Below are 42,075 nucleotides of genomic sequence, written 5' to 3' on the forward strand. Positions count from 1 at the left end.
CGAGATTTTACAAATAGCATACGAAGAAGATGAGGGAAAGCTTCATGTTGAGGATTTACCGCTTCTGGAAAAAATGGTGCGCCTGCATAAGGAGTTGGATATAAACCCCGAAGGAATTCAAGCTATCCATCATCTTTTAGGGCAAGTGGAAAGTTTACAAGAAGAAGTGGCCTCGCTTAAAAAGAAGCTGGACACATTCAAGTAAACACTCTATCAATTTTAGATGTGACCAAGATCATAGGAGTTGTTACATCTCCATCTTACCTTTAAGGGAAAATGTAACAAATGGAGATGGTTCATCCCTCTTTTTTTAAAAGAGAACCATTTTGCCTTAACATCGAAAGTCATGAAAAAAATATTGGTACCTGTCGATTTTTCCAAACATTCCGAATACGCCCTAGAAGTAGCTTCAAAAATTGCAAAACAGCATGGAGCTGGCATTGTGTTGCTCCATATGATCGGTGTATCGGATTCTGTTTTGGCCAATTCTGAAATAGCGGAGGAAGCCGAGGCCAAATATTATCTAAATCAGGCCAAAGAAAAAATCAAGCAGTATACGGAAAAAGAGTATATGAAAGAGATTTCTTTAGAAGCAATTATCCAAAATTATAAAGATTTTGAGGAGGTAGGCATTGTAGCTGGGGAGAAAAATTGTGATTTGATCGTAATGGGCTCGCACGGAACAAGTGGTTTTAGTGAACTGTTCGTTGGCTCCAATACAGAAAAGGTGGTTCGCACCGCGGATGTCCCCGTAATTGTAATCAAAGATCAGCACGAAGATTTTACAATAAAAAGAATAGTAATGGCCAGTGATTTAGCCAAGGAAAACATTTCGGTTTACAAGAAAGCAGATGCATTTGCCAAATTATACAAGGCCAGTTTGGAAGTCGTATATATCAATACCACCGGGGCAAACTTTATAGGGTACGATATCGTGGAGAAAAGAATGGAAGCCTTCAAAAAAGAGTTGGGCAATGATGTTCAAATCAATTTTTACAGCCACCCAAGTTTAGAACGGGGAATCTTTAAATATTGTAATGAGAAGGGTGCCGATCTATTGGTCATTCCAACCCATGGAAGAAAAGGTTTGGCCCATTTTGTAGTGGGAAGTTTAGCGGAAAATGTATCCAACCATGCCAAATTACCTGTAATGACCATTAAACTATGATCAATTGTTGAAGAGCAATTGCAAACGCCCCAATAAAATGAGTTCCGCCTTATTGCTCCCCGAAAAAGAAGCGGTAATGGCCCTCGATGTGGACATGGCCAGATTTTTGATCTGGGGGGTAAACAGCATCTTATTGTCGGTATAGAAAGCTTCGAATTCCTCATAAATTTCTTCGCCGTCCTTTTCATATTCCAGTAGCCAATCAAAAACGGACACAATTTGAAAAGAGGCATCCGTACCATATTCATCTTCAATATCATCGACCTCTAGCCAATAATCGCGAACCACTTCGTTGAGCTTTTCCATTTCCTGTACATGAATGCTGTGATCTGCCATGGCCATGGCATAGAACAATTTTCCCAAACTTTGATAAAGTTCGTTTCCGAGCTTTTTCTTAGATTCCAACATTTTCTTAAATTTAGTTGTAAAAGTTTAAATATAGTCTTGTAAAAGCTTTCCCCCCATGACCAAAATCAGTAAATTCATTTTTCGTTTTGGAAGTATTTGAAAAAAGTAACGTGCTAAGGATGTTATCGGAGGTAATCTCGGAAGGCATCCTTGTTGTTGATGAACAACAAATGATTACTGCCAGCAACACTACCACCGATAAAATGTTCGGTTATCCCGAGGGTGAACTTGTCGGTAAACCAATGCAATTATTGCTTCCCGATAAAGTAAGGAATCACCATACGGGATTGGCCAATAACTTTATGAGTGAGGGCAAGGCCAGGCAGATGGGAAAGGGCAAGGATTTGGTGGGCAAGCGCAAGGATGGCAGTGAATTTCCTTTGGAGATAAGCCTAAACCCGTTCCAATTGCGCCAACGCAAATATGTGTTGGCCCTGATCATGGATATTACCGAGCAAAAGAAGGCCAAAGAGGCAATGGACCATTGGTTCCGAATTTTTGATGAATCCCTTAACGAAATTTATGTTTTTGATGCTGAATCGTTTGTTTTTATCAACGTAAACCGAGGCGCTCAACACAATTTGGGGTATAGTATGGAAGAGCTGGGCCAAATGTCGGTAATGGACATTAAACCAGCACTTACAGAAGATGTATTTCGTAGGCTGGTGTCCCCCTTGCTATCCAAAAGAAAAGAAAAAGTAATTTTTGAAACGATCCACAAACGAAAAGATGGTTCCACTTATCCAGTTGAGGTACACCTACAATTATCATTATTGGGCAAGCAAGAGGTATGCGTAGCCATTGTGCTGGACATTACGGAAAGAAAAAACTATACCCAACAACTGGAAAACAAGGTAGAAGAGCGAACACAACAGTTAAAGCAGGCACTCCAAGCAGAGAAAAAACTGAATGAACTGAAAACGAAGTTTCTTTCCTTGGTCTCGCATGAGTTTAAAACTCCGCTGAGCAGTATTCTTACTTCTACCTCGCTCTTGTCCAAATATATCGAATCCGAACAGCAGGACAAAAGGGACAAGCACATCGGTACCATCAAATCCAAAGTAAAGTATTTGGACAATATCCTTACGGACTTTTTGTCCATAGAGCGTTTGGACCTTGGAAAGGTCAACTATTCCATGTCCCCTTTCCCTTTGAGTAAATTGATCAATGAAGTGGTCTACGATTCCAACATGCTCCTAAAGGAAGGGCAGCGAATTCAATATCCCGAGAACATTGATGGGATTGAAGTGGAATTTGACGAAAAAATCTTGGGATTGGCCCTTTCCAACCTTGTGCACAATGCCATAAAATATTCACCGGAAGATTCGACCATTGAGCTTGTGGTAACCAAAGAAAATGGACACCTTTACATTGATATTATTGATCAAGGTTTGGGAATACCTTTGGAAGACCAACCCTTTATCTTTGATAGATACTATAGGGCCAGCAATGTGCTCACCGTACAAGGGACCGGCATTGGCCTCAATATAGTAAGGCAGCACCTGCATAACCTCAACGCCAATGTGACTTTTAAAAGCGAATTGGGCAAAGGTTCAACGTTTACACTGTACATACCCATAAATAACAAGGAAAATGAAAAAAATATTACTGGTTGAGGATGACACCTCGCTACGGGAAAATGTAGCTGAACTGTTGGAATTGTCCGGTTTTAATGTGTGTTCGGCATCAAATGGAAAAATAGCAGTGGATAAGGCTGTTAAAGAACAACCGGATTTGGTTTTATGTGATATTATGATGCCAGAGATGGACGGTTATGAAGTTTTGGAACAACTTTCATCAATTGAGACTACCCGTTACATTCCCTTCATCTTTGTTTCCGCTAAAACCGAGAAGCAGGATGTTAGAAGGGGCATGAACCTTGGCGCTGATGATTACTTGACCAAACCTTTTGAAGAGGAGGAACTTTTGTCGGCCATTCAATGCAGGTTGGAAAAGGCAAAAGAAATGGGGGCCGCCCTGGCGGAATACCCCAAAACAACATCACAGGAACAGGAAATTAGATCGTTGAACGAACTGAAGAACTTTTTTGATGACCATGGTCAAATTTTTTCCTTTAAAAAAGATGAAACCATTTATGCAAAAGGGGATCACTCCAACATGGTGTACCTGATCTTAAAAGGGGTCGTAAAAAGTTGTGGATTGGACGAAGAGGGAAAGGAACTGATTACATCGGTGTACTCCGAAGACGATTTTTTGGGATTCACCTCTTTAACGGACCACTTGCCATATCAGGAGTACGCATCGGCAATGGAAGAAGTGGAATTGGCCGGAATATCCAAAGAAAAAGTAAAAGGTATTTTGGAAGACAACAAAAGTGTTTCCCTAGAGCTTATGGATGTCATAACCGAGGATTTGGCAAACATTAAAAACCAGTTGTTGCAAATGGCCTATAGCTCCGTAAGAAAAAAAACGGCCCAGACCCTTTTAATGTTTAGCAGGGCCATTAACAAGGATAAACAGGAACCTTTAAAAATATCCCGAAGCGACTTGGCCGGGGTGGCGGGTATTGCAACGGAAAGTCTCATCAGAACTTTATCGGATTTTAAACACGAAGGCCTTATCACCATAGAAAACAGAAACATTATGGTGCTGGATAAAGAAGCATTGCAGAACGTGAATTGAAAAATATGCGTCATAAATGGCTTAAGTGATATTTATCATTCCTTTTTTTTCTACGAATGATAAACTTGTGCCCATAATTTATGACACATGAAAAATGTTCTTGTTCCGACAGATTTTTCCGAGAACTCCATTCAGGCATTAAAGTATGCCCAAGTGCTGTTCAGTTCCATGGAGTGCAATTTTTATTTGCTTTATGTCGGTACGCTGTTGGATACAAAAATAGATGCAGAGTCCTTTCAAGAATCTGAAGGGGCACCCACAGAAAACACAAAGAAAAAATTATTGGACCTGGTTAAGGAATGCAGGAAGCATAGCACTGAGGCAAACCACTTTTTTTTTGCATTGCATGAGTACGGTTTTTTTACTTCTACCATAAAAAAATATATAGCGGAACAAAACATTGACCTGATTGTAATGGGAACCAGGGGAGCTTCGGGAATTAAAGAGAAAATACTGGGAAGCAATGCTGGTGATGTTATTACCAAAGTACAATGCAACACCCTTGTTGTTCCTGCCCAAGTTAAACTGTCCAAACCCAGGGAAATAGCTTTTCCCACAGATTTTAATATTTTTTATTCCCTACGTATTTTACACCCAATGGAAGAAATGGTGGAATTGGGAAAATCCAAGCTTCGGGTCATGAATGCGTTAAAGGAAGGGGACAGTCTAAATAAAGAGCAAGAGAAGAATAAGGAGCACCTTTTGGATTTTCTAGAGGATACATTACCTGAAGCGTACAGTATGCATACCATTACAAACCAAAAGGTTAAGCCGGCCATACAGTGTTTTATGGAGAGCCGTGAGATCGATATGATCGTGATGGTGGCCAAAAATCTAAACTTTATCCAGCAAATCCTCTTTGATTCCATTGTGGAGCAAATAAGTTTCCATACAAAAGTTCCATTCTTCGTGATCCACGAATAAGCACTGTTTTTAACTGTTCTTGAATTCCTTGGGGAGTTAAGAACCTATTTTATAGCTTTAAAATGGTGTGGGTATGTGATGTAAATCATAGTATTTGACCAACACCATAATTAGCTTTGTTAACAGCAGTAGGTTTTTAAATAATGGAATTATGATCAAAGTAGTATTGCCCACCGATTTTTCCGAAAATGCATTCCATGCCATTTCACACGCGGTGAAATTATTGGAGAATTCCACCTGTACATTTTATTTGGTACATACTTATACCCCGGCCATTTATAGGGTTGACTATACACTGGGTAGTCCTGGGCAATTGGGCCTGCCCGATGATGAAAGATATAGGGCAGAGGAAGCCTTGGAAAACACCAGAGAGAGAATCCAGGCCCAGTTCAATGTATCAAAACATACTTTTGTTACCCATACGGCCTTTAATTCGTTGACGGACGAGATTACATCTATTTCCCAAAAAGAAAGTATAGATTTTATTGTGATGGGGACACAAGGGGCAACTGGCGCCAAGGAAATTCTTTTTGGATCGAACACGGTACATGTAATCCAAAAATCGGACATTCCAATTTTGGCCGTTCCTTCTAGTTTTGAATATGAAACCCCACGTAATATTCTGTTCCCCACCGACTATGAAGTGGATTATAAAAAAGTCAATCTGGATTTTCTGCTCAAATTTTCAAGACTATGGCACTCCAAACTGCACATAATGCACGTAACTGCTCCAGAAGGGCTTAATATTGATCAGACAGACCATAAAACCTATCTGCAAGGTAAATTACTGGAACATAACCATAAGTTTTACGATTTACCGGACCAAGAATTGATAGCGGCCATTAATGGGTTTCAACAAGAAACCCCGGTGGAAATGCTCGCTATGGTAAAAAACAAACATACGTTCTTGGAACGCCTGTTTGTAGAACCGATAATCAAAAATATAGGTTTTCACAGCAAGGTTCCTTTTTTAGTACTTCCCATCAACCCATAAGTAAAAAACAAAGCCATGTTACAGATTTTAGTGTCCACCGATTTTTCCAACAATTCCTATAATGCATTGTATTATGCAGCACAGTTGTTCAAGGGCGAGGAATGCATATTTCATATTGTAAATGTGTGCAGTAGCGAGAATGATCCAGATATGGAAAAAGCGAAACTGGATTCAAGCCAAGGGTTGGACGCCTTGGTACACCGTTTGGTCCGAGATGTGGGAGAGAACAAAGAACACAGCTTTAAAAAAGTTTCCCTTTGCTCCGATATGACCAAGGGAGTTGCTGAATATGCCAAAGCGAACAAGGTGGACCTTACCGTAATCGGAAATAAAGGAAAGGAAGAGATAAAACATATATTGTTCGGAAACAATGCCATGCAACTGGTAAGGGAGATAACCAGTTGTCCCGTGTTGATCGTTCCTTTGGAGATTGATTTTAAAAAAGTCGATAAAATCGCATTTACATCCAATTACGCGAGACCAATTGCGGAAAAGAACATTAAAACCCTCCAATTTTTTAGTGGTTTAACAAATAGTGCAATTGTCCCCATGGTGATTGAGGAAAATAAAGATAATCGGACGGCCAAGAAAAATAAGACCGATTTCCTCAGTGCCATTTCCAAGAACAGTTCCAAAGAGGTTGCTTTACCCGTATTTGATGGTAAGGCGAACACCATTTTGGAATTCGTGGATCTCTGGGGTATAGATATACTCTGTATGGTGTATTACCCACATCACTTTTTCTTGGAGTTTATTGGAAAAGGCATCATAAAAGAGCTCAATACAAAATTGAAGGTACCCTTTTTGATTCTGCCGAACAGTTGACCAAAATCATGGTATAACATTTTGAGGTACTGTAATTTTCGCTAAAACAAAAACCATCATGAACAAGAGAATTTTGTTGCCTACGGACTATTCCAAAAATGCATTGAATGCCATTAGGTACGCATTGGAACTATACAGTAATGTGCGATGCGATTTTTATATACTCAATGCCTTTCATATTTCAGGATATACTTTGGACAGTATGAGGGTTCCCGAAATAGGGGAACCTTATTATGAAGCGGCAAAAAAAGAATCTGAAGAAGGCATGGAACGATTGATGCAAATCATAAAACTTCATCCTCAAAACAATAAGCACCAATTCCATACCATTACAACCTTCAACAGCTTAAGCGAGGCCATTAAAATTGTAATCGACAAAAAGGACATCGACATTATTGTAATGGGCACCAAAGGGATTACCGAATCCAAAGCCCGCATATTTGGTACCAATACCGTAAATGTGATGGAGCAGGTACGGGAATGCCCCGTTATTGCAGTACCCAACGATTATATGTTTCAAATACCAAGGGAGATTGTTTTTCCCACGGATTATAAAACCCCTTTTAAGAGAAAGGAAATAGGGGATTTAATAGAGCTAGCCAAATTGCACGATGCAAAGATCAATGTAGTGCACATAGATAAGGACAAGGATGGAAAACTCAATAGAACAGAAGAGGTGAACAAGGAATTGTTGCAAGAAATTTTACAGGGTACAGATTATGAAATGCATTTTTTGCCCGCAGATAAGATCAGTGATGGCATCAATAAGTTTATAGAAGAGAACAATTGCGACATGGTGGCCTTTTTGAACAAAAAACATTTGTTCTTCGGGAGTATCCTTTCTAATCCCCTTGTAAAAAAGATAGGGTTTGATCCCCAAGTGCCCATTTTGGAACTGAACGATAACTAAAAAAAGATGAGATTATGAAACAAGTAGGAATATGGTTGGACAAACTAGAAGCCAACGGAGTAATATTGGACAATGGAAAGGAAAGTCTTTTTAACATTCCCTCGGAACTGGAATTTTTTAACCCCAAGGGAGGGTCTCGGTCCAAAACCAGATGGGGCCCGCAAGATGTTATCCAGGATAGCAAATATCTTGAGCGGGAAAAGCATCAGTTGAAAAATTATTTTGAAGAGATAGCCGAGCAGATTTCCGATGCGGACCAAATAGCCATTTTTGGACCGGCCGAAGCCCCGGAAAAATTTGTAGAGTCCCTAAAAGACAACCATCCAAAATTGGCCTCGAAGATAAAGACCACCAAAACGGTGGATAGCATGACCAAGAACCAGTTCAAAGCATTGGTAAAACAATCTTTTGGAATGGATGACCGGTATCCGGATGCCACTTAACTAGATCATCAATATGATTTAGATCATTTCACAATAACCGACCAAACCTTACATTCAATAGCAATTTAATAAAGGGCCATAATAATGTTAAGGGAGAGACAAATAGAGCTAATGCACGGAGAACTGCAAAATTGGAAATCCTATTTGCAGTTTATCGAAGGTGAAATGGCCTTTATCCAAGGGCTGTTGGATTCCTATGTATTTGAGCCATGTACTCCCAAACTCTTCGAGCGTCTGGAAACATTCAAAGAACATTTCAAGATTTCCAAGAGGAAAAGAAGATCACTATCCGAAACCATTAAGAAACATGAAAATGGACTTGGTGGCATTTTTGAATGTGTAGACGATGAATGTGATGACCACTACTACCAAAAGCACCAGAACCTCAATAAGAAAGTAACGGATTATATAAAAGCCTACATCAATCTTAAAAAGGAGGTTTATGATTATGCAGGGTCTGTGCTCAAAAAAAAGAAACCATCATACTGACATGACCGTGTTTTGTAACGTAAAATATAGTACTTGTCGGATTGTCAAATATTCATTAATCAGTAAATTAAATAGTTATGTCGCTTGTAAAATTGAACGGAAAGCGATTTCCATGGAACGAGAGATTGATTGATTTCTTCAATCGAGATGCATTTGTGGATGATGATTTTTTCAATTTGGAAAAAACCCATCCATCAATGAATGTTAAGGAACACAAAGATGATTTTGAAATTGAATTTGCCGCACCTGGATTTGAAAAAAAAGATTTCAATATCACTATAAAAGATGATGTATTGGAAGTTTCTGCACAAAAAGAAAAGGAAGAGACCGAAGAGGAAGAAAACTTCACCCGAAGGGAATTCAACTACAATGCATTTACGAGAACCTTGCAATTGCCCGCTTCTGTTGATCGATCAAAAGAAGTAAAGGCAGTTTACAAAAATGGTATTCTTAGGCTTAAAGTCCTTAAAATGGAAGAAGCCAAGGAAGAACAAAAAAAAGTAATAGAGGTAGTGTAACCGGAGTTCGCGGCAGATGAATTTTCATCTGCCGCTCAAAGCATTTAAATGATGGAAACAAAATCAAACAAAAGAAAGTTTAGGGAATGGTTTAGTGCGGACGAGCTGCACGAAGAATCAAAAAGGTGGTCCTCTGAATTAAAATTTGCCCGTGATGAACAAAAATTTCTGAACCAAATGGTGAAGGACTATACATTGGACATTATAGATTCCGATATGTTCAAAAGCGTACAACCTGTAGTTGAATCCTTGAACAAATTGGAGAAGGACTTGGTGGATCTCTTCAAAAAAGTGCAATTGCACGAGAATCAACTTCAGATTATGGTAGATGAGGTAAACCAAGAAAAAATGGAGGAGGCCTACTTGGACACGCATAATGATCTGGGCAAGGAGATAGAAGATTACTTTGTAAAATATAGAGACTCCAAAACCAAAATATTCAATATCGTATCCAACGTAATCAAGCGCAAAAAGCAAAAAAGATTGTTGAACTAAGTTTATTTAGAAACAAAGCATATGAAAGTACTGGTGTATAGCGCCAAGGATTTTGAGATAAAAGAACTGAAAAAATCCAATGGTAACAAGCATAAGATCAAGTTCGTACCCGATACCCTGAACTCCACAACGGCAGTAATGGCAGCCGGGTACGATGCCATTTCAATTTTTTCAAACGACGAAGCGTCTTTGGTGGTTCTGGAGATTTTAAAGGAGCTGGGGGTAAAATACATTACCCTAAGATCAACGGGCTATAACAATGTCAGTGTTAAGTCCGCCAAACGAATAGGGCTTAAAGTGGCCTATGCACCGGAGTATTCTCCCCACACCATAGCCGAGCATGCGGTAGGGCTATTGTTGGCACTAAACCGTAAGTTGATTCAGGCCAATGCCCAAGTAAAACAGCACAATTTTTTATTGGATGATTTAGTAGGGTTTGATTTGAACGGAAAAACGGTTGGCATTGTGGGAACAGGAAGAATCGGTTCCATTTTGGTGAAAATATTCCATGCTTTCGGATGCAAGGTAGTGGCCAACGATGTGAAGCGGAACCAATATCTGGAAAATCATTATGATCTGGAGTACCTTCCTTTGGAAGAACTGTGCAGAAGATCGGATGTGATCAGTATAAATGTGCCCTTAAATTATGAAACACACCACATTTTTTACGAACCATTGTTCTTGGCAATGAAGCCGGGAGCTTTATTGATCAATACGGCAAGGGGAGGCATCGTAAAAACGGAAGATGTTATCAGCGCATTAAAAGATGGCCATCTCGGAGGATATGCCACGGATGTTTATGAACATGAAAGAGGTGTGTTCTTTAGGGATAACAGTAAAACAGGATTAAGCGATGCGCTTTTACAAGCATTGATCGCATTGCCCAATGTACTTTTAACGCCCCACCAAGCCTTCGCAACCAAAGAAGCCCTTGAAAGAATCGCGGAGACCACCATTTATAACCTCGATTGCTGGGAAGAAGGGAAAATCTGTAAAAACGAATTGGGTTACGAAACCATCTCGTTATAACAGAGGGCTCAACAATTTGGCAAAGCCTTGTGCCAATTTTTTGATCCAAGGTCTCTTTTTGTATTTTTCATAATCTGTTAGGACAGTGGATTTTTCGCAATCCTTTAAAAAATCAGATTTCATGCGTTTGCACAGGGCGGGGTCATAAACAAAGACTTGTGCCTCATAATTTTGCTGTAGGCTCCTGTTATCGAGATTTGCCGTGCCAATGCTGGCAATCTCATCATCGCACAGCATAACTTTACTGTGCAAAAAACCATCATCGTACAAATATATCTTGATTCCGGCCTTAAGGTACGACTCGTAATAGGCCCTAACGCACCAGTCCACAAGTCTAATATCCGTACTGGACGACATTAAAATCCTCACATCGACCCCGCTTAATGCTGCGGTAATAAGAGCTTGTAAAATGGCATGGTTTGGAATGATGTACGGATTAACGATGTAAAGGTATTTCTCGGCACTATTGATGATGGAAAAAAAGGCCTGCTCCATTACATCAAAATCATCATCAGGGCCACTGGGAACTATTTGTAGCGAAGTACCTTTTTTGGGAGCCTTGTGCACCTTGAATGCTGCTATATCCACTTTATTTTCACTGGCAAGATACCAATCGCCCACAAAAACTCTGTTCAAATAATCAACAGCCTCACCTTCAATCCTCAAATGGGTGTCGTGCCATTTGCCCAATGCAGGATCCCCTTTCAGGTACTTATCCGAAATATTGATACCGCCTGTAAAACCGACCTTATTGTCGATTACAATAATTTTTCTGTGGTTTCGGTAATTCAGCGCGCTAAGGAACCTACCAAATTTAAAAGGAAGAAATTGGGCAGTTTCCACTCCGATTTGTTTTAGTCTTTTAAGGTATTTTTTACTCAAGGAGTAACTGCCAATCCCATCATACAACAATCGCACAGTAACATTTTCAGCTACTTTTCGTTCAAAGACCTCCAATAGCTTATCGGCCAGAATCCCATCTTCAAAAATGTAATATTGTAGGTGAATATGTTCTTTGGCTTCTTCCAGCGCCTCAAATATACTTTCAAAGGTATTTTTACCATCTTTCAGCAATTCCAGGTCGTTAAGGCACGTAACCGGGCATTTTGAAGTATTGTTGATCAAGGAAGTTATTTTTTGTTTGTTGGCGGATATTTCTGAATGGCAATGGGCATTTTCCAGTTCATCCAAAGGATTAAACTGATTTTTTAAAGAAAACATTTTAATTTTTCTTCTGTTTCTACCGAACAAAATATAGAGGAGAGCGCCGGCCACGGGAATGGTAAAAATGGCCAATAACCAAGCCAAGGTCTTGCTGGGCCTAACCCCGTTCAAAAGCAGGCTAACAACCATCAAAAGGGCAATTATAATATAAAGTCCTATGAGAATGGGTATGAGCATTAATTGTATTGATTCATTAAAATTCATTGACAAGTTAATCAAACTATTTGGGCGATTGAACGCTTCTTTTTAACTAATGGTTTCAATATTTTGAAACGTCTGAAAGATTGACTGTTAAATAAAAAGCAATAAAACTGTAACAAATAAGAGGAAAAGGATACCAAAAAGGGATGAAGGTTGCATTTTATTAAAAAAATAACAGTCAACTGTGATATAAATAAAAAATGGCAGCGCTTAGATAAGTATTGGAAAATTAAGGTTTCACCTCTTGCATTTTAGGTTAAAATTAACATAAAACTAAAGGAACACTACTTAATTTTAAAACCTATGGGTTCGTACAGACCAATTTTAACATATACCCACCTATTTTAACTAAAAGTAAATCAAACAACTAACTTATGAAAAGAAGAGATTTTGTACAGTACGCTGGTATGGGTGCAGGGGCAATGATGATGCCCTCGCTTCTTTTGGGGAACGATATTCCTGCAGAAGCGCTACTCGAACCAGGTATGGATACCGTACTTAAAAAGAAAATGGCCGATGTGGCCCTAAATACGGCAAAGTCCATGGGGGCCACCTATGCAGATGCCAGAATAGGGAGATATTTGAACCAATATGTTTTTACTAGGGAAGATAAAGTTCAGAACGTGGTGAACACAGAATCGTTCGGAATTGGGATCAGGGTTATCGCCAACGGAACTTGGGGCTTTTCCTCAACCAATGATGTGACCGAGGACGGCATCAAAAAGGCTACCCAACATGCCGTTTCCATTGCCAAGGCCAATTCCAAGATTCAAAAAGAACCCGTAGTATTGGCTCCAGTTGAGTCCCATGGCGAAGTTTCTTGGAAAACTCCCATAAAAAAGGACTTTAAAGAAGTACCCATCTCCGAAAAAGTTGATTTGCTTTTGAATGCAAATGCGGCTGCCATGGAAAACGGTGCCAACTTTGTAAATTCCGCCCTTTTTATGGTGAATGAGCAAAAATATTTCGCCTCGACCGATGGATCGTACATTGATCAAGACGTACATCGTATTTGGCCAACCTTTAATGTTACGGCCATTGACCGTGCAGCAGGTAAATTCAAGAGCCGTCAGGCATTGAGCGCACCAATGGGCATGGGCTACGAGTACATGGACGGCCTGGAATCGGAAAAACTCTCCGGACCCGAAGGCATTACGTTATACAACAGAAGCTACGATATTATAGAGGACGCCACCATGGCGGCCAAGCAGGCCAAACAAAAATTAACGGCAAAATCGGTTGAAGCCGGTAAGTACGATTTGGTTTTGGAACCAAACCACCTTGGATTGACCATTCACGAATCTGTAGGCCACCCATTGGAACTGGACCGTGTATTGGGTTATGAAGCCAATTACGCAGGCACCAGTTTTGCTACATTGGATAAATGGAAATCAAAAGACTTTAATTACGGAAGCAACATCGTAAACTTGGTTGCAGACAAGACTCAAGTAGGATCTTTAGGCGCCGTAGGTTATGACGATGAGGGCGTAAAAACCAAAAAATGGGATTTGGTCAGAAACGGAACCTTGGTGAACTATCAGGCCATTCGCGACCAGGTGCATATGATCGACCAAAACGAATCGCACGGATGCTGCTACGCTCAAAGTTGGGAAGATGTGCAGTTCCAACGTATGCCCAATGTTTCCTTGGAACCGGGTACGGAAAAATATTCCTTGCAGGATATGATCAAGGATGTGGACAAAGGCATCTACATTTTGGGCCGTGGTTCGTACTCCATTGACCAACAACGTTACAACTTCCAGTTTGGAGGAACACTGTTCTACGAAATCAAGGACGGTGAGATTGTAGGTATGCTCGATGATGTAGCTTATCAATCCAATACCCAGGAATTCTGGAATTCTTGCGTCAAAATTTGTGATAAGGACGATTACAGATTGTTTGGTTCCTTCTTCGATGGTAAAGGGCAGCCTTCACAGGTAAGTGCCGTTTCACACGGTAGCTCCACGTCAAGATTCAACGGAGTCAATGTAATTAACACAGGTAGGACCATTTAAGGTTTATTCAAATTAAATAATAAGACAATGGCTATATATACAAAAGAAGAAGCAAAAAAGATTTTGGAAAAGGCATTGAGTTTTTCCAAGGCCGATGCCTGCGAAATAAACCTAAGTGGAAGTAACAGCGGTAATATCCGATATGCAAGAAATACCGTATCCACAGCAGGATATAGATCAACACAAAGTTTGGTGGTACAATCAAGTTTTGGCAAAAAAGTGGGCACTGCAACTATTGACGAGTTTGATGACGCATCCTTGGAGAAAGTGGTGCGAAGGGCAGAAGAACTGGCTCAATTATCACCGGAAAATCCTGAGTTTATGCCTCCTTTGGGGCCACAGGAATATGATGAATCCATCACTTTTAAAGAATCTACCGCCAATGTAACACCAGAGTACAGGGCAGAGGTCGCCAATAAAAGCATTGTTCCCGCAGCGGCCAAAGATGTGACCGCAGCAGGTTTCTTGGACGATTCGGCCCAGTTTTCGGCCATGATCAATTCCAATGGGCTGTTTGCTTACAATCAATCTACCGATGTGGACTTTACAGTAACCATGCGTACCAATGACGGTACAGGATCAGGCTGGGTGACCAGGGATTACAACGACATCTCCAAGTTTGATGCGGACGAAGCATCAAAAACGGCGATAGACAAAGCAGTAATGTCCAGAGAAGCCCGTGCCATAGAACCTGGAAAGTACACGGTAATTTTGGAACCAGCAGCATCGATTGGCCTATTGGAAAATATGTTCCGATCTTTTGATGCACGATCTGCCGATGAGGGTAGAAGTTTTATGTCCGCAAAAGAAGGAGGTAATAAAATTGGGCAAAAAATAGTGGACGAACGTGTTAATATCTGGTCAGACCCCTTGCATCCCGATGTACCGACCTCCACTTGGAACGGAGCAGGGCAACCTTTAAAGAAAACCAGTTGGATAGAAAATGGTGTGGTGAAGAACCTGGCCTACAGCCGATACTGGGCAGAAAAGCAAGGCGTAGATCCCGTGCCATTCCCAAGTAATGGGATAATGGAAGGAGGGGACGAAAGTCTTGAGGATATGATCAAAGGCACCAAAAAAGGTATCTTGGTCACACGCTTTTGGTACATACGAAGTGTAGACCCACAAACCCTATTGTATACTGGTTTGACAAGGGACGGAACTTTCTACATTGAAAATGGGCAAATCAAGTTTCCTGTCAAAAATTTTAGGTTCAACGAGAGCCCGATTATTATGTTGAATAATTTGGAATCCCTTGGGCAACAGGTACGTGTCGATGGAAACTTAATACCTTATATGAAGATTCGTGACTTTACCTTCACCAGTCTTTCGGACGCGGTATAACCATAAGGATTGAAACAAACTGGTGGTCAGGTTATCCTTGACTGCCAGTTTTTATTTTGGCAAAGATTTTAGCCTACGACCCAAATAATGTTGGACAACGAATTCTTTTTTACACGATTACAGTACGAATCAGGAGATTGGGATGTGGATCAGCGTATGCCCTCCAATTTGTTGAATTCCTTGGTCGAGTACACCACCTTAAAAGTGGATACACAGGAGAAAATCATTACCCTGGCCAGCGACGATATTTTTAAAAGTCCGTTCTGTTATATCTCGGGCCATAAATTGGTTCAGTTCACCAAAAAGGAACGCGAAAATTTTGAAAAATACGTGCGCAACGGTGGTTTTGTTTTTGCCGATGACTGTAACCACGATATTGACGGTCTTTTTGCTAAATCGTTCGAACGCCAGATGGAAGAAATATTCGGGCCAGGAGAACTACAAAAAATTCCCAACGACCATGAAATCTATACCATTTTCTTTGAGTTTGATGATGGACCGCCCACCACTTCACAAGAACTGAACGGTTGGGGAGACGACCTTGTTCACGATTACCTTAAGGCCATTGTGATAGATGGGAGAATAGGCGTGCTCTACAGCAATAAAGATTATGGCTGTGAGTGGGATTATGATTTTAGAAACAAACGCTGGTACAAAATAGACAATACCCGATTTGGGGTGAATATTGTGTTATACGCTTTAACCTCTTAACGATACTAATTTGGATAAAGAACTACAACAAATTGCAAGTGAAGTAGAAGGGCTTTCCGAAAAGCTGACCGCCCTCAAAAAAGAAATTGGAAAAGTGATCATAGGTCAAGAAGAAACCGTTTCCCAATTACTGATCACATTTTTGGCAGGCGGACACGCTTTGCTCGAAGGGGTTCCGGGATTGGCCAAAACCTTGATGATTCGCACGCTCTCCAACGCCATTGATTTAAAATTTAAACGGATTCAGTTTACGCCCGATCTAATGCCATCCGACATTATTGGAACCGAAATATTGGAAGAAGACCATACCACAGGCAAAAAATTCTTCAAATTCAACAAAGGACCTATCTTTTCTAACATCATTTTGGCGGATGAGATTAACCGAACACCACCAAAAACCCAGGCGGCACTTTTGGAGGCTATGCAGGAGTTCGAGGTGACCTATGGGGACAAAACGTATTCCTTGGACAAGCCATTTTTCATTTTGGCCACGCAAAACCCCATTGAACAATCGGGAACTTTTGTATTGCCGGAAGCACAACAGGATAGATTCTTGTTGTATATCAAAATAGGATATCCAACGGACGAAGAAGAAACGCAAATTTTAAAAGCCACTACGGGAACTAAAAAAGCCCAATTGAATAAGGTATTGTCAGGAGACGATATTGTGAGATTGCAACAATTGGTTCGAGAAGTTTCCATCAGCGATGGGTTGATTCAATATGTAAGTGATGTAATCCGTGCCACCCGACCCGATACGACTTCCGTGGACTACGTGAAACAGTGGGTGGATTGGGGCGCAGGCCCACGTGCAGGTCAGGCAATGATTTTGACCGCGAAGGCGAATGCACTTTTGGAAGGTAGATTGGCCGTTACGCTGGAAGATTTACAAAAAGTAGTCTTACCTGTATTGCGGCACAGGGTACTCGTAAACTTTAGGGCCGATGCCGAAGGAATCACCTCGGATACGGTCACAAAAGAAATACTGAAAGCAGTTCAATTAAGGGATAAATAATGGCATCAAGGGACTACCACGACCTTTTAAAACCTGAAGTCATCAATACCGTATCGGGCCTTAGCCTGATCTCGCGTATTGTGGTGGAAGGATACACTTCCGGTCTGAACCGGAGCAAAAGCGTGGGTCCCGGAATGGAGTTTAGTCAATACCGAGGTTATGAACCTGGGGACGACCTACGACTGCTCGATTGGAAGATGTTGGCCCGGTCGGGTCGCTATTACATCAAGCAATCCGAAGTGGAAAGTCACGTCACCGTTAAGTTTATCGTGGATGCAAGTGCTTCGATGGAGCACGAAGAAGATGGCATTTCCAAATTGGAATTTGCTCGGGTAATGGTGGCTTGTTTGTCACATATGGCTCAAAAACAAGGCGATTCGGTAGGGCTTTTTGCACTCAATGAAGATGATTTTGTGAGTATCTACCCCAAAGCGGATAAGAAACATTTCAACCGATTGTTGTTGGAGTTGTTGAGGATTTCCACCAAGGGAAAATGGCCCGAACTCAATATTGCATCCAGAAGAATCCACAATAGGGGAGAAAAGGAGTTGGTATTTTTCCTGACGGATATGTACGAAGATGTTTCCGAACTGTCTGATTTTGTAAAAAACTTGAAGACTGCCAATAACGAGGTTGTAGTACTTCAAATTATGACAGGTAGCGAGATGGATTTTGATTATAAAAAGTCCGTCACTTTTGAAGATTTGGAAACTGGAGCCAAGGTCAAAGTGGATGTAAATAAAGCCAAGGCCGCTTATTTAAAAGCTTTGGACGAAAAAGTAAATCAAACCAAGGAGCAATTGCTATCCCAAGGGGTACATTATCATCTGTTTAGAATGGACAATGACTTGGGCGATGCATTACAATTGTTTTTAAAAGAGCGCATACGATTAGTGTAAATGGTTTTTGCGAATCCGTCATATCTCTGGGCACTTTTGGGACTTTTGGTTCCCTTGGCCATCCATTTGTGGAGTAAAAAGGAGGCGAAGACCATAAAAATTGGAAGTATCCAGTTGTTGGACGAATCCAATTCAAGGCAATCCAGCAGTATTCAATTGAACGAATGGTTGTTGCTATTGCTACGAATGTTGATTGTTGCTTTGATTGTTTTATTGATGGCAGGCCCACAATGGCGCACCAAAGGCAATCAAAAACAAATAACCTATCTCGTGGAATCGTCTATTGCCAGTGAAGCATCCATCAGCTCTGTTTTGGATAGCTTACAAGAGGATTCCCCTGTTTTACTTTTGAAAAATGGATTTCCTGAGTGGGAAGTCGATGCCGATTATCAATCGGACAAGGAACAGCCCAACTATTGGCAATTGGTCCAAAAAATGGACTCGTTGCGTTCGGATAGTATTGTGGTTTTTACAAAAGCACTGGTCAAAGGAGTCAAATCGATACGCCCAAATACCCAAAAGAAAATCCATTGGGTGGTCGTGGAATCAGAAGAAGCTAAAGATAGACCCTTATTGGCTTTTAATCGTGAATCAGGAGTTGAATTGATAACTGCTTCAAGCAGTGGTAGAGCAACCAAAATCAATAAAGAAATGTTGGAGGGGGGATTCGAAATCGGCAACGATAGCCTCCGTTTACTTTACCAAGAACCTATCACAGTCCCTTTGAAAACATTGAATACGCTTCAAATCAATTTGTATGTGGAGGAAGGTTTTGAACGTGAGGGAAAATATATTGAGGCATCGTTCAGGGCATTATCAACATTTTTAAAGCGTGAAATTGTTGTTCACAAAGAAGACGAATTAGCTCGTGATCAAGCTGATTTGAATATTTGGTTGAGCAAAGGGCCAAACAATGATTCCGAAGGGAAATGGTTGGTTTATCAAGAAAATCCGTTAGCCAAGCAATTGATAGAATCATCCCCTCGGAAAAACTTGTTTTATCTAACATCAAAATTGAACCCCAAAAACACGGTAGACCAACACTTGCCCGAACAGTTGCTCACCATTTTAGGGCTGGACAATGATTTAAAAGCTGTGGTAACCAATGTGGATGCAAGACAATTGGACGAAGCTGAACTTAAACCCAATTACGTGGAACCAAAACGGAAAAGGGAACGGGCAACTTTACTTGATATTTCCCTCTGGGTATTCTCCATTCTCGCAGGGCTGATGATCGTTGAACGTTTGCTATCAAACTATAAAAAACAATGATGGGAGCAGGGGCGATAAAACAATTTCAAAAACGATGGCAGCAATCCAAATATGTGGAAGGATTGCTCTATGCTGTTGGATTTGGTGGCTTTGTGTACCTGTTGACCCATAATATTTTCTATGGAATTCTAGGGTTGTCAGTGGCTTCGGGAGTTGCCTTTTGGGTTTTAAAACCTTGGAAAATAAGCTCAGAAAATGCCGTGGGCTATATTGATGCCCATGTGCCCCAAGCAGGGTTCAGCAGTGGACTTTTATTGTCGCCAACCCATGAACTTTCCGACCTGTCCAAATTGCAAAAATATCGGGTGGCCACGCAATTGGAACCTGTTTTGTCCAAATTGAGACCGCCCCACAACCTATTAAAGGCGGCTCTTGTGATGTTTGGATTGATACTGTTGGGACTTGCCGGCAGATTTGTACTGACCAAGTTTGGAAATCCATCGGGAGGAGATTCATCAACTACCGAACAAATCACCTTTGCTCCGAAAGATAGCTTAACAAATACTACCGAAGTTCCCCAATTGATAGCGACCAATATTACCATTCAATATCCTGGTTATACGGGGAAAGCAACTTTGAACACCGTTGACCCAAATGTCAAGGTTGTGGAAGGTTCAAGAGTCATTTGGAACCTTGAATTCGATGGTGATGTGCAAGAGGTGGAGATGGATTTGATGGGCGAGCGCATCGGTTTTACACAAAATGAAGGATCGTACCGGTTGACCAAGACACTGACTGCATCAGGTTTTTACAGTTTCACTTTTAAAGATGATAGAGGGAATGACTACGTAAGCGATTTGTATTCCATGGAAATGGTGACCGATGAACCACCAATGGTTCAAATTGAAGGCTTGGACAACTATACCTATTTTGAGTTTGATGATGATAAACGTTTGATGCTAAACACCAACATTTCTGATGATTTTGGAATTGATGACGCCTACATTATTGCAACAGTGAGCAAAGGCTCTGGTGAATCGGTTAAATTTAGAGAAGAAACCGTCCGTTTTGATGCGGCTATTCCCAAAGGGAATAAACGAATCCAATTACAGCAAGCCCTGGATTTGGACGCGCTTAAAATGGACCCGGGGGATGAACTCTATTTTTATGTGGAGGCGCTGGATCAAAAAACACCAACAAAGAACATTGGACGTAGCGAGACCTATTTTGCAGTAATCCGCGATACGGTAACCGATGCTTTTGCGGTCGAGGGGAACTTGGGCGTGGATTTAATGCCCGACTATTTTAGGAGCCAACGCCAATTGATTATCGATACCGAAAAACTCATTGCGGACAAACCCAATATTTCTGAAAAAGATTTCAAGTATAGGAGCAACGAATTAGGTTTTGATCAAAAACAATTGCGTTTAAAGTATGGACAGTTTATGGGCGATGAGACCGAAATGCAAGCAGCACCAGGGCAAGTTTCTTCAACTGAAGCAGAAGGAGATGACCATGACCATGCGGATGAGGAAGGCGAAGACCTTTTGGATGAATACAGTCACAAGCACGATAGCGATAACGAACACAATTTGGTCCAGGAGCAAGAACACGGTCACGAGAATGGGGAAGAAGAGGAAGACCCCCTACACGATTATTTGCACAACCATTCGGACCCGGAAGCGTCGACCCTGTTCGAAAAATCCTTGAAAGCAAAGCTTCGGGATGCGTTGAACATTATGTGGGACGCTGAGCTTCATTTACGACTTTACGAACCTGAAAAATCATTGCCGTACCAATATGACGCCCTCAAAATTATTCAAGACATTAAAAACAGTGCACGAATTTATGTGCACCGTATCGGTTTTGACCCACCGCCCATTAAAGAGGAAAGTAGGTTGAGCGGAGATATTGAGGACATCACCAATTTTGATAAAAAGGAAGCGTTTGCCTACCAAATGCCCTTTGCCTCGACCAGGCAGGCCATAGCTCGTTTGGAACTCCTGATCCATGGAAAAAAAGCGTTTGACGATGCGGACAGTGCTCTTTTTGTGGATGCAGGCAATGAACTGGCGCCAAAAGCAATTTCCGAACCGCTCAAATATTTAAAAGTACTTCAGGGTTTACGAGATCTTGAAAAAGTTGCAAATAGAAACAAAGAAAACTTTAAAGCGGTTCAAAAAAACCTATTGGAGGTGCTGCCAGATGTGGAGGACAATCCAATGAAAAGGACCGAATACCAAGACGAAATCAATCTATTGTATCTAAAGGAATTGGGAGTTTATGAGTGATGGGGCGATGTTTATGAACCAAAATCTTTTGTGGCCCGTGATTTTGATCGGTCTGGTATTATGGGCGGTTTTTATCTGGAAAGAATGGTCGCAACGAAAAGAGCAAAGGTTTTGGGTAAAATTGATTACAGCGTTTTTGACGATTGCCTCATTGGCGATGATCGTACTGAAGCCGAGTACTTGGCAAAAATCAACCAACGGAAAAGGCGTTGTTTTTACCGAAGGATATCGACCTGAGCAGTTGGATAGTTTAAAATCAATTTACAAACGCATACAAACCGAAGTGTATACCAAAGGAAGAACATTGTCCATTGTGGAAGATGTGGACTCATTGTTTCTTCTTGGTCATGGTTTGGCACCTTTTGATTTTTGGCAGGTGAAGGATGAATCCGTTGCCTTTTTGGGCGGTGAAGCGGTGGCAGGATGGACGGATATTTCGTATAAAACTGAAATTCCACTGGGCGAAGTTTTATCCGTTAATGCCAAATATTACCAACCAAAAGAGGGACATTGGGCCATTTTGACCGATAATGGGGGGAATCCTTTGGATTCAGTGCTTTTAAAAGAAGCGGAGGGACAGCGCGTAACACTTAAGGCCAATCCTAAAGCAAGCGGACAGTTTGTTTACCATCTTTTGGAGAAAAATGACGAAGGCATATTATCCAATGAGCCAATTCCCATTCAAGTGGTGGAGGGGAAGCCCTTAAAGATTTTGATGGTCAATACGTTTCCGACCTTTGAGACGAAATACCTTAAAAATTTCTTGACAGAGAAAGGACATGAGGTGCTGGCTCGAACACAGCTTACCAAAGGTAAATATAAGTTTGAATATTTTAATGGGGCATCGAATCCCATTTATGGTTTTACCGAGGAGCATTTGAAAGATTTTGACCTTTTGATCATTGATACAGACTCCTACACGGGGCTTGGAAGTGCCTCAAAAGCGGCAATGGAGAAGGTTGCCAAAAGTAATGGACTTGGTATTTTTGTCCAACCCAATGAAAGTTTGTTCCGGCTTTCCGTAAATCACTTGCCATTGCGGTTCAATCGTGATTTTGTTACTGAGATTTCTTTGGGTGAACCAGCGCAAACCCTTCAAAAATATCCGTATAATTTTCAACAGGATGTTCCGGCACAAGAAATTTTGGTGGACTCTTTGGCGGTAGCGGCTTATATTCCTGTGGAAAAAGGAAAAATGGGCACTACGGTGCTCCAAAACACCTATCAGTTGGTTTTAGACAGCAGCGATGGGCTATATGCCAATATTTGGAGTCAAATTTTAAACTCTATTGTAAGAGGGCAAGATAGGGTAGTGGAATGGAAAGCTGTAACGCAAATTCCAAGACTTGATCAACCTTTTGAATTTGAACTTCGTACTTCTTTAAATGATTTGGAGGTCAAAGCTGGTGAAGGGGCAAACATTCCTTTGCTTCAAGATGGTTTGGTATCCAATAAATGGACGGGAGTTGTATACCCACGAAAAACGGGATGGAACCAACTTCAGGCTTCCAATGATTCCATTGCATCATTTTCATATTACGTTTTTAATGAAGACCAACGTGAATCAGTCACAAGATCAAAAACTTTGCAAGCTAACCTTCGCGAATTTGGAACTCAAAACAATTTTAGCACTTCTGTTTCAACAACAAAAGAAGCCTTGAGACCGATTTCATCAGTGTGGTTTTATGGTGTGCTTCTTTTGTGTTTGGGTTGGTTATGGTTGGAGCCTAAGCTGTCTAACTAGAGTTTTTTAAAGATAATTTTGAGGTGGTTGCAAGAACAAGGTTGTGCTTAGCATAATTTCTATTTATAAGTATATTCATTTGGCTCAATATGAATGAGTACATGTCCTAGGTTGGGAATTTCTTTTCGTAAATAATCTTTTAAATGATGAGCAATCCAATGGCCTTTTTCCACAGAAATTTTTCCATCTACAATAGCATGAAGATCTACATGATATCTCATCCCGGACTTGCGGATAAAACATTTTTCAGTACCTAAAACTCCATCTACTTGCGAAGATTTTTTCCGAATCTCTAAAATTAGGTCATCGTATTGGTGCTCATCCATGATCTCGCCAAGTGCGGGGCGAAATATCAAATAACTATTGTAAAGTATAAAGGCCGATGCCAAAAGGGCTGCCCAGTCATCTGCCGTTTCATAGCCCTCTCCAAATAGTAGTGCTATGGAAATCCCCAAAAATGCCATTATGGAAGTTATCGCATCACTTCTATGGTGCCAGGCATCTGCCCGCAAGGAGGAACTTTGGGTTTGTTTACTTTTTCTAATGACTATTTGAAATGAAACTTCTTTCCAAATAATAATACCGCCCAAAACAATCAATGTCCAAGGTTCTGGAATTTTGTGTGGGGTTTGAATATGCTGGATACTTTCGTAGGCAATGATGGTTGCCGAAGTCACCAAAAAGGCCACTACAATAAATGTGACCAGGGGTTCTATTTTTCCATGCCCGTAAGGATGGTTCTCATCTGGTGGTTTTTCGGCATATTTGAAGCCCAACAAGACCAAAAAGGACGAAAAAATATCGGTAGTGGATTCTATGGCATCGGCGATAAGGGCATAGGAATTCCCAAAAAATCCAGCCAAACCTTTTATCAAGGCCAACCCAATATTACCAAGAATACTAAAATAGGTGGTTCGTATGGCGGTTTTTTCGTTGCTCATATGTTTTTTCGGTCAGATGCTGCTAAGATCGTGAATACAGATTAAAGCTGCGGTCAAAAAAATCCCCGACACTTGATAGGTTTTAAGGTCGGGGATTCTAAATAAAACAGAATGATCAGGTGTACTTAACAATTATGATATTGCAGCTTGTGCAGCTGCCACCCTAGCAATGGGAACTCTAAATGGAGAGCAGCTTACATAGTTCATCCCTACTTTTTGGAAGAAGGCTATGGAACTTGGTTCCCCTCCATGTTCCCCACAGATGCCAACTTTAAGGTTGGATTGTGTTTCACGACCTCGTTTGGTACCCAATTCCACTAATTGGCCCACACCTTCTTGGTCCAATACCTCAAAAGGGTCCGCTTTCAAGATACCTTTTTCAAGGTAGGTAGGCAAGAATTTCCCTGAATCGTCCCGGGAATATCCAAAGGTCATTTGGGTAAGGTCGTTGGTTCCGAAAGAGAAGAAATCCGCATTTTCTGCAATTTTATCGGCTATCAATATAGCCCTTGGGATTTCCATCATGGTACCTACGGAATACTCCACGGTGTCCTTACGTTTTTTAAAGACATCTTGGGCAGTCGCATCAATAATTGCTTTTTGTTGCACAAACTCTTCAACGGTTCCTACCAATGGAACCATTATTTCAGGTTTTACATGGATACCATCTTTTTTTACACTGAGCACAGCTTCCAAAATGGCCTGGGTCTGCATTTCGGTGATTTCGGGATAGGTGTTCCCCAATCTGCATCCACGGTGTCCCATCATGGGGTTGAACTCTTCCAGTTCGGCCACTTTACTTTTTACGGCGGCCAAAGAAATATGCAGCTCTTCAGCCAACTCTTTTTGAGTGGCCAATTGGTGGGGTACGAATTCATGCAAAGGTGGGTCCAGTAACCTAATTGTTACAGGGAGTCCTTCCATGGCCCTAAAAATTCCTTCAAAATCGTCTCGTTGCATGGGAAGAAGCTCCTTTAATGCTTGTTTACGACCTTTTACGGTATCGGCCAAAATCATTTCCCGCATGGCTTTGATGCGGTCCACCTCAAAGAACATGTGCTCGGTACGGGTCAAACCAATGCCTTTTGCCCCAAAATTACGGGCTATCAGAGCATCCTTTGGGGTATCGGCATTTGTTCTTACCTCCATGGTGGCGTAGTTATCGGATAGTTCCATCAACTCTGCAAATTCGCCACTCAATTCTGGTTCCTTGGTGCCAACCTTACCTTCCAAAATATTACCTGTTGAGCCATTGATGGAAATCCAATCCCCTTCGTGGTACTCATGGCCATTTACTTTAAGGGTTCGGGTTTTGTAATTGATTTTTAACGCACCTGCCCCGGAAACACAGCATTTACCAATACCTCTGGCCACAACCGCAGCATGCGATGTCATTCCTCCGCGGGCAGTAACAATCGCCTTGGCAATGTTCATTCCCTCTACATCTTCTGGAGAGGTTTCTATACGCACTAGAATACTGTTTTTAAACTTATCGGCCTCATCGGCAAAGAAAACAATCTGGCCGGTAGCCGCACCCGGTGATGCGGGTAAACCTTGTGCAATTACTTCGGCTTCTTCCAAGGCTTTGGGATCAAAGACGGGATGTAAAAGTTCGTTTAGTTTGTTGGGCTCTATGCGCAATAGGGCCTTTTTCTCATCTATCAACCCTTCTTTGAGCAAGTCCATGGCAATTTTTACCATGGCGGCACCGGTACGCTTGCCATTACGGGTCTGCAAAATCCAGAGTTTACCTTGTTGAATGGTAAATTCCATGTCCTGCATATCTTGGTAATGCGTTTCCAGTTTGTTCTGGTATTCGAACAGTTCCTTATAAATGTTGGGCATCAACTCTTCCAAAGATGGATAGCTTTCCTTGCGTTCTTCCTCCTCTATTTGGGCTAGTTTGGCCCAACGTTGTGATCCCAACAATGTAATTTGTTGAGGGGTACGAACTCCGGCAACCACATCTTCCCCTTGTGCGTTGATAAGGTATTCCCCATTGAACACATTTTCACCGGTTCCGGCATCCCTGGTAAAGCAAACCCCGGTTCCGGAATCCTCCCCCATGTTGCCAAAGACCATGGCCTGCACGTTTACAGCGGTGCCCCAATCTTTGGGATAACCGTGCATTTTTCGATAATAGAGGGCGCGGTCGCCGTTCCAGCTATCGAATACCGCGGTAATGGAACCCCAAAGCTGGTCCCATGGATTGGTCGGGAAGGGTTTCCCCGTTCTTTTTTTTACGATTTCCTTAAAGTCATACACTAAATCCTGAAGGTCTTGAACGGTAAACTGGGTGTCCTGCTCAATTCTTCGCTTGTCCTTTAAATGATCTATGATTTCTTCAAAAGGGTCTAGATCGTCCTTGGATTCTGGTTTGAGGCCCATTACCACGCTACTGTACATTTGAATAAAACGACGGTAGGAATCCCAGGCAAATCGCTCGTTGCCCGTCATTTTTATGACACCTTTAATGGATTCATCGTTCAAGCCCAGGTTGAGAACGGTATCCATCATGCCGGGCATGGAGACCCTTGCCCCGGAACGTACCGAAATCAATAGTGGGTTTTCATCATCGCCAAAAATGGTTCCCATGGTTTCCTCAATATGGGTTATGGCAGCCCGAACCTCGGGTTCAATACGATTTATTACGGCGTCTTTGCCTTCTTCGTTGTATTGCGTACAAACTTCTGTTGTTATAGTAAAACCGGGAGGTACAGGAATGCCGATACGGCTCATTTCGGCCAAGTTGGCCCCTTTGCCACCGAGCAGTTCCTTCATATCGCGACCGCCATCAGCCTTTTTGTTACCGAAGGAATATACGCTGAGTTGGTTTGCTGTGAGTGTTTCCATCTTTTTATCTATTAAGAGATTGATAAATGCTAAAATCCATATGTAAAATTAGCTGCTTCTTGATCTTCAGAACATGATAAAAATCAGGGTTTTACCCCTTACAGCTGTTTAAACCTTGATTTTGTCTTTTTTCAAAAGTGATTAATCAAGTACGATGGATAGCAAGTAGATTTTTTTAAAGAAACTTGGAACAAATGATATTGGTAGATGAGAAAAAAACAAAGTATATAAAAAATATTTGATGGTTAAGTGTTAAAAATCAGCCCTTTAGGAAAAAACTGACAAATATCATCTTTTAAGAATTTTCCGTAAAGGATCTTTGACCCAACAAAAAACAAGAACTATGCAATACCATACAACACACCGACAGTCGCTTTTAAAAGCAGCAATCCTTTGGATAACATTTGCCCTTGTACCACTTACGCTTTCCGCACAAAACTTTAAGCTCAACAATGCTGAAGGGGAAGTTATGGTAACAGGAACTTCGACCCTTCATGATTGGGAGGAGGTGGCAGAACAAAAATCAGGTTCAATTACATTGGACAATACAGGAGAGCTTCCAAAAATCAACGCTTTAAAGTTTACGGTTGAAGCCGAGAGCCTAAAGAGTGGAAAGGGAGCCATGGACAAGAATACTTACAAAGCGCTCGAAACCAAAAAATACAAGCAAATTGTATTTGAGTTGAAAAGTGTGAAAAGTGTTTCCCCGATCACCGCTGCCTCTGATAGATATAAGGTGGTCGCCACGGGTAACCTTACCATTGCGGGAAGCACCAATACCATTGATCTGCCCTTTAATCTAACGATTAAGGATGATAGAGTGCTGCTCGAAGGCAAGAAACCTTTAAAAATGACAGATTACAACATAGAACCCCCCAAGGCACTTTTGGGTACCATTACCACAGGTGATGAGATTGAGGTTCTCTTTAACACCGTTTGGAAATAATTAAATCTTAATACTCAACTAATAAATTTAACGTAATGAAAAAATACACAAAATTCGGATTATTGGCTGCTGCATTTCTTGTAGGGCTTATGGGATATTCCCAAAATCGTCAACTGGACAATTTCCGCTCGCCGGACAAAAATGGAGTAAATGTTTTTGAAGCTCCAAAAGATACTGTAAGTACCTTTGATGGGGTAAAAGTAAGAGTGGGTGGATCATCTACTTTACAGTTCCAAGCAGTAGATCATGAAAACTCGGGGGCCGTAGAACTTATCCCGATAGGGGACAACTTTAACCTGGCAACCGCAAACTTGGATTTGGATGTGGCCTTGGCCAAAGGTGTGAGAATGCACTTGAGAACTTACTTGTCATCCCGTCACCACCCAGAACCTTATGTAAAGGGAGGGTATTTCCAAGTGGACAACTTGGATTTCATTAGCCCAGGACTTTTGGAAGAAGCCATGAAGTACCTGACCGTAAAAGTGGGACACATGGAAAACAACTATGGTGATGCCCATTTTAGGAGAACCGACAACTCGCAAGCCATGCACAACCCATTTGTTGGTAACTTGATCATGGATGCGTTTACCACAGAGGTTGGTGGAGAAGTTTACTTCCAAAAAAATGGATTCATAGGTATGTTCGGGCTTTCCAACGGTAAATTGAACCAAGCAGTGAACAATCCAGAAACCACAGGAGCCTCAATATTGGCCAAATTGGGATACGATAGTCAAGTGAACGAGGATTTGAGACTTAGACTTACTGGTTCCATGTACAGCACAAACAAATCCGCCAGAACATATCTATATAGTGCCGATAGGGCAGGGTCTAGATACTATTTGGTTATGGAAGATGTTGACGCTTCTGCATCGGGCAATTTTAGATCAGGTAGATACAATCCAGGTTTCAACAACGAGATTACTGCCTTTATGATCAACCCATTTGTAAAATATAAAGGATTGGAGTTTTTTGGAACCTTTGAAACTGCTTCCGGAAAAACAGATGCTGAAACCGAAGATAGAAATGCTACGCAATTGGCAGGTGAGTTGATCTACCGATTCGGCAACAATGAAAATTTCTACTTGGGAACTCGATACAATACTGTAAATTCAGACGACCCATCAGGATCGGAAGTAACCATAGATAGATTCCAACTTGGAGGTGGTATATTCTTGACCAAGAACATTTTGGCCAAAATAGAGTATGTAAACCAACAATATGATGGATACGATACCACAAGTATCTTCCACGATGGTGAGTTTAAAGGGGTTTTATTGGAAGCTGTTATCAGTTTCTAGATCATAACTAATCTTTAACAAGACCTAGGACAGCAATGCCCTAGGTCTTACATCTTAAAATTATTATATTTAGATGTCATGTTAACCTCAATCCCACATATCACAAAAACCCTGTTGTTAGGATTATTCTTTATATCCTGGTTCAACTTTAACGACCCGGAAAGGGAAACCAAAGTACGGGTAGAGCCAGAGAGTGAAGTTGTGATTGCCGGTACTACCAACGTTAATAATTTTACCTGCAAGTATAATTTACAGGAGTTGGAGATGCCCATTCGTTTGATTTATGATGAAAAGTCCGAGCAAATTCTTTTTAAAAACGCAGAACTTACATTGATCAACGATTGTTTTGATTGTGGGGGCAAGGCCATTAATAGAGACTTTCAGGAATTGCTCAAAACAGAACGGCACCCACAAGTGGGACTAAAACTTCTCTATGTGGAACCCCCATCACCAAATCAAAGTATGGTGGATGTTGGTGTCGAAATTAAGATTGCCGGTGTTTCCAGAAAGTACCAGACACTACTTTATTGTGAACAGACAAAGGATATATGTGTTAACGGCACATTGGAACTAAAACTCAGCGATTTTGAGTTGGAACCTCCAAAGAAAATGCTTGGCATGATCAAGGTTGATGATGAAATAAAAGTCCATTTAACATTGCAGTTGAGTGAGATTTGATTATTGATCACTTGTTGCACAAAAAATCCGTTGGAATGTATATATCTAACGGATTTTTTGTTTTTTGACACATTTCATAAAACCTATAATCAGTATCTTGTGAACAACATTTGAAACTGAGATTAACTACAAACAATACCAATGGACAGAATTTTATCATTTAAAGGGATTTTAACCCTCGCCTTTACACTATTTTCAATTACATTTTATGCTCAAGACAGTTTTGGCGGACTCGCATTATATACCGTGCGTGAAAACATGGGGGAAGATGCCAAGGCTACTTTACAAAAGGTGGCGGATGCAGGTTATGCCTATATTGAAGCGGCTGATTATAAAGACGGAAAATTTTATGGCATGGAGCCACAGGCATTTAAAGCGTACGCGGAGAGTTTGGGGCTGGACCCGGTAAGTGCACACATGGGGAGTGTAACTTTGGATAATGCAGATCAGCAAATTGCTGACACCAAGGCCGCGGGATTTGAATATTTCACGATTCCAGTGCCACCGATGGGCATGTTCACTTTTGATCCAAAGAACAGAACCATGGGTATGAAAGGTACTATGAAAGAGTTTGCTGATATTCTTACAACATTGGGAGAAAAATGTGAAGCAGCTGGATTGAAACTATTGTACCACAACCACGATTTTGAATTCAAGGACAATGAAGAAGGAGTAAAACCAATAGTTTATTTGCTGGAAAACACGGATCCAAAATATGTAAACTTCCAAATGGATTTATATTGGGTTACTAGAGCTGGAGCAGACCCGGTCGATTACTTTGAGGAATATCCAGGAAGATTTAAGTTATGGCACGTAAAGGACATGGACGAGGAAGGAAAATTTGCACCCGTAGGAGAGGGTACCATTGATTTTAAAAGAATTCTGGGAGAAAAAGGAACTTCTGGAATGATAAAATACTTTGTTGAACAGGATATGACTTGGGACAAAAAACCTTTGGAAGTCATTAAGATTAGCCATAAAGGCTTGAAAGAGATAGGTTTTAAGTGAAAATTAATGTAACCGTTTTAAATGTCTTTTCATAAAAGTGATAAGAAATTAAAAAAATATTTTTTACAATCGGTTACATTAGTATCTTTGCACCCGCAAAGTTTGGTCGCGTAGCTCAGCTGGATAGAGCATCTGCCTTCTAAGCAGACGGTCGAAGGTTCGAATCCTTCCGCGATCACTTTAAGAGTTCAAATAAATACAAAGCCTTGCATATCTTATTGATTTGCAAGGCTTTAATGTTTTAGGAGCCCCATTTGAATTGGTTTGAAATGGTATGTTTTGGTTTGTAATTCGGTTAGTAAATTTTTTTCTTCAAAGTGTTAACCGAATAAGCGTGTAATTAACTATATTACAATCACTTAGTATTTGACTTTCGTAGGTAATTATCATTCAATTTAACACAAAACCTATGAGAACCCGGACAACATTTTCAATCAGTTTCTGGATAAGTACTTCCCGAAGAAATGACGGCAACGCAAAGATTTATGCCCGAATCACCGTTGATTCGCAAAGGGCAAACATGAGTTTAAAGTATACTATCCCGAAAGAGATCTGGGACAGTAAGGGGTCGAAGGTTCTGGGGCGAACAAAAGAAGCTCAGGAAATCAACACTTATCTGATGGAAGTTGAAACAGAACTTTTTCAATGCTATCGTGAACTTCGGTCTAGAACATCCCATATCACTCCACAAATGGTCAAAGCGCACTATTTTGGAGAAGATGTGAGTGAAGTTACTTTAAAGAGTTTGTTTGAGTATCACAATACACACAATGCACATTGTCTTTGCAAGGCTACTCTTAGTCATTACAAGACATGTCAGAAGTACCTGTTGAAGTATATCAAACAACAATATAAATGTGATAATTACAGATTATCCCAGCTTAATCATCAATTTATAGTTGGATTTAAAACATATTTACGCAAACTACATCCCATAAATCATCACGCTAACCTTTCAAACAATGGTGCAATGAAGCATATTCAACGTCTACGAAAAATGATTAGAATAGCCGTTGATAATGAATGGATAGATAAAGACCCATTTCAAAAGTTTAAAATTAGAATGGAAAGAAAGGAAAGGGAGTTTTTGAACTTACCTGAACTTCAGAAAATTCAAGAATATCAAACAGGGATTGAACGGTTACGTATAGTAAAGGACTTGTTTGTTTTTAGTTGCTATACTGGTATTTCTTATTGTGATATAATGGGCCTTAGCGAAGACAACCTTGTACTTGGCATTGATGGAAAATATTGGATAAGCACAAAAAGGATGAAAACGAAGAATAGTTTTAAGCTTCCATTGGTTGGTCCAGCATTATCTATTATTAAACGATACCAATATCATCCTAAACGAGAACCTGAAAAACTATTCCCTAGAATCTCCAATCAAAAATTGAACAGTTATTTAAAGGAAATCGCGGATGCATGTGACATTCCAAAAAATGTTACTTTCCATATGGCAAGGCACACTTTTGCAACTACGATTACTTTGAGTAATGGGGTTCCCATAGAGACGGTTTCCAAAATATTAGGACATACAAAATTGGCCACTACCCAAGTTTATGCAAGAGTATTGGATAAGAAAATAAGTGAAGATATGAGTGGTCTAGAAACGATTCTGGATTCGAAATTTTCAGATTCAAATGACAATATGGAAAAGTTTGGAAATCTTGACTTTTGATTTGTAATTCTGAAAAGCCATTCATAAATGCACATCATATGTTTTGTCACAAGTCCTACCTTTAAACTTTGAGTTTGGTTTCTATTTGTTTTTTGTTGAGTTCAGGAAGATATGTTTAATCAACAACTTATAATCAACAAAAACCACAGAAATTGTTGATGGCTTTGCACACCAAAGAAAGGTATTTGGGTTTTCACGCTCGCGTGAAAAAAGGAATAGCAAGAGGGTGATGCGCAGATTGCGCCATCACAGTTGTTTTCGGGTCTTCAACAAGTTGAAAATCAGTGAATTGAATTGATTTTGGAATCCTGTACAGAAAAAGAGGCTACAGTAGACTTTTCCAAAATCTACAGTAAACCCTTTGGGAAGCCCTGTAAACACTGGAAATTTTTGACGAAAAAATTGACGAAATTTGACGAAAAAATAAAATCGCACCTATGGAAAAACAATCCGAAGCTTGAAATAACGGAAAGAAGATTGGAACGATATAAAATTGAGGCCAACAGACCATTGGATTACCTCAATTGATGAGAAGAGTATATCGGATTAATGGTTAAAATTGCCTCGCTCAGTAAGGTTAGTTTGGCAAGATTTGGGGCTTGCAGCACTTCACTGCGTTCCGTTCGCTAAATTTTGATTTTTTAATACTCAAGGAATCTTGAGTAGCTTAAGCTTTTCATAAAAGCGCTCAAGTTTTCTAGAACTTTCCGGTCAATTGCCCATCACCCCAAATACCTTTTTGTAGTATTTGATGCTCTTTGTTATAAAAAATGCCAAGTCCATTACGTTTTCCTTGTGAAAAATCACCCAAATAATATTGTCCGCTAGGTCTATAGAATTCTTGACCGTAACCGTTATGCTGTTCATTAACAATTGTTCCGATATGCGCCATTCCAGATTTCCAAGAGTAAGCACCTAAATGATCTCTTTTGCCATTGGTGAAAAATCCAACATAGCTATCTCCATTATCATACTTATAGTATCCAAATCCATTCTGACAGTCACCTACACAGTTTCCCTTTGCTATTTTGTTCTTATAGTTATTGGTTAGTAGGTCTTGGGTCAATTTCCCTTTTTCATATTTACCCGCCTGCAATATTTCACCCCCATTTTTGATGTAGCCATATCCGTTTTGAAAACCCTTTTCCCATTGTCCGATGTAGTAGTTTTTACTGCCAACCCAGGTGTATATACCGAATCCGTCCCTGAAACCATTTACAAAGTTGCCTTGATAATATCCTGAATTATCCTTGTAGAATAAAGTTCCTTGGCCATTGGCCTTGCCATCACTAAAAAAACCTTCAATGGTATATGTCCCAAAATCAGCTTTCCCAAACCCATTAGAACAGTCACCGTTTAAACATGTTGGGGAAATCTCGTTTTTAGTTGCGTTGCTTGTACCTTTGTTGTTTTTGTTTCTGAGCTTAGTGATATCTTGAAGGAATTTCATGGATTTGGACATCAATATGGAATCGCTGAGTTTTGGGAGGTCTTTCAATTTGCTCTGGTTGGATGAATAGGCGATTTCTGGAGTACTTGGCACATTGCTACCTGTTGCCGTGCCATCTGTGTACGTGATGGTCCTGTATTTTACCTCATCGATGATCCATTGATATTTGGTTTCGGTAAAGTTTGATGCCCTAAATTTGGTTCTTTCAATCCAATTGCCACGCTGGTCGTAAACATACTTATATAAAAGGCTTTCCCAAATCTTGGACATGCCCAATTCTTCCTCCAATAACTTTTTGTCATTGTATTTAAAATAACGTATATCCTTTTGATTGTAGGATTCATCTAGTTTTAGTCCATCGTAGGTATATTCACTGGAGTAGAATACCTTGCTTTCTCCATTGTTTGCTTCCGCAAGCTCATAGACGATCACGTATTTTTTGTACTTAAAGATTGCACCGTATTTTAAACCGCCAAGAACAATGTATTGACCTTCATCGTTTTTTACGGTTTCGGGTAGGTCATCCGAAATTATACCAATGGGTGTTTCATAGATATAAAGGGTTTTATCCAAACCTTCTTGTTTACCTAATGGATTGAATTTTTTCTCTATGGCTTTTGACGCATTATTAATGTAATCATAAGTGGTAAGCTTTTCGTAATTATTATCCAGGTAAAGTTTGTCCTCTGTTAAATAACCATCGGGGTTGAACATGAGTTGGTTCTTTTCACTGTACAAATGGGCTCCGATAACATGATATTTGGTGATGGACATCGCTGTTACCTGCCCATACTTGATGTCAAAATTGCTGAGGTGCAGGTTTTGGGCAGACCCTTGGTAATGAAAAAAGTGGGCAAGAATTATAAATATGGCAAGGGAAAGTCTTTTGGTATTGGTAATGGAATTCATTTTTTTTGGATTGGTTTTCAGCAAAACTATCTGTATGCCATGCTATGCCGCAATAGGACAATTGCCCTATTGTGGGGATTCTAGGAGGCCCTAATTTTGGCTCTACCAAATTGTGGATCATGCCTAAATTGGAAACATTGCCCTTAGAACATAGAGATAAGACCAAGCTGAGGCGTCAATTATATGGAATGTTGTTATTTCCGGTAGTGGTTATCGGTATATTCTGGTTGTTTCTGTCGTTTATGTTCAATTCAGGTTTTGCAGATGATTCAGTTGGAGTCTACATGATGGTGGCCTTCTCGGTCTTATTTTTTAGCGTCATAGCCTATATTATTGCATCCACGGCAATCGATTTAAAACTAGGTTTAAAATCTCGGGTTTCTGGAAAGATCACCGACAAAAGGATGCATTGGGCCACAACGGGAGACAGGCCTGTTTACGGGCACAAAACAAGGACCCGAACTAGAAGGTCATATTATGTTTATATTGATAATGAGGAGTTTTCGGTGGACTATTCTTATTACTCAAAAGCTAGAATCGGAGCAGAGGTGCAGCTGGACCGTGCTCCCAAATCAGGAATCACACTAAATCTTCATGTTTTGGGGCAAGTTGAGGATGCCCATGTTGCTCAAAAGCTTGACGAAGAAGAAAAGTTTCTGGAAAAACACATTCCACATACTCGCTATACCCCAAAAGATTATGAAGCCTTGCATAGGATCTGGAAAACGGAAATAAAAAAGCGTTTGGTAAGGTCCAGTCCATTTATCACTATTGGCCTTTTAATGATCATTAGCGGTTTTTGGAGCTTCGTCGTGCTATTGTTTCCAATCTGGGTCGTACCTCTTTTTCAATTTTATAGATTATATGTGGCCTACCGAAATTATAACAGGAACAAGGAAAGGTCCCATAAACGTGGAGTTCCATCCATCGTCGAAGATAAATTCGCACTGACTTCCAACCGATATGCCAATTCCAATCGAATCATACTTACATCAGGACCACTCTTGGTAAGCTCAACACTGTACGACAAACTCTTTATTGGGGACAAAGTATTGGTTTACAAGACACAATATGGAAATGTGCCGTTGAGCATTGTGCTGCCCAATGGTGAAGAAGTTTATTTGGTATAAAAAACATATTATGTTCGGTAGTGTGCTATTGTTGATCGCGATGCTTGGGCCCATGGTACTTCTGGCAACTTTTCTGTATTATCGTTATCCTAATACAGCTGTGAGCCGTATGAATCAATGCATACCGCCGGCAATATCGGCGATTTCAGCATGGGCGCTGTGCACCAGTTGGCTATGGTTCTACCTTTTCAACTTCTATTTGAGTCTACCTGCGTTTCTTTTGGCATTGGCGTTGCACATTTATGCAACCCTGAAAAAATTGAACCCAAAGTTGCAACGCATCAATTCGGCTTTGCTTTTGGCAACATTCGTGATGGGGCTTTTAAGCTTTTTCTATTTTGATATTTGACATATAGCCACCTATTCCCTGTCATTTTACGACAATTGCCCTATTGAGTTCAACGCCATTGGATGCTATGTTTGTTCAAAACTTTAAACCAATAGTATGAAACGTATCAATTTACCCATGTTATCTTTTTTATTGATTCTACTTTGTGCCTCCCCTGTGGCATTTGCACAAAATGTAAAGGATTTTAAGATAAAAATGTTGGGGCCGGCCAATCTCAATTTTAGAAAAAGTCCAAAACGAATCGTCATTTCCGATTTTCAGGTCAATTTTCAAACAGCATTGCAGTTAGAGGACAAGAAAAAAGGAGGCAAAATGTGGCGAGGAGGACTAAAAGGAGATGCAAAGGCGTCGTTGACCTTGGTGCTGGACGGGCTCAATATTGAAGACCTTCAACAACTTACCGATAAACTCTTTGAAGAGTACAAGGCGGACCTTAGGGCAAAAGGATTTGAAATAGCTTCCGTTGATGAGTTATGGAACCATAGCGCCTATGAGAAAAACCGCGAAAAAAGATGGGATTTGAGGTCTGGTCAAGGTGGAGAAAAAGGAGATGAGTTCGGTGACATAGTAATGCGTCCCACAGGACAAAAATTTATCGTGGCAAAGCAAAATATGGAGAACAAGAAAGCTGGGCCATTAAAGCTAGCCAATTACGAGGAGCAGGTCGAAATGAAGGTGTCCAACCAGAAAAATGATTTTATTTTCAACAAGGTAGTGCTAAATGTTATTTCTTTTGATAATGCATTGAGCGAAACCACAAGAGCCTTGAACAGACATGCCGGGTACGCACAGGTAAAGGCAGAGACCGATTTTAAGATTGATGCATCCAGCGTCAACAGGTTTAACATAGGGCAGATGGTGTCCAACCGTGGAGTAGAGGTTGAAGGCGTTCTTGAAAAGCAAAAATTTGATGCCTCACAGGGAGCAGATGTGGACAAGCGAGGAATGGATGCCGGTGTTTTCCGTGTTTGGAGGGTAGAGGACAAGGAGGACGTTAATGTGTCCGTTGTAAAATGCGATCCAGAAAAATATAAGAAGGGAGCAGAACTTGCAATATCATCATTTTTAGATGCCACCATTCAAAAATTGGTGGACAAGGCGAATTAATTTTTTTGTAAAAACTAAGATTATAAAATCAATTGGATTAGTTTTAAGCACCAACCATTCCTTTTAGTTATAATGACCACTTATTACAAATTTCCAATTACCTTTTTATTCTTTTTGATATTCACGTTGCAGTCAATTTTGGCACAGGATATTAAAAAAGAAATCAAAGCACTTAAGGATACTGCCCAGTTGAAGGAGGGCGGCGATAAAGTTTTGGCACTAAAAGATGTTGGCATGAGGTTTCGGTCCGTAAATATGGACAGTGCCCGATATTACATGGATATGGCCTTTCGACAGGCCGAAATTATGGATGATGACCATTTCAGGGCAAGAATATGGGTAGCGTATGGAGTTCTTTCTCAAGATGAGGGTAGGCCCAAAGAGGCGTTGGATTTTCATTTGAAGGCCAAACCGATTTTAGAAAATTCCAAGGATTATTATGTTTTGGGAAGTCTTTACACGAATATCAGCAATGCATTTGAGGCACTGTCAGAGTTTGACAAGGCTGTGGATTTTCAATTAAAGGCATTGGAAAACTTTAAGGCTGGAAATGATAGTCTGTGGATTGCTGGGTCATATCTAAATCTTGGAAACAGATTTAAGCTCATTGAAGAACCTGACCTTTCATTGGAGTACTACCTCAAGGCAATGGAAATGTATAAAGTTATGGGTAATCAATATATGTTGATTTCGAGCTATAATAGTGCGGCATCGGCCTATATTGTAAAAAAGGAATACGATACAGCATTTGAATATGCAAAAAAAGCATTCGATGGCTTTGGGTCCATGGGAGCAAGATTGGATCAAGCATATCCAGTGACCAATATGGCCTTGGCAAGCTGGGGGCTTGAAAATTTTGAGGAAGCAGAGCGATATTATATCCAGGCCATTTCGCTTCAAGAGGAAAGAGGTGAGCGTCTGGCGTTATATTTTCTAAGAAATGATCTTGCCAATGTACTTCTCAAACAAGGGAAAAAAATCAAGGCAGAGGAATTGGCTTTGACCACATATCAAGAAGCAGAGCAAATAGATTTTATTCCAGCCATTGATGTGTTGTCGAAAACCTTGTCCTTGATTTATGAAGAAAAACCGGATTTTGAAAAGGCCTATGTTTATCATCAAAAACATAAGGAAGCAAGAGATAGCCTTTATTTTGCTGAAAAAGCAAGCGAAATGTTCAACCTTAAGGAAAAATACGAGTCCGAGCAAAAGGAAAACGAAATCCTTCGCCAACACAATGCATTGGTTGAGGGTGAGCTAGTCCTGAAAAATAGGAACAGTATGCTTATGGGCAGTGGGGCTCTATTGGCCATACTGCTTATTGTCGGTTTTCTGATTTTCCGTGAACAAAAGGTAAAGGCGAAGAATTTTGCTAGGGAGACCGCTCTGGAAAAGGCCATGGCAGAAGCCCGAGCACAGGAAAACCTTAAGGAACAACGTTTACGTATTGCCCGAGATTTACACGACAATATTGGGTCGCAGCTCACCTACCTCACCTCAATAACCGATTCGGCAAAGCGCGGAATAGATAGGGGAGAAGTATTTTTAATGGAGAAGCTTACCCAGATGAAACAGTTTTCACTCGTCACCATATCTGAGCTTCGGGATACCATTTGGGCCATGAACAAGGATGAAATCAGTTTGGAGGATATCAAGGAGCGGACCCAGCAATTGGCCGCCACTGTTCATGAAGCCACAGATGATAAAATCAATGTGAAAGTTGAGGGGAATCCGGATCATAAGGTGCTCAATGCCTTTGTGGGGATGAATCTTTTTAGAATTATTCAAGAATCCGTGAACAATGCTGTAAAACATTCAGGGAGCGATCAGATTCAGGTAAGGTTTGTCAATGTTGATGAAAAAGTGCAGATTGAAATAGAGGACTTCGGAAAGGGTTTTGATACATCAAAGGAGTCGACAGGGAACGGACTTCATATAATGAGGAACAGGGCCAAAAAAGCTGGCATTTATTTCAATCAAGAAAGTCTAATCGGTAAAGGCACCAAGGTAACGTTACAGGTAAAGACATAATTCTTTCACTTCAAAAAGTATAGGACCATGAGCAAAATCAAACTGGCCATAGTGGACGATAATACGTTCTTGGCTCGTGCCATAAAAGAGAAATTAGAAGATTTTGAGGATTTGGACATCAAGTACATGGTGTACAACGGTGGGGAGTTGCTGTCTAAATTGGAAAAGAACCACAACCTCGATTTGGTACTTATGGATATAGAAATGCCTGTTTTGGACGGTATAGAAACCGTTCGTATCGTAAAACAGAAATATCCCCACATTAAGTTGCTCATGCTTACCGTTTTCGATAATGATGAGAATATTTTCAATGCAATCCAGGCCGGTGCCGATGGGTATTTGCTCAAGGAAATTGAAGGACAAAAGTTGTACAATGCCATTACCGAGACTCTTGGGGGAGGTGCGGCGATGAGCCCTTCCATTGCGGTAAAGACGCTCAAATTATTACGATATCCGGAAAAACAAGAATCACTATCCGTACAGGAAGATGACGTTTCGTTAAGTTCACGTGAAAAAGAAGTATTGGAACAACTGGCGGAAGGGTTAAGCTATACCGTGATTGCCAATAATCTCTTCCTATCCCCAAGTACGGTAAGGAAGCATATCGAGAATATTTATAGGAAGCTTCAGGTCCACAACAAGTTAGAGGCTGTTCAAAAGGCTAGAAGACAAAGCCTCATATAATATACCTCATACAAACCTTTGAATTTATTCATGGGCATGAATGTAGATACCCCGATTTTTAGGACAGGTTTAATATTTTATAGTTAATTTTGGGTCCTACGAAATGAGATTGCTCATAGTGGTCTGTAATTCGGTTAGTTACAAAACATAAGCAAGGCGAAACCCAATAAAATTAAGGGTTAGCGGACGGGGTTCAAATCCTTCCGCGATCACCAGTAAATAAAGGGCCTTGGAGAGTTTTACTTTCCAAGGCCTATTTTTTTGTAAACACGTCTTTTTTTAACAAAATTTAACTCAAATTATCCTGATTTGTTAAGTTTTGAACCCATTTATCTTGTTTTTATTCATTTTTACCATTCTAACATAGAAACAATCAGACTTCTTTTTGAGACATTTTAATTAGATATAGCATATTCTGTATAAGGAAACTAAAATCATTAGGAGAATATTACAAATAGCTGCTTGCTAGCTCTGGATTTTCTTTTTTGAATTGTGGAGAGATGTTTTATTCGGGGGTGGGAATGAAAACTGCCTTATCTCAATCTGTAAAAACGGGCATGTTGTACCACTCTCGATGGAAAAAATTGGGCACCGCACAACAACGGTAAGCCCCTGGTGTACAAATCTCTGTGACAGAATATTGGATAGTTCACATTTGCCGTTTTCGGTGGTTTCTGTTATCCGTCCAAGCCAGTTACATCTGCAATCTCATGAACAATTCATGGGTATTGTTGTCCAGCCCGTCAATGGGGTTTTGGATGGAGGTCTCATAGGCATAGCCCAAATTGAATCCGTTGCTGATATTGAACAGGAACAGTCCGCTGATGCTTTCATCGTACCTATAGCTGGCGCCAAACTCAAAGCGTTCCCCAAAGTCCAGGATGCCCGTCAGTTCCACGGATATGGGGGAGGCATCCACGTAGCGCAACATCCCCATGGTCTTCAGATCCAAGGTTTTGCCCAAGAGAAAGGTATATCCCCCGCTGAGGTAGGCGTGCATGCGGTCGGTTCCCAAATAGGCATTTCCATCGCGTTCCTGCAAGCGATCCGGGGTCAACAACTTTGGAACGGACAGGGACGCAAAATACCTATCGTGCTTTAAATAGACCCCTGCCCCTACATTGGGGGTGAAACGGCTATCGTAGTCCATCAAGGTTCCATCTTGGCCAACCCCATAGGTGACAAGGCCATTGGTGTTTGCATCATAGGAGTTGGCACTTCCCTTGATCCCGAAGTATAGCCTGTGGTCTTCATCCAATTGGATGTTGTAAGAGACATCGATGGCCATCCAGGTCTGCTGTTCTATAAAAGTTTTATCGTTGAGAATGGAAACCCCTAGACCGACATTTTTTCCAACCGGCATCCCAAAAATGGCACTTTGGCTCTCGGGGGCACCTTCAACGCCCGCCCATTGGCTCCTGATGCCCAAGGAGAGCTCGGCAGCCTCCGAGCTTCCGGCAAAGGCGGGGTTGTAGATGTTCATGTTGTAGCGGTAAAAGGTATAGTTG

37 protein-coding genes and 1 tRNA gene (1 of these 38 cut by a window edge) are annotated in these 42,075 nt (G+C 40.8%); 32 read left to right on the forward strand and 6 right to left on the reverse strand.

Annotated elements, in window-relative coordinates; translation table 11 throughout:
* Together AC13CS_RS09550 and AC13CS_RS09555 are read left to right on the forward strand one after the other, a co-directional pair.
* Window positions 1-205, forward strand: partial view of a chaperone modulator CbpM gene (locus AC13CS_RS09550; protein ID WP_163626425.1) — the 3' portion only. 86 nt of this gene lie to the left of the window's left edge; 205 of the gene's 291 nt are visible here — the last part of the coding sequence; the start codon falls outside the window, past its left edge; the stop codon is at window positions 203-205.
* A 141-nt stretch (window positions 206-346) separates the two neighbouring features.
* Window positions 347-1,168 carry a universal stress protein gene (locus tag AC13CS_RS09555; RefSeq protein ID WP_163626426.1) on the forward strand — a complete coding sequence of 274 codons (822 nt, stop codon included), beginning with the start codon at window positions 347-349 and terminating at the stop codon, window positions 1,166-1,168.
* On the opposite strand, the gene AC13CS_RS09560 is transcribed toward AC13CS_RS09555, so the two are convergent.
* Entirely contained in the window at window positions 1,169-1,576 is a 408-nt protein-coding gene (locus tag AC13CS_RS09560) for a hypothetical protein (protein WP_293162422.1), read from the reverse strand. It lies immediately after the preceding gene.
* An 86-nt stretch (window positions 1,577-1,662) separates the two neighbouring features.
* Here AC13CS_RS09560 and AC13CS_RS09565 point away from each other — a divergent pair, with 86 nt between their 5' ends.
* The 11 genes from AC13CS_RS09565 to AC13CS_RS09615 all read left to right on the forward strand — a co-directional run bounded on the left by AC13CS_RS09565 (window position 1,663) and on the right by AC13CS_RS09615 (window position 10,846).
* A complete protein-coding gene (locus tag AC13CS_RS09565) occupies window positions 1,663-3,192 on the forward strand; it encodes a PAS domain S-box protein (protein WP_313790325.1) in 1,530 nt (509 codons plus the stop codon).
* Window positions 3,170-4,219: a response regulator gene (locus AC13CS_RS09570; protein ID WP_293162425.1), complete on the forward strand. Its 1,050-nt coding sequence runs from the start codon at window positions 3,170-3,172 to the stop codon at window positions 4,217-4,219. Before AC13CS_RS09565 ends, AC13CS_RS09570 begins: the two co-directional genes overlap by 23 nt.
* An 87-nt stretch (window positions 4,220-4,306) precedes the next feature.
* A complete protein-coding gene (locus AC13CS_RS09575; protein WP_293162428.1) occupies window positions 4,307-5,143 on the forward strand; it encodes a universal stress protein in 837 nt (278 codons plus the stop codon).
* 151 nt (window positions 5,144-5,294) lie between these two features.
* Window positions 5,295-6,137, forward strand: a complete 843-nt coding sequence (locus tag AC13CS_RS09580; RefSeq protein WP_293162431.1) for a universal stress protein — start codon at window positions 5,295-5,297, stop codon at window positions 6,135-6,137.
* 15 nt (window positions 6,138-6,152) lie between these two features.
* On the forward strand, window positions 6,153-6,962 hold the full coding sequence (locus AC13CS_RS09585) for a universal stress protein (RefSeq protein WP_293162434.1): 810 nt from the start codon (window positions 6,153-6,155) through the stop codon (window positions 6,960-6,962).
* A gap of 58 nt (window positions 6,963-7,020) precedes the next feature.
* Window positions 7,021-7,872: a universal stress protein gene (locus tag AC13CS_RS09590; protein WP_293162437.1), complete on the forward strand. Its 852-nt coding sequence runs from the start codon at window positions 7,021-7,023 to the stop codon at window positions 7,870-7,872.
* Window positions 7,873-7,886: 14 nt separating this feature from the next.
* Window positions 7,887-8,315 (forward strand): hypothetical protein, encoded by a 429-nt coding sequence (locus tag AC13CS_RS09595; protein ID WP_014034156.1) that lies wholly within the window; start codon window positions 7,887-7,889, stop codon window positions 8,313-8,315.
* 111 nt (window positions 8,316-8,426) lie between these two features.
* On the forward strand, window positions 8,427-8,804 hold the full coding sequence (locus tag AC13CS_RS09600; protein WP_293162444.1) for a hypothetical protein: 378 nt from the start codon (window positions 8,427-8,429) through the stop codon (window positions 8,802-8,804).
* 77 nt (window positions 8,805-8,881) lie between these two features.
* A complete protein-coding gene (locus tag AC13CS_RS09605; protein WP_293162447.1) occupies window positions 8,882-9,322 on the forward strand; it encodes an Hsp20/alpha crystallin family protein in 441 nt (146 codons plus the stop codon).
* A gap of 48 nt (window positions 9,323-9,370) precedes the next feature.
* Complete coding sequence (locus AC13CS_RS09610) at window positions 9,371-9,817, forward strand: hypothetical protein (RefSeq protein WP_293162450.1); 447 nt, start codon at window positions 9,371-9,373, stop codon at window positions 9,815-9,817.
* Between the two features lie 21 nt (window positions 9,818-9,838).
* Window positions 9,839-10,846 carry a 2-hydroxyacid dehydrogenase gene (locus tag AC13CS_RS09615; protein WP_293162451.1) on the forward strand — a complete coding sequence of 336 codons (1,008 nt, stop codon included), beginning with the start codon at window positions 9,839-9,841 and terminating at the stop codon, window positions 10,844-10,846.
* Here AC13CS_RS09615 and cls read toward each other — a convergent pair.
* Complete coding sequence (gene cls / locus AC13CS_RS09620; protein ID WP_293162454.1) at window positions 10,841-12,247, reverse strand: cardiolipin synthase; 1,407 nt, start codon at window positions 12,245-12,247, stop codon at window positions 10,841-10,843. The genes AC13CS_RS09615 and cls overlap by 6 nt on opposite strands.
* A gap of 398 nt (window positions 12,248-12,645) precedes the next feature.
* Between cls and AC13CS_RS09625 the strand changes: the two genes are divergently transcribed.
* The 8 genes from AC13CS_RS09625 (at window position 12,646) to AC13CS_RS09660 (ending at window position 23,502) form a co-directional block, all read left to right on the forward strand.
* Window positions 12,646-14,286, forward strand: a complete 1,641-nt coding sequence (locus tag AC13CS_RS09625) for a TldD/PmbA family protein (RefSeq protein ID WP_293162457.1) — start codon at window positions 12,646-12,648, stop codon at window positions 14,284-14,286.
* Window positions 14,287-14,313: 27 nt separating this feature from the next.
* A complete protein-coding gene (locus AC13CS_RS09630) occupies window positions 14,314-15,630 on the forward strand; it encodes a TldD/PmbA family protein (protein ID WP_293162460.1) in 1,317 nt (438 codons plus the stop codon).
* A 90-nt stretch (window positions 15,631-15,720) separates the two neighbouring features.
* Window positions 15,721-16,341 carry a DUF4159 domain-containing protein gene (locus AC13CS_RS09635; protein ID WP_100818938.1) on the forward strand — a complete coding sequence of 207 codons (621 nt, stop codon included), beginning with the start codon at window positions 15,721-15,723 and terminating at the stop codon, window positions 16,339-16,341.
* Between the two features lie 10 nt (window positions 16,342-16,351).
* Window positions 16,352-17,356 carry an AAA family ATPase gene (locus tag AC13CS_RS09640; RefSeq protein WP_293162463.1) on the forward strand — a complete coding sequence of 335 codons (1,005 nt, stop codon included), beginning with the start codon at window positions 16,352-16,354 and terminating at the stop codon, window positions 17,354-17,356.
* The gene (locus AC13CS_RS09645; RefSeq protein ID WP_293162466.1) at window positions 17,356-18,255 is read left to right on the forward strand and encodes a DUF58 domain-containing protein; all 900 of its coding nucleotides are present in this window, start codon (window positions 17,356-17,358) and stop codon (window positions 18,253-18,255) included. Before AC13CS_RS09640 ends, AC13CS_RS09645 begins: the two co-directional genes overlap by 1 nt.
* A complete protein-coding gene (locus tag AC13CS_RS09650; RefSeq protein ID WP_482888733.1) occupies window positions 18,256-19,527 on the forward strand; it encodes a BatA domain-containing protein in 1,272 nt (423 codons plus the stop codon). It begins immediately after the preceding gene.
* Window positions 19,524-21,758 (forward strand): tryptophan-rich sensory protein, encoded by a 2,235-nt coding sequence (locus AC13CS_RS09655; RefSeq protein WP_293162471.1) that lies wholly within the window; start codon window positions 19,524-19,526, stop codon window positions 21,756-21,758. The genes AC13CS_RS09650 and AC13CS_RS09655 overlap by 4 nt, the downstream gene beginning before the upstream one ends.
* A complete protein-coding gene (locus AC13CS_RS09660; protein WP_293162474.1) occupies window positions 21,751-23,502 on the forward strand; it encodes a hypothetical protein in 1,752 nt (583 codons plus the stop codon). Before AC13CS_RS09655 ends, AC13CS_RS09660 begins: the two co-directional genes overlap by 8 nt.
* A 59-nt stretch (window positions 23,503-23,561) precedes the next feature.
* Here AC13CS_RS09660 and AC13CS_RS09665 read toward each other — a convergent pair whose 3' ends face one another.
* The gene (locus AC13CS_RS09665) at window positions 23,562-24,443 is read right to left on the reverse strand and encodes a cation diffusion facilitator family transporter (RefSeq protein WP_293162477.1); all 882 of its coding nucleotides are present in this window, start codon (window positions 24,441-24,443) and stop codon (window positions 23,562-23,564) included.
* A 132-nt stretch (window positions 24,444-24,575) separates the two neighbouring features.
* Window positions 24,576-27,296, reverse strand: coding sequence for a pyruvate, phosphate dikinase (gene ppdK / locus AC13CS_RS09670; protein ID WP_293162480.1), 2,721 nt, complete (start codon window positions 27,294-27,296; stop codon window positions 24,576-24,578).
* A 343-nt stretch (window positions 27,297-27,639) separates the two neighbouring features.
* Between ppdK and AC13CS_RS09675 the strand changes: the two genes are divergently transcribed.
* The 6 genes from AC13CS_RS09675 (at window position 27,640) to AC13CS_RS09700 (ending at window position 32,907) form a co-directional block, all read left to right on the forward strand.
* Window positions 27,640-28,242, forward strand: coding sequence for a YceI family protein (locus AC13CS_RS09675; protein ID WP_293162483.1), 603 nt, complete (start codon window positions 27,640-27,642; stop codon window positions 28,240-28,242).
* A gap of 35 nt (window positions 28,243-28,277) precedes the next feature.
* Entirely contained in the window at window positions 28,278-29,540 is a 1,263-nt protein-coding gene (locus AC13CS_RS09680) for a hypothetical protein (protein WP_293162485.1), read from the forward strand.
* A 78-nt stretch (window positions 29,541-29,618) separates the two neighbouring features.
* Entirely contained in the window at window positions 29,619-30,218 is a 600-nt protein-coding gene (locus AC13CS_RS09685) for a YceI family protein (protein WP_293162488.1), read from the forward strand.
* A 141-nt stretch (window positions 30,219-30,359) separates the two neighbouring features.
* Window positions 30,360-31,226, forward strand: a complete 867-nt coding sequence (locus AC13CS_RS09690) for a sugar phosphate isomerase/epimerase family protein (RefSeq protein ID WP_293162490.1) — start codon at window positions 30,360-30,362, stop codon at window positions 31,224-31,226.
* A 104-nt stretch (window positions 31,227-31,330) separates the two neighbouring features.
* Window positions 31,331-31,404 (forward strand) — tRNA-Arg (locus AC13CS_RS09695).
* 231 nt (window positions 31,405-31,635) lie between these two features.
* Window positions 31,636-32,907, forward strand: coding sequence for a site-specific integrase (locus tag AC13CS_RS09700; RefSeq protein WP_482888734.1), 1,272 nt, complete (start codon window positions 31,636-31,638; stop codon window positions 32,905-32,907).
* A 697-nt stretch (window positions 32,908-33,604) separates the two neighbouring features.
* Here AC13CS_RS09700 and AC13CS_RS09705 read toward each other — a convergent pair.
* On the reverse strand, window positions 33,605-35,266 hold the full coding sequence (locus AC13CS_RS09705) for an MORN repeat-containing protein (RefSeq protein ID WP_482888735.1): 1,662 nt from the start codon (window positions 35,264-35,266) through the stop codon (window positions 33,605-33,607).
* A 119-nt stretch (window positions 35,267-35,385) separates the two neighbouring features.
* On the opposite strand from AC13CS_RS09705, the gene AC13CS_RS09710 reads away from it, so the two are divergent.
* From AC13CS_RS09710 to AC13CS_RS09730, 5 genes are all read left to right on the forward strand, one after another.
* Window positions 35,386-36,396 carry a hypothetical protein gene (locus AC13CS_RS09710; RefSeq protein WP_293162605.1) on the forward strand — a complete coding sequence of 337 codons (1,011 nt, stop codon included), beginning with the start codon at window positions 35,386-35,388 and terminating at the stop codon, window positions 36,394-36,396.
* A gap of 10 nt (window positions 36,397-36,406) precedes the next feature.
* Entirely contained in the window at window positions 36,407-36,745 is a 339-nt protein-coding gene (locus AC13CS_RS09715; protein WP_293162608.1) for a hypothetical protein, read from the forward strand.
* A 96-nt stretch (window positions 36,746-36,841) separates the two neighbouring features.
* Window positions 36,842-37,852, forward strand: coding sequence for a hypothetical protein (locus AC13CS_RS09720; RefSeq protein WP_292963445.1), 1,011 nt, complete (start codon window positions 36,842-36,844; stop codon window positions 37,850-37,852).
* A gap of 138 nt (window positions 37,853-37,990) precedes the next feature.
* Window positions 37,991-39,883: an ATP-binding protein gene (locus tag AC13CS_RS09725; protein ID WP_293162611.1), complete on the forward strand. Its 1,893-nt coding sequence runs from the start codon at window positions 37,991-37,993 to the stop codon at window positions 39,881-39,883.
* Window positions 39,884-39,910: 27 nt separating this feature from the next.
* Entirely contained in the window at window positions 39,911-40,567 is a 657-nt protein-coding gene (locus AC13CS_RS09730) for a response regulator (RefSeq protein WP_119638406.1), read from the forward strand.
* 694 nt (window positions 40,568-41,261) lie between these two features.
* Here the strand turns inward: AC13CS_RS09730 and AC13CS_RS09735 are convergent.
* A partial coding sequence (locus tag AC13CS_RS09735) for a PorP/SprF family type IX secretion system membrane protein (protein ID WP_482888736.1) occupies window positions 41,262-42,075 on the reverse strand: 814 nt, incomplete at its 5' end.

The organism is Flagellimonas sp. B-3, assembly GCF_056857835.1.

Coding starts and splice junctions, on each gene's coding strand:
- AC13CS_RS09665 (WP_293162477.1), bottom strand. CDS start 24,443: ATGAGCAACGAAAAAACCGCCATACGAACCACCTATTTTAGTATTCTT.
- AC13CS_RS09560 (WP_293162422.1), bottom strand. CDS start 1,576: ATGTTGGAATCTAAGAAAAAGCTCGGAAACGAACTTTATCAAAGTTTG.
- AC13CS_RS09605 (WP_293162447.1), top strand. CDS start 8,882: ATGTCGCTTGTAAAATTGAACGGAAAGCGATTTCCATGGAACGAGAGA.
- AC13CS_RS09610 (WP_293162450.1), top strand. CDS start 9,371: ATGATGGAAACAAAATCAAACAAAAGAAAGTTTAGGGAATGGTTTAGT.
- AC13CS_RS09680 (WP_293162485.1), top strand. CDS start 28,278: ATGAAAAAATACACAAAATTCGGATTATTGGCTGCTGCATTTCTTGTA.
- AC13CS_RS09555 (WP_163626426.1), top strand. CDS start 347: ATGAAAAAAATATTGGTACCTGTCGATTTTTCCAAACATTCCGAATAC.
- AC13CS_RS09580 (WP_293162431.1), top strand. CDS start 5,295: ATGATCAAAGTAGTATTGCCCACCGATTTTTCCGAAAATGCATTCCAT.
- AC13CS_RS09575 (WP_293162428.1), top strand. CDS start 4,307: ATGAAAAATGTTCTTGTTCCGACAGATTTTTCCGAGAACTCCATTCAG.
- AC13CS_RS09595 (WP_014034156.1), top strand. CDS start 7,887: ATGAAACAAGTAGGAATATGGTTGGACAAACTAGAAGCCAACGGAGTA.
- AC13CS_RS09630 (WP_293162460.1), top strand. CDS start 14,314: ATGGCTATATATACAAAAGAAGAAGCAAAAAAGATTTTGGAAAAGGCA.
- AC13CS_RS09590 (WP_293162437.1), top strand. CDS start 7,021: ATGAACAAGAGAATTTTGTTGCCTACGGACTATTCCAAAAATGCATTG.
- AC13CS_RS09675 (WP_293162483.1), top strand. CDS start 27,640: ATGCAATACCATACAACACACCGACAGTCGCTTTTAAAAGCAGCAATC.
- AC13CS_RS09600 (WP_293162444.1), top strand. CDS start 8,427: ATGCACGGAGAACTGCAAAATTGGAAATCCTATTTGCAGTTTATCGAA.
- AC13CS_RS09700 (WP_482888734.1), top strand. CDS start 31,636: ATGAGAACCCGGACAACATTTTCAATCAGTTTCTGGATAAGTACTTCC.
- AC13CS_RS09625 (WP_293162457.1), top strand. CDS start 12,646: ATGAAAAGAAGAGATTTTGTACAGTACGCTGGTATGGGTGCAGGGGCA.
- AC13CS_RS09585 (WP_293162434.1), top strand. CDS start 6,153: ATGTTACAGATTTTAGTGTCCACCGATTTTTCCAACAATTCCTATAAT.
- AC13CS_RS09570 (WP_293162425.1), top strand. CDS start 3,170: ATGAAAAAAATATTACTGGTTGAGGATGACACCTCGCTACGGGAAAAT.
- AC13CS_RS09685 (WP_293162488.1), top strand. CDS start 29,619: ATGTTAACCTCAATCCCACATATCACAAAAACCCTGTTGTTAGGATTA.
- AC13CS_RS09690 (WP_293162490.1), top strand. CDS start 30,360: ATGGACAGAATTTTATCATTTAAAGGGATTTTAACCCTCGCCTTTACA.
- AC13CS_RS09615 (WP_293162451.1), top strand. CDS start 9,839: ATGAAAGTACTGGTGTATAGCGCCAAGGATTTTGAGATAAAAGAACTG.
- AC13CS_RS09645 (WP_293162466.1), top strand. CDS start 17,356: ATGGCATCAAGGGACTACCACGACCTTTTAAAACCTGAAGTCATCAAT.
- ppdK (WP_293162480.1), bottom strand. CDS start 27,296: ATGGAAACACTCACAGCAAACCAACTCAGCGTATATTCCTTCGGTAAC.
- AC13CS_RS09710 (WP_293162605.1), top strand. CDS start 35,386: ATGCCTAAATTGGAAACATTGCCCTTAGAACATAGAGATAAGACCAAG.
- AC13CS_RS09720 (WP_292963445.1), top strand. CDS start 36,842: ATGAAACGTATCAATTTACCCATGTTATCTTTTTTATTGATTCTACTT.
- AC13CS_RS09705 (WP_482888735.1), bottom strand. CDS start 35,266: ATGAATTCCATTACCAATACCAAAAGACTTTCCCTTGCCATATTTATA.
- AC13CS_RS09655 (WP_293162471.1), top strand. CDS start 19,524: ATGATGGGAGCAGGGGCGATAAAACAATTTCAAAAACGATGGCAGCAA.
- cls (WP_293162454.1), bottom strand. CDS start 12,247: ATGCTCATACCCATTCTCATAGGACTTTATATTATAATTGCCCTTTTG.
- AC13CS_RS09660 (WP_293162474.1), top strand. CDS start 21,751: ATGAGTGATGGGGCGATGTTTATGAACCAAAATCTTTTGTGGCCCGTG.
- AC13CS_RS09730 (WP_119638406.1), top strand. CDS start 39,911: ATGAGCAAAATCAAACTGGCCATAGTGGACGATAATACGTTCTTGGCT.
- AC13CS_RS09650 (WP_482888733.1), top strand. CDS start 18,256: ATGGTTTTTGCGAATCCGTCATATCTCTGGGCACTTTTGGGACTTTTG.
- AC13CS_RS09715 (WP_293162608.1), top strand. CDS start 36,407: ATGTTCGGTAGTGTGCTATTGTTGATCGCGATGCTTGGGCCCATGGTA.